Origin of the sequence: Photorhabdus heterorhabditis, assembly GCF_001280945.1 — a bacterium.
Classification (GTDB): Bacteria; Pseudomonadota; Gammaproteobacteria; order Enterobacterales; family Enterobacteriaceae; genus Photorhabdus; species Photorhabdus heterorhabditis.
On sequence record NZ_LJCS01000015.1, the window covers coordinates 1 to 57,671 of the forward strand.

35 protein-coding genes and 1 pseudogene (1 of these 36 running past the window's edge) are annotated in these 57,671 nt (G+C 42.6%); 20 read left to right on the top strand and 16 right to left on the bottom strand.

What is annotated here, in order from left to right; translation table 11 throughout:
* Positions 1-250 precede the first annotated feature (250 nt).
* The 7 genes from AM629_RS07635 (at position 251) to AM629_RS07665 (ending at position 3,186) form a co-directional block, all read left to right on the top strand.
* Positions 251-595, top strand: coding sequence for a hypothetical protein (locus tag AM629_RS07635; protein WP_054477685.1), 345 nt, complete (start codon positions 251-253; stop codon positions 593-595).
* The gene (locus tag AM629_RS07640) at positions 582-836 is read left to right on the top strand and encodes a hypothetical protein (RefSeq protein WP_054477687.1); all 255 of its coding nucleotides are present in this window, start codon (positions 582-584) and stop codon (positions 834-836) included. Before AM629_RS07635 ends, AM629_RS07640 begins: the two co-directional genes overlap by 14 nt.
* A gap of 156 nt (positions 837-992) precedes the next feature.
* Positions 993-1,220, top strand: a complete 228-nt coding sequence (locus tag AM629_RS07645; RefSeq protein WP_235525420.1) for a hypothetical protein — start codon at positions 993-995, stop codon at positions 1,218-1,220.
* A complete protein-coding gene (locus AM629_RS07650) occupies positions 1,217-1,717 on the top strand; it encodes a hypothetical protein (RefSeq protein WP_054477689.1) in 501 nt (166 codons plus the stop codon). The genes AM629_RS07645 and AM629_RS07650 overlap by 4 nt, the downstream gene beginning before the upstream one ends.
* A 64-nt stretch (positions 1,718-1,781) precedes the next feature.
* A complete protein-coding gene (locus tag AM629_RS25080) occupies positions 1,782-2,336 on the top strand; it encodes a hypothetical protein (RefSeq protein WP_054477691.1) in 555 nt (184 codons plus the stop codon).
* On the top strand, positions 2,333-2,731 hold the full coding sequence (locus tag AM629_RS25085; protein WP_054477693.1) for a hypothetical protein: 399 nt from the start codon (positions 2,333-2,335) through the stop codon (positions 2,729-2,731). The genes AM629_RS25080 and AM629_RS25085 overlap by 4 nt, the downstream gene beginning before the upstream one ends.
* The gene (locus AM629_RS07665) at positions 2,728-3,186 is read left to right on the top strand and encodes a DUF6392 family protein (protein ID WP_054477695.1); all 459 of its coding nucleotides are present in this window, start codon (positions 2,728-2,730) and stop codon (positions 3,184-3,186) included. Before AM629_RS25085 ends, AM629_RS07665 begins: the two co-directional genes overlap by 4 nt.
* Before the next feature lie 534 nt (positions 3,187-3,720).
* On the opposite strand, the gene AM629_RS07670 is transcribed toward AM629_RS07665, so the two are convergent.
* A complete protein-coding gene (locus AM629_RS07670; RefSeq protein ID WP_054477697.1) occupies positions 3,721-5,064 on the bottom strand; it encodes a condensation domain-containing protein in 1,344 nt (447 codons plus the stop codon).
* Between the two features lie 497 nt (positions 5,065-5,561).
* Here AM629_RS07670 and fepB point away from each other — a divergent pair, with 497 nt between their 5' ends.
* The 10 genes from fepB to dhbA all read left to right on the top strand — a co-directional run bounded on the left by fepB (position 5,562) and on the right by dhbA (position 20,699).
* Positions 5,562-6,593, top strand: coding sequence for a Fe2+-enterobactin ABC transporter substrate-binding protein (fepB, locus tag AM629_RS07675; RefSeq protein WP_235525421.1), 1,032 nt, complete (start codon positions 5,562-5,564; stop codon positions 6,591-6,593).
* A 32-nt stretch (positions 6,594-6,625) separates the two neighbouring features.
* Positions 6,626-7,678: a FecCD family ABC transporter permease gene (locus tag AM629_RS07680; RefSeq protein WP_083451895.1), complete on the top strand. Its 1,053-nt coding sequence runs from the start codon at positions 6,626-6,628 to the stop codon at positions 7,676-7,678.
* Positions 7,675-8,739 carry a FecCD family ABC transporter permease gene (locus AM629_RS07685; RefSeq protein WP_054477699.1) on the top strand — a complete coding sequence of 355 codons (1,065 nt, stop codon included), beginning with the start codon at positions 7,675-7,677 and terminating at the stop codon, positions 8,737-8,739. Before AM629_RS07680 ends, AM629_RS07685 begins: the two co-directional genes overlap by 4 nt.
* Before the next feature lie 689 nt (positions 8,740-9,428).
* Positions 9,429-11,555: a TonB-dependent receptor gene (locus AM629_RS07690; RefSeq protein WP_054477702.1), complete on the top strand. Its 2,127-nt coding sequence runs from the start codon at positions 9,429-9,431 to the stop codon at positions 11,553-11,555.
* Between the two features lie 138 nt (positions 11,556-11,693).
* Positions 11,694-14,828 carry a condensation domain-containing protein gene (locus AM629_RS07695; RefSeq protein ID WP_054477703.1) on the top strand — a complete coding sequence of 1,045 codons (3,135 nt, stop codon included), beginning with the start codon at positions 11,694-11,696 and terminating at the stop codon, positions 14,826-14,828.
* 315 nt (positions 14,829-15,143) lie between these two features.
* On the top strand, positions 15,144-15,983 hold the full coding sequence (locus tag AM629_RS07700) for an ABC transporter ATP-binding protein (protein ID WP_420806660.1): 840 nt from the start codon (positions 15,144-15,146) through the stop codon (positions 15,981-15,983).
* Positions 15,984-16,255: 272 nt separating this feature from the next.
* Positions 16,256-17,437, top strand: a complete 1,182-nt coding sequence (locus AM629_RS07705; protein ID WP_054477705.1) for an isochorismate synthase — start codon at positions 16,256-16,258, stop codon at positions 17,435-17,437.
* Entirely contained in the window at positions 17,437-19,077 is a 1,641-nt protein-coding gene (locus tag AM629_RS07710) for a (2,3-dihydroxybenzoyl)adenylate synthase (RefSeq protein ID WP_276525718.1), read from the top strand. Before AM629_RS07705 ends, AM629_RS07710 begins: the two co-directional genes overlap by 1 nt.
* Positions 19,064-19,939 (top strand): isochorismatase, encoded by an 876-nt coding sequence (locus AM629_RS07715; RefSeq protein WP_054477709.1) that lies wholly within the window; start codon positions 19,064-19,066, stop codon positions 19,937-19,939. The genes AM629_RS07710 and AM629_RS07715 overlap by 14 nt, the downstream gene beginning before the upstream one ends.
* Before the next feature lies 1 nt (position 19,940).
* Entirely contained in the window at positions 19,941-20,699 is a 759-nt protein-coding gene (dhbA, locus tag AM629_RS07720; RefSeq protein ID WP_054477711.1) for a 2,3-dihydro-2,3-dihydroxybenzoate dehydrogenase, read from the top strand.
* 103 nt (positions 20,700-20,802) lie between these two features.
* On the opposite strand, the gene AM629_RS07725 is transcribed toward dhbA, so the two are convergent.
* The 8 genes from AM629_RS07725 to hpaB form a co-directional block, all read right to left on the bottom strand.
* Complete coding sequence (locus AM629_RS07725; protein WP_054477713.1) at positions 20,803-21,720, bottom strand: RHS repeat protein; 918 nt, start codon at positions 21,718-21,720, stop codon at positions 20,803-20,805.
* Positions 21,721-21,846: 126 nt separating this feature from the next.
* Positions 21,847-22,155 carry a phage holin family protein gene (locus AM629_RS07730; RefSeq protein WP_054477716.1) on the bottom strand — a complete coding sequence of 103 codons (309 nt, stop codon included), beginning with the start codon at positions 22,153-22,155 and terminating at the stop codon, positions 21,847-21,849.
* Between the two features lie 52 nt (positions 22,156-22,207).
* The gene (locus tag AM629_RS07735; RefSeq protein ID WP_054477718.1) at positions 22,208-26,617 is read right to left on the bottom strand and encodes a SpvB/TcaC N-terminal domain-containing protein; all 4,410 of its coding nucleotides are present in this window, start codon (positions 26,615-26,617) and stop codon (positions 22,208-22,210) included.
* Positions 26,618-26,674: 57 nt separating this feature from the next.
* Positions 26,675-33,874 carry a Tc toxin subunit A-related protein gene (locus tag AM629_RS07740; RefSeq protein WP_054477720.1) on the bottom strand — a complete coding sequence of 2,400 codons (7,200 nt, stop codon included), beginning with the start codon at positions 33,872-33,874 and terminating at the stop codon, positions 26,675-26,677.
* Positions 33,875-34,480: 606 nt separating this feature from the next.
* On the bottom strand, positions 34,481-41,029 hold the full coding sequence (locus AM629_RS07745) for a Tc toxin subunit A-related protein (RefSeq protein WP_054477722.1): 6,549 nt from the start codon (positions 41,027-41,029) through the stop codon (positions 34,481-34,483).
* Positions 41,030-41,464: 435 nt separating this feature from the next.
* Positions 41,465-42,934: a dipeptide/tripeptide permease DtpB gene (dtpB, locus tag AM629_RS07750; protein WP_054477724.1), complete on the bottom strand. Its 1,470-nt coding sequence runs from the start codon at positions 42,932-42,934 to the stop codon at positions 41,465-41,467.
* Positions 42,935-43,270: 336 nt separating this feature from the next.
* On the bottom strand, positions 43,271-43,786 hold the full coding sequence (gene hpaC, locus AM629_RS07755) for a 4-hydroxyphenylacetate 3-monooxygenase, reductase component (RefSeq protein ID WP_054477727.1): 516 nt from the start codon (positions 43,784-43,786) through the stop codon (positions 43,271-43,273).
* Between the two features lie 20 nt (positions 43,787-43,806).
* Positions 43,807-45,369 (bottom strand): 4-hydroxyphenylacetate 3-monooxygenase, oxygenase component, encoded by a 1,563-nt coding sequence (gene hpaB, locus AM629_RS07760; protein ID WP_054477729.1) that lies wholly within the window; start codon positions 45,367-45,369, stop codon positions 43,807-43,809.
* Between the two features lie 950 nt (positions 45,370-46,319).
* Between hpaB and AM629_RS25205 the strand changes: the two genes are divergently transcribed.
* Genes AM629_RS25205 through AM629_RS07775 form a run of 3 tightly spaced genes read left to right on the top strand, consistent with a single transcriptional unit; the run spans position 46,320 to position 49,978 of the window.
* Complete coding sequence (locus AM629_RS25205) at positions 46,320-46,613, top strand: DUF6347 domain-containing protein (RefSeq protein WP_054477731.1); 294 nt, start codon at positions 46,320-46,322, stop codon at positions 46,611-46,613.
* Positions 46,576-46,962, top strand: a complete 387-nt coding sequence (locus tag AM629_RS07770; RefSeq protein WP_262499964.1) for a hotdog family protein — start codon at positions 46,576-46,578, stop codon at positions 46,960-46,962. Before AM629_RS25205 ends, AM629_RS07770 begins: the two co-directional genes overlap by 38 nt.
* Positions 46,963-46,966: 4 nt before the next feature.
* Positions 46,967-49,978: a PfaD family polyunsaturated fatty acid/polyketide biosynthesis protein gene (locus AM629_RS07775; protein WP_054477735.1), complete on the top strand. Its 3,012-nt coding sequence runs from the start codon at positions 46,967-46,969 to the stop codon at positions 49,976-49,978.
* Positions 49,979-50,268: 290 nt separating this feature from the next.
* Here the strand turns inward: AM629_RS07775 and AM629_RS07780 are convergent, their stop codons facing one another.
* The 7 genes and pseudogenes from AM629_RS07780 to hpaX all read right to left on the bottom strand — a co-directional run.
* On the bottom strand, positions 50,269-50,751 hold the full coding sequence (locus AM629_RS07780) for an immunity protein RhsI2 family protein (protein WP_054477736.1): 483 nt from the start codon (positions 50,749-50,751) through the stop codon (positions 50,269-50,271).
* A complete protein-coding gene (locus AM629_RS07785; RefSeq protein WP_083451896.1) occupies positions 50,751-53,582 on the bottom strand; it encodes an RHS repeat protein in 2,832 nt (943 codons plus the stop codon). The genes AM629_RS07780 and AM629_RS07785 overlap by 1 nt, the downstream gene beginning before the upstream one ends.
* A gap of 240 nt (positions 53,583-53,822) precedes the next feature.
* Positions 53,823-54,694, bottom strand: a pseudogene (locus AM629_RS25210) (SDR family oxidoreductase).
* Positions 54,695-55,508: 814 nt separating this feature from the next.
* Positions 55,509-55,820, bottom strand: coding sequence for a YjeO family protein (locus AM629_RS07800; protein ID WP_054477740.1), 312 nt, complete (start codon positions 55,818-55,820; stop codon positions 55,509-55,511).
* Positions 55,820-55,978 (bottom strand): hypothetical protein, encoded by a 159-nt coding sequence (locus tag AM629_RS23930; protein WP_161804220.1) that lies wholly within the window; start codon positions 55,976-55,978, stop codon positions 55,820-55,822. The genes AM629_RS07800 and AM629_RS23930 overlap by 1 nt, the downstream gene beginning before the upstream one ends.
* A 403-nt stretch (positions 55,979-56,381) precedes the next feature.
* Positions 56,382-57,272: a 4-hydroxyphenylacetate catabolism regulatory protein HpaA gene (hpaA, locus tag AM629_RS07805; protein ID WP_054477742.1), complete on the bottom strand. Its 891-nt coding sequence runs from the start codon at positions 57,270-57,272 to the stop codon at positions 56,382-56,384.
* Between the two features lie 24 nt (positions 57,273-57,296).
* Positions 57,297-57,671, bottom strand: partial view of a 4-hydroxyphenylacetate permease gene (gene hpaX, locus AM629_RS07810; RefSeq protein WP_054477744.1) — the 3' end only. Its footprint extends 1,002 nt past the window's final position; the window shows 375 of its 1,377 coding nt (coding positions 1,003-1,377); the start codon falls outside the window, past its right edge; it ends in the stop codon at positions 57,297-57,299.

Consider the following 57,671-nt stretch of genomic DNA (forward strand, 5'->3'; position numbering starts at 1 on the left):
AAGAGAGAGATCTTAACGTTTTAATGAGAGAAATGCCTATAAAAAGTCATATTCTGATTTTTATTTAACTAAAATAACCTTATTAAAAATGTGAGATCTCACCCTGATTCCCGGTGCGGGTTATGCCGTCGGGAAAACTATCAAAGCGGTAGAGAAAGCCTTACAGAAAGGTGATATTGGGGAAGCTTCCAAACTGCTCAATAAGGCCAGTGATGAAATAAAAGTTAAGTGGGTTGATGAAAATGCAAGCATGAGTCAACGAGCAAAAGGTTATAATGATTCTGCATCAGGTGCTCGTTCAAATATTGAAACTAAAAAGGGACAGGCTCCCAGTATTGATAGAATAGACACTGATGGAAAAAACAAGCCTGTTAGGTTTGATGGTGTAGATGATAATGTCATGATAGACAGGAAAATATCTGTTGTGACAACCCGAAAAGCAAAAGATCAGGCATTACGACAATCAGATGCGTTAAAGCGCAATGGTATGACAGGACGTTGGGAAGTACCTGATCAAACTCAGGCGAATAGAGCACAAAAAATGTTCGATGAACTTGGAATCAAAAACATAGAGGTGAAAGTTGTTAAAGAATAGCAATATTAGGCTTGTAAAGGTCATTATTGATCTTGCCATATTTTTGGAGTTTACAAGTGAAGAACTGCTTAATCCGGATTCAGCAATAGAAACAATGGAACAAATGGCAGCGGAACTTCAATTACTTAATGATGATGAGAAACAAGAGGTAATTAAACTCTTCCAAGATTTATCAGATAATTATACTGGTGAAGCATATGACTATGTAAAAGGATTACCAGAATTTCTTGGCTTAATTTAATAGAAAGAACCCTGACATGTTGAATTGCACCCCAAAAGTTAGACACTAATTGATTAAGGTGCAATTCATCCAATTAAAGAGGGCAAGGAAGTTCCCTATGGCACTAAAGGCAGTGTTCGTCCAGACTGGTGTCAGGGCAATGTTTGTAGTGTTGAAGTGAAGAACTATAATATTGCAACGAACAAAAATGGCTTGATTAATAATGTTGCCAAACAGGCGATTGAACGGCAGAAGAATTTCCCTGCGGGAATGAGACAAGAAGTTGTTATTGATATTCGAGGGCAACATGTTACACAAAGGCAAAAGGATGCGATCATTCAGGGAATAGTTCAAAAATCGAATGGGGTAATCAGTCCGACAGATATAGGGTTTAAAACGAAATGAAAAACATAGGGTTTCATGGTGGCCATACTGTTTATGAACATGGTCCTGCTTCAGATGTGGTTGTTTTTTTTCAGTGTATAACGACTTATGCCGAATATGTTCAATCTGAATATGATTTTAGTTTATTAACGGATCGTCTTTATCGTCGTTATCTGAAACAAGATGAGCTAAAACCAGCAGAGGAGCTTATGTCTATTGTTGAATATTTATTTAGTAAAATTCAGAGTAATACAGTAGATTGGCAAAAGATGGGAGGAGATACCGAGTTAACCAATCTGGATTTTAAGCAGCCAACATTAAATCTTGTATTTATGGATTATTTCCGTCGTTTTATTGATGCTAAGGAGTCTGCAAAATCATTTTTAGACACATTTAAAATATATCAACCAGTAAAAATAGTAATCTCCGATTTACCATGGTTTATTGATGATAAAAATCGTCCCCTTGAGCAATACGATGCTTTAGGCCCAGACGATCCGCCATTCTGGTTACGTTAAAAAAAACTCCTAGTTTTATGGTGCGCCACCCAAAAGTTGGACAGCTTACGATAAGCGGCTAATAATGCCTGAGTTCGGAATTCTACCGGACTCAGGCCATTTAACCTTGGGTGCTTTGGCCGCAGAATTGGCCGCCATCACCTTGGATAAAACCTTTAGCGATCCGATGGCAATTCAGGCCGGGGGTAAAATCATTGGCGGCGCTGCGGGAACCATTGCAACCAACAGCGCAGAAGGTGCCAACAGTGGTGCTAATGCCGGTGAAATGGTGATTGTCTACAATTCGCTGGCTCATCTTCTGTCTGCCGCAGAAAAAGAAAAGTCAGGCACACTCAAAACCTACGAGGAGAAAAAGCAAGCCTTTTGTCAGCAGTCACCGGCGGCGTGTCAACAAGCTGGAGGAGTCATCAGTTTTGGTACTGACTTCGTGCCAATCATTGGTGATATTAAAGGTTTTGCCGAGGCCGAAAGCGCATTAGATTATCTGGCCGCCGCTGTAGCGATTATTCCGGGTGCGGGTGATGCCGCCGGGAAAACTATCAAGGCGGTAGAGAAAGCCTTACAGAAAGGTGACGTTGGAGAAGCATTAATAAGGCTAGTGATGAGATTCAGGCAGTGAAGCTGCTTGATGTTGGTTCTTATAAGGAATTAAAATCCCGTGAGGTCGTTGGAAATGGGCTAGAACATGATCATATCCCATCATTTGCAGCGCTCAAGAAAGCAAAAGAAAATGAATTGGGGCGTCCTCTAAAAAAAGATGAAGAAAAAAACCTTTATCAAAATGCGACAGCTGTAGAAGTTCCCAAAGATATTCATTCTGCTGGGCCAACTTATAGGGGAAAAAATACTCCGTTGCAAGTTCAACAAGATGCAATGAATCTCTGTGGTGCAGTATGTCGCGATACTGATGCTCTAAGAACTAATATGATTGAACGTGGTTATGATCCTAAGTTGGTTGATAATGCAGTTAAGAAAATTATAGAGCTCAATAGTCAGATAGGTGTAATTAAATGATTGTTGATTGGATTAAATTTACCAATGCCCTTGGTACTACGGAATCATCCAAGGAATTTCATGAACTTAAGCTAGCGATTGGAGAGCAGGCTGAAATATCAAAAACTCCTTTGGAATATAATGATCCCATTGGGCAGACAACGTATTATAGTTTTGCACATTCAGGAATAGAGATAGGCTTCCGACAAGGATTATTGAACCATATTCATTTTTACTTTGATAACAGTGAAGGTTACGCAAATTTTAAAGGAAATCTACTGCTTAATATCCGAGATGGATGGAATGAAGAAAATGTCATCCAAATATTGGGTGAGCCATTAATGAGAGGAGGAGGGAAAATAGATATGCTTCTTGGCTACATTAATAGCTGGATAAAATACGAATATCAGAAATACGTATTACATCTACAATTTAATCAAGATGGTTTATTGTATGGCGCTAGTTTAATGTTGTGATAATCTATATCCCAGCCATTGAGCTGGGATTTTTTCTCTGTTAGTTTGTGATTGTGTATAATTCGCTAGTTCATCTTCTGTCTGCCGCAGTAGCGATTTAACCTGCCATGACTATTTAAAATCACGAAAATAGTAGTTAAATTTTTTATATAAAAGATAGATTTAATTATAAGTGCGATTTATTAAAATGATGTTAATTACCTTTAAATTAAAGTTGATTAACCATTAATTAAAGAATTAAAAACAAATAAGTGAGAAAAAGAATATTGTTCTGACAAGATAATATTTAAGTATTTTATCGCTGTTATTTTACGAAGAAAATAATAAAAACAATGCAGTGAAAAAAATAGATAAAAAGGTTAATTTGGCAGAATTTAAGCGCTGAAAAAGGTGTTGATTATCCGAAAAAATAAAAGGCGAGTATAATCAATATTGATTAAACGCAAAATAAAATATCCGATGATGATTAAAGCTAATAAAAAACAGGCGTTAAAAGGGGGGCAACGGTAGGGTTGCCCCGACTTTCAGAGGATGTCAACAATAAAGCGCTTTTATAGGCAGGAAAAGCCAGTTTCCTGTGAGCACTTTTTGTAGAAAATCAGTCAGGTTTTTCTGATGGCTTTCAACCTCTTCTTGACTAAACATTGATGAGTCAGCATCAAGATCAACAATTAATTCTCCAGCATCTACTTTCCCGCGGTAGATAATGTTAAAGCTAAAGCAGTCATAGAGTCCGCTGGTGAGTATATGACGTTTAACCTGGCAATCGACAAAATTGGGTGAGTCAAAAGGTAGTACATTGATGAGTGGAGAAAATAAATAACGGGTATCTTGAGGTAGATTGTGATCTAAAAAAATTTGTTCTATACGATATCTGGCATGAGTCCGTTGAGTATGAAGTGCGTTGATTGTCTTTTTCAAAAAGCTTTCTAATGTTTCATCCGGGTTGGTGTTTATCAATAAGGGAAGAATATTCGTCATTAATGCCGGTGTATTGGTTCTGAAACGGGTTCGGCGATTCATATAGGGTAGCCATATCGGCATTGAATATTCATTATTTTGTGTCTGTGTAGGGAAATAGTGAAGCAGGTAGATGCTTGAAAGTGCCACTAACAGATCTGGCCAGGCGATCCTTGTATCAGCCGATAAACGTGTTAAGCCTGTAACAATATCCCTAGAGAGCGCACAGCCGGCGTAATGGTGTTTGGTACTATAGTCGGCACGGGCGATATCCATGGTTGTAAGGCTCGCAGGTGAAAGATAATTTTGCCAGTACAAACGATCTTTTTCATATTGATCGCTGTTACAGTACTCTTGTTCTTCCGTGAGGTAACAGCTGAGTGAATGAAAGCAAGCATCAGAACTGGTTTTCTTACCAAGATAATATGAATAAAAATGCGCACAACGATGTTCAAGCAGTGCCATACCAAATCCATCAAGAAGAATATGGTGAGCGCGGTTGTACCAGAGATAATGAGACTCGCTTAATTTGAATAGCCACTGAGCGGATAGCGGTTGAGTTAATAAATTCAGCGGAGATTCCACATCGGTCCGCATAAGTTGTAATGCTGTTTGAAAGGGGGCGGGTTGCGTCTGTAAGTCGATGAGTTTTAGCTGTGGGATGGCGGCTTGATTCGGTTGTTGTAAAGGAAACGGCTCTTCTTTACGGAGCTGAAAACGGACAGAGAGCACATCTGTTTCACTAATCATCATTGTTATTGCTTTGCAAAGTGCTTGCTGATCGACATTACCCTGAATATCCAGATAGTGCGCGACAGTCGAAACAACTCTTTCGGAATGCAGGCTGAACTCGTGCCAATAATATTGTTGTGCCTGTGTCAATGGAATCCAGCTAGAAGTTTGAGCGATATTTGACATTGGATAAACCTTATGAATTCATCATAGAAAATAGAATATACCTGTTATCTTTCAAGTTGTTTCTTTGTTGGCTGCACTCACCCGGTCACAGAATTATCTATGACATAGTTCTCTATGCTCCCGGGGATTCGCTCCCTTGCCGTCGCGATCCATCTTGAAATCTATTGGGTATAAAAAAATGGAAAAACTCTCTTCTATGCTTGTGATAGGTGTTTACATAATGTTGAGCCACGATATTCCCATCTGAACAAGTCAACGCATAATTGCCTATTTATTCCCATGACATTCACTCTCCTGTTTGAGCACCATTTTTCATTTATTGTTTCTGGCTGAGATCTGAGTTGGTTTTATTACTGAGAAAATGAAACATTTGTTGTGCGATACAACAATAATGTGACGTATTTCGTGATCATCGTTATTGTGTATGATAATCATTATTAATCTCGTTGTCGGATATTAGACAAAATGATACATTACGTCCACTTTGGATTATCTGAATGGGTATGCGAAGTTTCTGTCTCGCTGAACCACAATCACTATCTGAGAACGCCAGAATGAAATCGATGTTAACCCTTGTATATGGCTTGGTAATTACTCTGGTCAGTTTATTTGGGGGGACTGTTTATGCTGCAAATGCAAAAAATGTAGCTCAGACGGAAAGCCTTTCTTGGCCAAGAGATTTTAAAAATGCTGATGGCTCTATCACCACTATCCCCGCAAAACCCCAGCGTATTTTATCGACCACTGTTTCGATAACAGGAATACTGTTATCAATTGATGCTCCCGTAGTCGCAAGTGCAACGGCCACGAATGGGAAATTTTTCGCTCAATGGGACAGCGTTGCTCAAGAACGGGGACTTGAAAAGCTTTGGCAAGCCGGCAATATTGATCTGGAAATGGCTTATGTTGTTGCGCCCGATCTGATTGTGGTTTCTATGAGTGGCGCTGATTCTGCATATGCTCAGGTAGAACAACTTAAACAAATCGCGCCTACGATTATCTTAGGTTATGGTAAACAGACATGGCAAGGTTTGGCGACTGAATTAGGCGAGGCGACAGGGCTTGAAGATAAAGTTACAGCCAGAATTACTGGTTTTGATAATTATCTTGCTGAATGTCGGGCAAAAATTGCAATCCCCGAAGGTAAGGTTAATATTATCAGCTATGAGGGGCCAGGAACGGTTAACCCCATATCAACGAGTATAAGTCCACATGCTTTGCTGCTTTCACAGCTTGGATTTACTATCGAGCCGGCAGATCCTGCCTGGCATAACGGTGGAAATAAAACCGGCGATTTTGTTTGGGCACAATATGAAAATATTACGCAGCTAACCGCACCCACGACGTTTCTTTTAAGCGCAGGAAATAGCAGAGCTACCGAGTTCTTAAAAGATCCGGTACTCGCTAATTTGGCATCGGTCAAAACAGGGCAAGTCTATGGCCTTGGTGTGAATTCGTTTCGAATTGACTATTACAGTGCAAAAGAAATTGCTGACAGCATTGTTAAACGGTTTGGCATTAATAAGTAGAAAGCGAAATAGCTTCATTGTTTGGGCTGGACATGAGAAAACCGATTTTTTCAGCTGCTAATTCTGGTGAGCAATCCCATAACCGGCAATTTAGATTTCAACGAAAAGGGTTGCTGATTTGTGGGTTATTGCTTGTAGCATTTTCAGTTTTTAGTCTTTTTGTTGGAACCCGTCCTGTCACGATAAAAGTCACCTGGGAGGCATTCACCGCTTTTAATCCTGCCAATAGTGAACATTTATTGGTTCGTTACCTGAGAGTGCCTCGTACTCTGCTGGCGATTATCGTTGGTTGTTCGTTGGGGGTCGCTGGCGCCATTATGCAGGCGCTTACCCGTAATCCACTGGCTGATCCGGGTATCCTGGGTGTTAATGCCGGGGCCGGGGTTTCCATTGTCTCGGCAATTGCTTTTTTGGGTGTTTACGACGTTGTTGGTTATATGTGGTTTGGTCTGGCTGGGGCGGCCATTGCGGGTTGTGCTGTGTATTTACTTGGGGGAATCCAGCATGGGTTGAACCCGGTAAGAATGGTATTGGCGGGCGCTGCCTTGTCCGTTGTACTATTTGCTGTCACCCAGATTATCACCATAAACAGTGAAGATGAGGTATTTAATCAATTCCGGCACTGGGTGGTGGGTTCACTTCAAGGGCGAGGTTATGAAGTCCTTTTTCCTATCTCTATTCTGGTGGCTTCAGGAGTGATGATTGCCTTAATGTTGACAAAGTCTCTTGATACAGTAGCACTTGGTCATGATCTGGGAAAATCACTGGGTGTTAATCAAACCAAAGTCTGGATTCTGTCTGCACTGGCTATCATTATGTTATCTGGTGGCGCAACCGCAGCGGCGGGGCCTATCAGTTTCATCGGCCTGACAGCGCCTCATTTCGCCCGTTTAATTGCAGGGCCTGATTATCGTTGGGTACTTCCTTATTCTATGCTTATCTCTGGGGTTATGGTGGTCGCTGCTGATAGCCTGGGGCGAGTCGTAGGATATCCTGGAGAAATTAGTGTTGGCATTATGGTGGCGCTAATCGGAGGGCCGTTCTTTGTTTTCCTTGTCAGAAAATGGAAAATTGTCCAATTATGAGCAGACGGAATTATTGCGAGACTGAGGTTAAGATTTCCGGTAAGGTCTGGCGACAAGGAAAGATGTCTCTTGTTTTCGTTCCCAGAAACCTCATGGTGACTTGTGCCATGCTGCTGCTGATTATGGTATTAGCGGTTTTTTCTATGACTATCGGCAAATTCAATATCACCATCGAACAAATTATCAGTACTTTTTGGGGGGCTGGCTCCGGTACTGTCAGCGAAAAGATCATCATGGATATTCGTTTACCTCGAGTGTTAACCGCAATTTTTGTTGGTGCGGCACTGGGGGTATCTGGTGCGGTCTTTCAGTCCATTTCCAGGAATGCGCTGGGTTCCCCAGATGTGATTGGTTTTACAACAGGAGCGGCGACGGGGGCAATTATACAGATAGTTTTATTTGATAATAATGCGGCGCAGGTAGCGATTGCTGCTATTGTTGGTGGCGTTCTGACCGCAGCGGTAGTGTATCTGTTGTCTTTAAAATCTGGTTCAATAGGTGGGTATCGTCTTATTCTAACGGGTATTGGTGTGGGTTCAGTGTTAACTGCCCTAAATGGCTTATTACTGGTAAAAGGAAATCTGGATAATACCGTGATGGCAAATTTGTGGCTTGCTGGATCACTTAATGCTCGTACATGGGGACATGTTTTTCCTGTTTTAACGGGGGTTGTATTACTGGTACCTCTGGTTCTTTTTACGGCAAGGAAATTGAATATTATCGAGATGGGGGATGATATTGCCAGTCAGCTCGGTATCAAGGTGGAACGCGTTCGTCTTATCATGATTTTCTGTGCTGTAGTGTTAGCCGCTCTTGCCACTGGTGCAGCAGGACCAATTGCTTTTGTTGCTTTGGCCGCACCTCAGCTTGTGGTTCGCCTGACTCGTTCGAGAAATATGCCTGTCATCAGTGCCGCGCTAATGGGCGCTTGCCTTTTGCTGGCAGCTGATCTGTTTACACAGCTTTTGCCTTTAAAAGCGGCAGTACCTATTGGACTTATGACAGGACTCGTTGGCGGAGTTTATCTGATTTGGTTGCTGACCCGTTCCCGGCAAATTTAGCAAAAACCGCTGTATACCCAATAGATTTCAAGATGGATCGCGACGGCAAGGGAGCGAATCCCCGGGAGCATAGATAACTATGTCATAGAGAACTCTGTGACCGGGGTGAGTGAGTGCAGCCAACAAAGAGGCAACTTGAAAGATAACAGGTATAAATTTATTTGGGACTCTTTATCTTTCTCGATTGATGGAAGAATTTCGTTATTTATATTCCTAACTTAGGCTGTGAATCATTTCTTTATTTCCCTAGTTTGCTTGTTTTTTGTGCTTGAAATAATTCTATAAAATATAGGGATATACTTTCAGTTAATTTCTTTCTGGCTAAATACATTCCTAAAACCACATATTTTACCGAGTTATCTTTCGCTTTTTTTATTTCTTTGAAATAAAAAATTGTTTTATATATTAAATTTATTTTTCTGTTGTATTGATCACATTTAGTGATAATGATTTTTATTTACATACAATAATACACCTTGTTATGATAATTATTACTATTTAAGAAATGTTATAATAAATTAACACCGAAAGTTAATAATAATATAGAAAAACTATTCCAAACGAAATTAACATGGGTTAAATCGCACCATGTTTTTTACAGACTGGGGTCTGCCAGTCAGCAATGTCACGATTTAATTCATTAATCGGTTAAAACTATTTCGTGTAAGCTGGCTAAAGGAGAAAAATGAATGAATAAGTTGCACTCAATTCTGCAACATGATGCATCAGAAACAGAACATACTAAAAAATCGCGTTTTGTAGGTACTTTTAGTGTTTTATTTTTCGGTGCCATTGCGCTGATTGGCACTGACGCTATTGCGGCAGAGAAAAAGAACACACAAAACGACCAAAAAGGAAATACCAAGGCATTATCATCAGAAGAAGATGTGTTAGTGGTAACCGGAGAGAAAGTTAACCGCACTATTTATGATAGTGGTTCAAGTGTCGAGGTTTATAATCTTCGCAAAATGAAAGCTATTCCTAATCCTGATGTTAACACGCTGCTGCAAATGACGCCGAACGTTGTTGATAATGGTATTAGTAACGCTCTTCCCGCCGTTCGCGGCGTTGATGGTTCAGGCCCTTCACAAGGTGGGATGGCTTTCCTGAGTGGAACGCGTCCTAGAATCAACGTCTCTATTGATGGGCGCTCATTTACCTATAATGAATTAGCTTTTGGTACGCAATCTTTGTGGGATGTAGAAAGTGTCGAGGTATTTCGTGATCCACAGAGTTATATTCAGGGAAGGAACGCAATTGCAGGCGCGGTGATCATTAAGTCACTTGATCCTACCTTTTATTGGGAGAGCGCAATCAAAAGTGGTTTCGCAAATCAGGGCTATCAGCAAGTTGCCGCGATGGCTTCGGGTCCTTTGATTGAAGATCAACTGGCTTTCCGTCTTAGTGTCGATCGTCAAGATCGCGATAGCTTTGCAAACTTGGTTTCTTATGATCCCGTTGGCGATCCGCACAAAATTGAATCAACCACGGTCCGCGCGAAGTTGCTGTTTGAACCACTGGCTATTCCTGAGTTATCCACGAAATTAACGGTTAACCATCTTGATAGTCGTGCTCCTCAGAACGAAGCATACAATCCAAGGCATACTCTTAATTTAAGGCATGAGCTATTCAGGCCAGTTGTAGAACGAAAAACGACCAGTGGGATCTGGGATGTTTCATGGGCTTTGTCAGATACCATTAGCTTGGAAAATAAATTGATTTATACCGATCTTGCTTATCACAGATTAACTTCGTCTAAAATTCCAAAAGCGGATACTGATGGCAAAGAGGTAGAATTTGAACCGCTTATCCGTTTTCAAGGTCTTGATAATAGGCTGAGTGGTTTGGCTGGTGTGCGTTATTTCTATGGTAAACAGGATGAGTCTATCGAGCTTTTCGGGGGCAGCCAATTTAATGATAAAACAGAAACAGCCTCTGCCTATACTGTCCTGACCTACACGGTTGTTCCCGAGGTTGATGTAACTTTATCAAGCCGCTTTGAACGTGAACATAGAACGCGTAAAGGAGGGGGACGCGAACGTGTAGAAATTGATTTTGATAAAACCTATAACGCTTTTCTGCCTAAAATTGATATCGCTTGGAAACCGCAGAAAGATCAAACCGTCGGGATAGCTGTTGGTAGAGGTTATAACGCAGGTGGTGCCGGGATTATCCTTGATAATACTTATACCGGTAATCCTAATTATACCTATAATCCTGAATATGTCTGGAACTACAGCCTCTATACGCGTAACAGCCTGATGGATGGTAAGCTGGAACTCACCTCTAATCTTTTCTATAACGATTATAAGGACATGCAGTTGCCTTACTATCTGGGGCCAAATGCAACCATGATACGTAATGCTGGTCAGGTTGAAACGTATGGTGCAGAAGTTGGTGCCCGCTGGCAGCCGGTCGAAAAACTTGAGCTAAACGGTAGTCTCGGCTTGCTGAAAACGAAGATTAAAAGCTTTTCAGAGAGCGGTATTCAGGGTAATAAATTACCTCGCGCTCCAGGATATACCGCAAACCTCTTGGCTAGATATTTATTGACAGAGGATATTGATGTTAGCGGTAATGTTATGTTCTCAGATACTTATTACTCTCAATATGACAATTCTGCCAGCGGGAAAATCTCAGCATATTGGATAGCTAACCTTCAGCTTGGTTATAACTTCAAGTGGGGGCGTGCTACATTATTTGCTCAGAATCTGTTCGACTCCGATAAACGTTTATTAGTTCCAGATAATAACGTTAATTCAGCAATTTATCAGCGTCCGAGAATGATCGGTGCGACATTTGAATTGAAGTTCTAAGGCGATTAATCAACAAATTGGAACAGTAACTCAAAATAAGTAACCGGACAGGGGGATGAGTAGGATCACTCTGTCCGAAAAATGGCAAAAGATTATATGTAGCCCAGCGTTGACTGGAGAAGCGGGAATGGCGGGAATATGGCAAGAGAGTTTAAGCGGTTACTGACAGATGATGAAGCATTGCTGCTGGATGAAGTATTTCATGCCCATGCTGTTGGTCACTCATCTTCGGAAGTCCAGGAAACTGAAAAGGATTTAACTGAATTTGAAGAGATGATGTGGCTTCATCATCAACAAGAGCCTGATGCTTCTGGTCAATTTGCTTGTGCCTGGTCGCTAACAGGGAATATCAACATAGGTCGGCTTATCAGAGCATTAGAGTTTCTTACTCAAGATATAGCTGGAATTAATGTTAGGTATCGTTTTGATGATGAAGGCGATTTGCGTAAATATTGCGATACAACCGCGAATTCTCCTGTTGAAATTTATCAGGTTCAGTCTGATGAAGAAGCGATAAATAGGCTACTCAAGGAACAATGTAAACCTATCGGGCTTGATGAGCATCCACCGGTCAAATTTATGTTGTTTATGAATGGAAAGCATGGGGTTATTTTGGGTGTGATTGTGCATCATATTCTGAGAAATACCGTGTCATTGTCGCAGATGCTTACTATGCTTTCGGATACCTATAATAATGGCTTGAAGACCATCGGATTTGGACAGGAAGATTTATTTAAAAAGGGTATCCCGGCTAAATGGTTATCATGTGAGTCTGGAAAAATAGGCATTCCCTGGCTCTATAAATCCGATACCACCAAGAGCGTGTTGATCAAAGAAACGGGTAAAATCAGTTATCTTGATGATTCTCTTCATAATCGTCTTGTGACCAGATATCGTACTACAATCAATGTTGATGCATTTGCTCCATTTTTACCTACGGAGAAAACAGCATATTCAGCACTGGCAACAGTAGTGGCATTATTCGGTTGCTATATTGCAGTGATAGGCTCTCATTTGGATGTGAATGTCAGTGTATCGTGTGACCCAGAATATACACATGATGAACTCAATAGCCAATTTTTCTATTCAGCATTAACGTCGTTGCGTGTGTGCCAGGATGATAGAAGCCTTGGCAAAATAATTGCCGATATTGCAAGGCAGATAGAAAGTGGCAAGCCACAAGCTAGCAATGAAGTAGAGTATGGGCAGGATAACCCACATATTCTGGTGACTTGGATTAATGAATCCCAGTCATCACTTAGGTTGAATGATGTAATTGTTGAGTTATTATCCATTCCACCGTTGAGCGCCCATTTTGATATCTCGTTGGCTGCCGGAAATGTAAATGAGGAACAATGGTTTTTTGAGTTAATAACGGCTCCGTCAGTGTCTGCACATATCGGCGCATTTCTGTTAGAAGGTTTTTGTACATTTATTCATGAGCAAAATGTTGCTATTGCACCAAAACTTACGTCTATTTTTTCGTTTCCAACGAAGAAAAAACATGGAGATATCAGTGATATATCACTGACTGTTGCTAAACAGCAAAAAGAACATGAAGCAACGGATAGAAGCGATAGCCATCGTAAAATAGCTAATATTATCTTAAATGAATTCAGACAAGCGCTCTCTTCGCCAGAAATGACAGTCAGTGATGACTTTTTTGATCATGGCGGGCACTCACTTATTGGCACCCGCGTGATAGGTAGATTATTGAGCCTACATAACATAGAGATTCATATTAACCATCTCTTTAGTTATCCGACAGCGTTGAAACTTGCCGAATATGCGCAATGTCATGATCCTATTGATGAAAACAAAAATCAGTTGAGTAAAGAACAATCTGAAGAAGATATTTCGGTTGTTGCACCTTTGTCTCTTGCGCAAAAATCTCTATGGAAAGCGTATGCGGCATTTGATTTCAACGATATCTTCAATTTACCTTTTATTTTAAAATTTTCTGCAAATATCAATGAGCAGGTACTCCAGCAAGCCTTTTTTGATGTACTGCAAAGACATTCTGTATTGCGTAGCCTATTTTATGAGAAAGAGGGTGAAGTTTATCAACGTGTCGTCCCAATGCAGGATTTATCGAACTATCAGTGGTTTTGGGGTTCTCGCGAATATGGTGCACTTTCCTCAGAAGAAATATTAAAAAAAGAGGGAAAGTATCAGTTTGATATATCCGAAGAACTTCCTTTGCGCATTAAATTTGTAACCGATAACGTTTCAGGACAGCAGTTTTTGTCCATGCTGTTTCATCATGTGTCACTTGATGAGTGGTCTGTTACTTTGCTTATGGAAGATCTTAAACATGCTTATAAATACAGGCTGATAAATGAGATACCAGCGTGGCAAGAGCAACCCTTACCATTCTATCAATATGCAATTAGGCAAAATGATGAGGGAATGAATCAGTCTCATCTTGATTATTGGGTTAATAATTTACGGGGGGCGCCAAGCGGAGAACCCATTTTTAAAAATGCGGTCAGCGAGTTATCTGGGCAGGCGAATTCTTGTGAAGGTGTTGAGTTTGAGATTGAAAAAGCGGTGGCTCAAGGTTTGCAGTCACTTGCCAGAAAAAATGGCGCTTCATTCTTTAATATTCTTTATGCCAGTATTGTTGCCTCGCTTAATTTATTGGGGGCAACCGATGATCTTCTTGTGGGAACATCGGCTTCGGGACGTGATGATGCGAGCTTCTTTGATACTATCGGTTATTTTACTACGCTTGTGATACACAGGGTTCGTTTTACTGAACAAATGACATTTACTGATCTTATCACTCAGGTGAAGAGCAATATCAATGATTCGCTACCTTATACCGATATCCCCATTGATCTGATTGAAGAAGCGTTATCAGGCCACGCAGATCAAGGAAAAGATCATTTGTTCGAGGTATATATTCAGTTACATGCGAAAAATAGTTTGAGCGGTGAGTTCCATATGTTGGATGGAAGCCATATTGCATTTCAACAGGTTGTTTTGGAAAAGCAGGAATCTCTGCTGGGGCTTCACTTTGAGATTATGGAAGAGATGATTGCAGGTGAAGAAACGGTACGTATTTTGTTTAATTATCGTTCAGATCGTTATAGTGCGGCTCAAATCGCTAAAATATCAGAGACTATCAATGGCATTTTGATACTGTTTGCAAAAACACAGGATAGCGATATACCGCTTAGGGCGATCCTGCCAAGATTATTCCACGCGCATATACCCAATAGATTTCAAGATGGATCGCGACGGCAAGGGAGCGAATCCCCGGGAGCATAGATAACTATGTCATAGAGAACGATATGACCGGGGTGAGTGAGAGCAGCCAACAAAGAGGCAACTTGAAAGATGACGGGTATATACCCAATGGATTTCAAGATGCATTGCGGCGGCAAGGGAGCGAATCCCCGGGAGCATAGCAAACTATGTGACCGGGGTGAGTGAGTGCAGCCAACAAAGAGGCAACTTGAAAGATGACGGGTATAGATATCCTTTGAATACGGGTTTCTATTTAGCACTGAATAATCCTCTTGCAGTCTGCATTTATATGAATATTGATGCGGACTGATTAATCCCGTTTTTGTGAGAGAGTTGATGACAACACTAATGCCAAAACATGATAACCAAAGTATTTTGTTACCTTGTCGTTTGAGTGTGGAAGAATTGCGCCTGGGTTACGGTGAACATGTCGTCTGTGATGAACTGAATCTGCGTATTCCTGATAGCCGTTTTACCGTGATTATCGGCCCTAATGGCTGTGGTAAATCTACGCTGTTGAGAAGTTTATGTCGTCTTCTGCGCCCAGAATATGGCAGGATTTGCCTTGATGGTCATGATATTCACACTATACCGACGCGCGCTTTGGCTCGTCAGTTAGGATTATTACCGCAAAGTGTGCAGGCTCCTCAAGGGATCAAAGTTGTTGATTTAGTGGCGCGCGGGCGTTTTCCCCATCAGCGGTTATTGCGTCAATGGAGCCATGAGGATTATGAAGCGGTACGCCAGGCAATGGATGTAACCGGTGTAACACAGCTTGCTGAATGTGTTGTTGACGAACTTTCAGGTGGTCAGCGCCAACGGGTTTGGGTTGCCATGGTGTTGGCTCAACAAACGCCATTGTTATTACTGGATGAACCGACAACCTATCTTGATATTGCTCATCAAATTGAGTTGCTTGATTTGTTTTGTAATCTTAATCAAGGATCGGGATATACACTCGTCGCAGTGCTTCATGATTTGAATCAGGCTTGCCGGTATGCAGATCATCTGATTGTGATGGCCGGGGGGAGGATTGTGGTGGAAGGCGTGCCCGGTGAGATTATTACGACAAAATTAATCTCTGAGGTTTTTGGACTCGATTGTGTCATTATTGATGATCCCGTCAGCCATACTCCTTTAATTATCCCGCAAGGACGGCGTTTAACAAAGGGATAACCATGATTTTTAGATGTATTTATTAATTTCTGATAGATTCAATCAACAACTATTAAGACCTGGCAGAATAATAAGATGGTACGAAATAAAGTCTCTAAATGGAATAAGGGAGAAATGTTTTAGAAATATAAGTTTTAATAAAGTTAAATTATAGATAAATTTAATTATTGACGATCTAAGTCATAATTTTATTTGTAGCAAGTGATGCAAAATTATATCGAGGAAGAATTCCATTTTCGTGACTACACGATTAACCGATAGAGGTAAGACTTGTGTCAGATCTATATAGAGATGATTTGCTGACTGGTTTTAATGATCTTAATAATAAGGATTTTCTGTTTCTTTCATCCAGTAAAAGTTTGTTGGCTCGTGGGCAATATGCAGTTGTATCAAAGCCACTTGATGATGCAGTGAATCCTGACAGCCTGATTCAGCAAGAAATACGTCAATTATTTCAGCAGGCGAAGAGTGATGGGATTGAAAATCCTGTTCTGGTGGGGGCAATTCCATTCGATAAACAGCAAAATGCGGCACTTTTTGTCCCTAAACAATGCAATTGGTTCCAAAGACAGCAGTTTCCTTCGCTTGTTTCCAATTCCACCTATACAGAAAAGAAACGTTATCAGTGGCCTGATAAAGCCCATTTTAGCCAGATGGTGAACACTGCCGTTGATGCAATGCGCAATCATGCATTAGACAAAGTTGTCCTTGCGCGGTTACTTGATATCGAAACCCATCAGCCATTAGATTCAATTCAATTATTGCGACATCTTAATCAGCAAAATGGTTGGTGTTACAACTTCCATGTTCCTTTGGAAAATGGGGCATTGATTGGTGCGAGTCCAGAATTATTAGTACGTAAACAGGGCAACACTATCTTTTCTCAGCCGTTGGCAGGTTCAGCAAAGCGTAGTGAAAATCAGGAAGAGGATTACAAATTACGTCAGGCGCTTATTCAGTCCGTCAAAGATAATTATGAGCATCGGTTGGTGACCGATATGATAAGAAACGTACTCGAAAGCCGTTGTCAAAAGCTACATATTTCTAATATGCCGTCCACCATTAGCACGCCTGTACTTTGGCATCTTGCCACTGATATTGAGGGAGAGCTAAAGGCACCACAGGAAAACGCACTTTCTGCTGCTTGTCTGCTTCATCCTACGCCGGCTCTCTGTGGCACGCCGTATCAGACCGCGAAAAATTTAATTGAGAAATTAGAGCCGTTTAAACGAAACCTCTTTGGCGGCATTGTGGGGTGGTGTGATGCGAAAGGGGATGGTGAATGGGTGGTGACTATCCGCTGTGGTGAAGTGAATGCTTCGCGGGTAAGGCTGTTTGCGGGAGCTGGTATTGTGCCTGATTCGAATCCAGAGTCAGAGTGGCAGGAAACAGAGGTTAAATTTTCAACTATGTTACGTGCATTCGAGTTTTCACAGGAGGCATGTACGGCATGATAGTTGAATTTAATCGTTGGCCGAAAGCGTTGGAGCAACGCTATCGTCAGCTTGGTTATTGGATAGATCTCCCTCTTAGTGACATTCTTACCCGTCAGTCAGATAACGGGCAAATTGCGCTTATCTGTGGAGATCATCAGTTCAGTTATGCTGAACTTAATCTGCTAGTAGATAGTTTTGCTGCCGCATTACAACAACAAGGCGTTAAACGAGGACAAACCGCCTTAGTTCAATTAGGCAATGAGGCTGAGTTTTATATTGTTTTCTTTGCCTTATTGCGACTTGGAGTAGTTCCGGTTAATGCGATATTCAGCCATCAGCGTAATGAACTTTGTGCTTATGCTGATCAGATTACCCCCGCATTGTTAATTGCCGATCGCAACCATTCCTTGTTTTGCGACGACGATTTTATTGATGAACTTAGAGTCCGCATGCCGTCTTTATGTCACGTTGTCTTGAGTGGTGATAATGACGATATTCTGGATTTTGAGACTCTGCTGGCACAAGGCGCTGGTGATTTTATCGCTAATCCAACACCCGCTGATGAAGTTGCGTTTTTCCAATTGTCAGGGGGAAGTACGGGAACACCTAAACTTATTCCCCGAACGCATAATGATTATTACTACAGTATTCGCGCCAGTGTGGAAATTTGTCAGTTTAATGCTGAAACTCGTTATTTATGTGCACTTCCTGCTGCGCATAACTTTCCTATGAGTTCACCGGGGGCATTAGGGGCGTTTTACAGCGGGGGACAGGTCATTTTGGCGCATAACCTCAGTGCTGATTGTTGTTTTCCACTCATCCAACAACATCAGGTGAATGTTGCTGCACTGATACCGCCAGCAGTCAGTGTATGGCTTGAAGCGATAGCACTTGGTGGTCACCGTGACGCGCTAAAAAGCTTGCGATTGCTACAGGTCGGTGGGGCAAGGTTAAGCGAGAGCCTGGCCAGACGCATTCCAAAAGAAATGGGATGCCAGTTACAACAAGTTTTTGGTATGGCTGAAGGATTAGTGAACTATACCCGGCTGGATGACGACGAACAGCATATTTTTATGACGCAAGGCTGTCCCATGAGTCAGGATGATAAAGTTTGGATTGCTGATAACGATGGCAATCCTGTTCCTCCTGGCATTGCTGGCCGGTTGATGACTCAGGGGCCTTATACCTTCCGTGGATATTACCGTAGCCCACAACATAATCAGCAGTGCTTTGATAGTAATGGATTCTATTGTTCTGGCGATCTCGTCATCATGACACCTGATGGTTATTTACAAGTAGTGGGACGTGAAAAAGATCAAATCAATCGCGGTGGGGAAAAAATTGCAGCAGAGGAAGTTGAAAATCTACTACTTCGGCACCCTGATGTCATTTATGCCGCGCTTGTCGCTGTTCCTGATGAGTTAATGGGTGAGAAAAGCTGCGCTTTTGTTGTATTACGAAAACCGATAAAAGCCGTAGTCTTGCGGCGTTATCTACGTGAGCAGGGAATAGCAGATTATAAATTACCCGACCGGTTTGAATCTGTTCCTTCATTGCCGACAACACCTATTGGAAAAATAGACAAGCAACAATTACGTCAACTTGCTAAGCAATTTGTTCAGCCATCATTCGTTGGAGAAAGAAATGAGTATTCCTAAACTGAGTAGTTATGATTTGCCTGTAGCAGAAGGGCTTCCGACAAACAAGGTCAATTGGTCATTGGATAAAAATCGGGCTGCATTGTTAATTCATGATATGCAAAATTACTTTCTTAACTTCTGGGAAGAAAATAGCCCGTTAATTAATCAAGTTGTGGCTAATATTGCCAGACTGATAGAAACCTGTCGGGAAAATGGAATACCGGTATTTTATTCCGCTCAGCCTAACCAGCAAAGTGATGAGGATAGGGCGCTATTAAATGATATGTGGGGACCCGGGCTGAACTGCCACCCCGAACGGCAAAAAATTATAGATGCACTCGCTCCCCAGGCTGGTGATACTGTTATGGATAAATGGCGATATAGTGCATTTCAGCGCACTGATTTTGAGCAACAGCTCAAAATAGTTGGGCGTGATCAACTCATTATTTGTGGTGTTTATGCCCATATTGGTTGTCTAATGACAGCAACTGATGCGTTTATGCGTGATATACAACCCTTTATAGTGGCAGATGCTGTAGCTGATTTCAGTTATGAAGAACATATGATGGCGCTTAAATATACCGCTGGGCGCTGTGGACGTGTAGAGACTACCGAACAGCTTCTTGTTGCCTTAAATGCAAAACAAGTGCAATGGAATAAGACTCGCCTGAAAGGGCTATTACTGCCTTTATTAGATGAGGATAGTGGTGATATTAGTGATGATGAAAACTTGCTCGATTATGGGCTTGATTCTGTACGCATTATGTCTCTCATTTCCCATTGGCGCCAGCAAGGATATGAAGTGGATTTTATTTCATTAATGAAAAATCCAACAATAAATGGTTGGATGACGTTATTTACTGAGAGTCAGGGAGCTTGAAATGAGTATTACGCTTGATTTTAGCGATAAAATTGTCTGGGTAACCGGCGCGGGTAGCGGTATTGGTTATCAGACGGCTTACCGTTTTCAGCAAGCGGGCGCGAAGGTGATTGGGTTTGACATCACTTTCCCTGATGGGGATTTGCCTTTTACACCTTATTTGCTTGATATCAGTGATACTATTGCCGTTTCACATTGTTGCGAACAACTCCTTGCACAACAGCCACAACTTGATGTGCTGGTCAATGGTGCCGGAATATTACGCCTTGGTGCGACTGAAGAGATAACGTTTGAAGATTGGCAACAGTGCTTGTCTGTTAACGCGGGAGGTGCATTCAATCTATTTCAGGCGACTATTCCCCAGTTTCAACGCCAAAAGGCGGGGGCTATCGTCACTATTGCGTCAAATGCGGCTCATGTTCCTCGTGTTGGTATGTCGGCCTATTGCGCTTCTAAAGCTGCGTTGCGTAGTCTCTGCCTGAGTGTTGGGCTTGAATTAGCACCTTATGGCGTTCGTTGTAACCTTATTTCACCAGGATCGACAGATACGCCAATGCAGCGTGATATGTGGCAAACAGCAGCTTCTAAGCAGCAAGTTATTCAGGGATTTTCTGAATTATTCAAACTGGGTATCCCACTTGGGAAGATAGCGACGCCAACAGAAATTGCTGATGCGGTATTGTTTATGGCCTCTGATCTCGCAAGCCATATTACTTTACAGGATATTGTCATCGATGGTGGTGCAACGCTTGGCGCTTAATCGTCTATCATTGTGAATAACGGGCTGGATTAGAGATTGCTAGAATTGACTGTTCTTCTTCCTTTAGGAATGTGAACAGTCAAGGCGTAAATTCTGCAATATCTTAAATGTCTGATGGGCGCTGAGTTTTGATACAGATAAGACGCTGGGTTTCCGGTTCATAACTGTGTTCAATGATCTCGCTGTTACCGTATTCTTCGCGTAATTTTTGTCCGGCTGCGGAATAAGTCAGGAATTTGACGATAATCTGTTCACTGTGGCCTTGCTGCGTCAACCAGCTACTTTTTAATTGACCGGCCACATCATAGGCCAAACGCTGGATATTTCCTTCCGCATCGGTCTGAGTCAGTAAAGCGCCAGTGGCATCCCAGTTGCTTTGGGTAGTATAGACCTCGCTGGTCAATATGTTCTGCCAAATAATTTCGTTGTCACCAGTCCAGTTTGCCTGTTGATCGTCGATCAGTAATTGCTGGGATTGTGATAAAACGCTACCCGTTAGCGACAAACTCTCAGGTCGAGTGACTCCTGCGGCATTGTAGTGGCGTACACACTGGCCGGCAAGGTTGTGGTTTTTCTCTGGTTCGGTACCGCTGGCCCAGATAAGACGTTCGATAATATGAGGCTTTTTTTCCTTTGGTTCTTGTTCTGTTATGGACAGCAAACGTCCGGGAAGGGAAGAAGATTCATATTGTCGGGTTTGTATGGTGCCGGTTGCTGTCACGGTTAGTACTGGACGGCCTTCAATATCATTCAGTATGACCGTGCGACCTGCATCAATGCTTTCGGTACTTAAGGGACTGCCAGTCAAATCATACTGCCAGAGAAAGTTAGGTTTTATCGTACTATCATTCTGTCTGGCGTCATACGGGGGTGTATCAATGCTCTGGTTCAAGTACCCGCGGACATCATACTGATGATGGGTGATACGATGAAAGCCAATGACACTGACAGTCAGGCCCCGGTTATCGTGGACCTTGACGGTAGGTGTGTGTTGATAAAGTTTGGGGTCTATGACTTTCATGACTTACCTCTTTTTATTGTGTTGCTGCATTTAATCATTTCTGTAATCGCAGTTTCCTCAGCATAGTCGGTGTTGAGGTGTTCGTTATAATAGCGGTCAGATTCTTGTCACAATAAAAACCTGCTATTACTTTCCTCCGTGGTGAATAGAGAGTCGGCGCCAGAGCCAATTCAGCCCGGTACTTCCTGTTGTGCCGAATAGTCCGGCAATTGCAAAAGTCATATAGATGCTGCCGCCACTTTCAAAACTCATCAATCCTCCCAGTACACCCGTAAAGCAGGAGATGATGAGTTGACAAAGTACGTTAATCCAACTCCATTTATATTGTTTATTTTGCATATCAATAAGGTATCTGACTAATCCACCCCAGGCCGCAACAAAACCAACGATCAACCAGATAATAAGTTGAGTATCTGACGGTATTATGAACGACACCTTTCACCTCTATATTTGTTTCCCGCCCGTTAGCCGGGCGGGATTTATCAAGTTACATTTTCACCTCAGCTGCTGTGTCATTTTCATCCTCATTGACGGTAAACCAGGGAGTGAACAAGGTTCGGCGAAACCAGCCTTTTGCGGTGATAACCTTCACCTCTCGACCAACGGGGTCATATATATGGGTATCGGCATAAGCTTCTTTTCCGGTGCTGCTATCGCTAACATAACGCCAATCATTGAGAAAATAAGGCTGATAGGTCCGTATGGGTTGTCCTTTATTGTCATATTCAGTACGCCCGGTTACCGCCCAGCGATTATCGGTATCCTCAATTTTCGTGACCAGTGAACCCTCGTTGTTGCGTTGCCAGGCTTTTCCTGCCTCATGTCGGACCGCTGCTTGCAGCAAGCGGCCAAAGCCATCACTGAATGTGACGTGTTGGCGAATTTGTTGAGCCGTATCGTTGTCATAACGATCTGTAGTTAGTGTGAGACTGTGAGGCGGTAAACGGGTATTACTTAACAGGTTGACTGGTTGAGTGGATACACTTCGGTTTTGTAGCCAGCGGCGATAAGCGAGTATGCAGATACGCCCCTCTTTAGTGATGATTCGGGAATTTTGCAACATTTGTTGTTCTTGTTCTGACAGCGTATTTAGGGTTCTTTGACTTAGCACTGGCATCCAGCTTTCCGGTGCATAAACCTGACACTGTGCCACGGGGAGCGTTCCAGTCAGATCAATAGCTGCGTTTACGTTGGTTGGTGGAAGGAACGCGGTTTTTTCCGGTGAAGTATAACCCGTCATCACACCATTTTCTGTTCCCCAAAAGCGCTGTGTTATCGGACGGCCCAGTGCATCCAGCGTAATAAAGTGTACGTTGTCATTTGCATCAGTGAGTTGTACGGGAGTCAGAAAACGCCAGTCATATTTTGCTGATGCTGTCAGGCCAGCCGCATTGCGTGTTTGTATCACGACACAATAATTTGCATCCCAGGTTAATGTGATTTTTCCCGTGAGCTGTGTCTGGCGCTGTTTTAGTGGACGCCAGAACTGCGTGGCTGTGCCGTAATCGGTATAACCATGACGGGCTGTCCAGATTTTACCTTCTCCGGTACGAGGGAACAGATAATCTGCTTGTTGATAGCCGGCTTGTTTCAGCGTTGTTGGCAATTGGTCGGATGTGATACTCCCATCAAATGCTGACAATGTGGATTGATTGAAGACAGTCGTCTCTGTGAAAGCAATTAGCGCTTGCCGTGTTGGTATTGGCAGTGGTGTTGCATTTTGCCCATCGGTATAAAATGTTTTTTGCTGACCAAGGTATTCACGTGGCTTGTCATCCGCAATCAGGCTGTTTTCAGCACGCAGAATTTCCAGATTTAAACCATCGACAGGGAGATGTTCAGCGTCATAAGTAAAGATATCACTGCGAGTACCATCCGATAATCCCAGCATCCTAACAGTATTGCTGGTTAGATGGTGCCAACTGAATTGTTGATAGGTTAGCCGTAATTGATGTTGCTGGTCATCATAACTGTTGGCAAACAGGGTATCGGGCAATATATCGGGATACGGACTGGTTGCGGGCTGATTGCGACGAGGATATTGGACTGAAATCCGTTTCAGAGGCTGGCCGAATAGATCACTGGACAGCGTGATATCTTGGCTGCACTGCGGATCGCTGGCAATACGTTCATAGTGATAACTGCGGCTTTCTGCCATGGATGACCAAAGTACAGGATATTGACTATCTGTATTCTGTAATCGGCGGACCTGTGGACGGAATTCGGTGACCGTATAGGGAATTTGTTCTACTGCACTGCCATCCAACCCATACAGTTCACTGCGTAGCGGTTGACCTTTCAGCGCCCGATATAACCAGTATCGAGCGTTGTCATCTTCTGGTGTCAGGAGAACATCTTTGTTATTTATCCAGGCGGTAAAGCGAGGTGTAAAACCATTAAACGCCTGGATATCGCCTCGCCAATATTCGGTTGATAATGCGTTATCTATTTCAGGTAGACCGGTAGCATACCAGTTTTTAGTTAGCGCTGGTGGTGTACGCTCAGGTGCACTGCCTTGAGCCAGTTGATGGCTATCCGTTTGTTCAACATAACCAAATCCGCGAAATTCCCGTTCACGTCCGTCCCAGGCGCCATGAACATAACGCATGGTTGTCACTAATTTGTTGCCGCTGATTTCGTCTTCTGTTTCCGTCTGCCAGAGAGTGTGTACCGGGAAGGGCAGATAGCAAACCGGTGTTTGTCCAGAAGCCAGTGCCTTGGCTTTTTCATCCAGCCAAAATTGAGCGGAGCTGCGGTAACGCAGAGTGTGATTGGCACCCATATTGTTGTTCATTTCACTGAGTAGCCAGGGTTTATGCAGAGTCAGGTCACAACGCCAGTGATGAGGAGCCATATACGGTACGCTCAGTATCAGGCTGGCGACTCCCTGGCCTTGAATATCGGCTACTTGTAACTGACAGGTATTATCAAAACGTAGACCGTCTGGGAAGGTTAATGTCACAGGGGCGGCGAAACTGTTGCCACTTTTATTTAAGAAAATATCCAGACGATTTGTGTGAACATAAATCAGGTCAGTTGGACCGCTGCCATCTAGGTCAGCCAGATAAACCTGAGCAGGGTTAAATTCAGTTTCTGGTTGGTTAAATCCCGGTAGGGTAATTGGCTGACCAAAGCGCCCGTGTCCCAGATTCGGCCAACAGGTAACTTTAGTTGCGCTGACTTCAACCAGATGTGCTTGACCGGAACCCAGTACATCACTAAAAGCCACTAATTTACGGGCATCAGCGCCCGGTACTGGCAAGGTTACATTACCGGATTGCACTATATCCTGTCCTTTGGTAAAGCCGCCGCGGGTATTGGCATACAAACGCACGCTTTTGGGACCGATCAGAACCAAATCAGAGAGTCCGGCTCCCATTAAATCGGCAAGTTGGGCGCGGGGATGAAAATATTCTACAGGCAGAGCGTTGAGCGGAGTAAAACGTGTCCAACTGCCATCCGGGCGTTGGCTATGGTATCCCCGTAATCCCGGTCCGGTGATTACCCAGTCAAGTTGACCATCACCGTTGATGTCTACCAACGATGCATTATTTTGCAGAGAGGGAATAATTGATAAGGGTTGCATTTTTTCCCAGGTGACCGCGTCTTGGTTGCTTCCGGTTTGGCGCTGTGCAGCACGGTACCACCAAGCTTCTTTGTCTTGATACAGAAGACCGGGTAGCCCTTCACCTTTTAGATCAACCAATTGCCAGCGCTGAATTGCATTGAAATTTTCCAATACATCCATCGGCTGCCAGTGAGCATGATGCTGTGGCGAAAAATCCTGATATGCAAATTCCAGTGGTGGAAGGGTGACGGCGGTGCCATCTTGTTCATGTCCCACCTTGCGAACCGATACCAGTGTGCTGGCTATTGCGTTTTCGTCATAATCCAGTATCAAGCGTGAAACTGGTGTCAGTTCATCGGGTTTTTTTGCCTGTCCGGCCAGTGTTTGCAGACGGTGATACATCAGTATCTGGCGGCATAAACGACGAGTACGCAATTCGAAACCGTATTCATAACGGGAAAAACGGTCTTGTCGGCAAAGCCAATTATCCGTTGTTGTAAATGCTGGTGATGTTTGTAGGTCATTATTGCGTTCGCCGTAATCAAATACGAGACAGAACAGCCAGCTTGCTTGAGACGGGATATGACCATCCAGACTTGGTAGCGTTTCGCTGGCTGTCAGGTTACCGTAATGTACGGTGTGGAGATAGCGTTGGGCTGTAGCTTGTGGATGTGCTGTAATCTCATCAGTTTCACAACCTGCTTCATTTTCGGTGCGGTACTGATAATAGATTTGCTCACCATGCGGTGACACTGATGCTTCTAGTAGCCACTGGGCTGTTTGCGTAGTGTCTGATGGGGTACTAATACGTGCTTGAGGATTTTTGCCTAGCAAGTGTACCTGTCCATTTGGGCTGTATATCAGCCAAAAATCTGTTGCGTTTGTTGTTTTCGGCTGCCAGTACTCTAACCGGCTGAAATGACTTTCCAAGCGGTAACGGTAGCCGGTAACGGTGAAAGTGGTACCCAAATTGATGTCTTGTAATGTGGATTCATCACGGGGGTGATCCACCATAACCAGAACTTCGCCTTCCGGTCCGAGGAAGGTATCGGTTTCATTATAATGGGGAACACCAAAATGTGTGCGGCGGCGAATAGCCATAACGTTGCAATCCCAGCCTAGTCCAAACGGGCTATTACCGGCACCGCTATTATAGTTCAGGGTTAATGAGGGGGCATAACCGCGCCCGGCAGAAATGGGCAATGGCAGAGAAAGTGCAGTCATACCATCCGGTCCGGCGGGTGTTAATGCTTCACCCATACCTGTGATAGCGCCCCCCCCTTTGGGCAATGACAGCTCTGTAATATTGAAATCTTGTGAATTTTGCATATAAAGACTCCTTGCAGGCCCCGCTTAGGGGCCTGTTTTAATACTTAGTTGAGATGGTTATTGGCGAATGGTGTAGCGAATATGCAGAATGATGTCGTTTAGACTCTCCAGCATGACTTTTTGTTTTCCAGTTGCATTTGGGAAGCTCAATGTCAACGTACCATTATCGATTGGGATTCCTTCAAACGGCAGGAACTTGCCATCATTGAAATCCAGCTGGAACTGACCACTGTCATTCATCCCATGAGAAACCGCCAGTGATTTGCAACTTTCAGCTAATCCGGTGACATTTCCGCCGTAAGACAGAATGGCTTGTACATCTTGATATGGTCCTAATAGCGCTGGTAGGGTAACACTGAGCTGTTTAATACGGCGAATGTTGCCTACTCCGCTATCTGTTGGATAATCATCACGGATTTGCAAGTCAGCTAATGAAATGGATGCTTGCAGAGAATTTCGGGCGTTCCCTGTACCAAACTTCAGGGTATTATTCCCGTTACCGGCATTGCCTGATCCACGTCTGACTAGTTCTGCAATTTTCTCTGACAGGGAAAATCGACCTTTATTTTTATAGAGTTCTGCCAGTGAGACGGTGCGTTCTATCTCCAGTACACGTTGTTCCTGTTTTAGGTGCGCATCTTCCATTTGTGCCAGATTCAGCATCAAGGCTTCACCTGCGAGCAGGCCGGCATGGGTTCCTTGCCAGGCTCCAGGTTTAATGAAGCGTACAGAAGCATTATTAGTTTCCCAGCAATAGGCCATTTCTGCCATCAAACAACGGGTTACCGCCAGATCGTAGAATTGGAAATAAATGGCGGCTAGGCGACCACGTAGCCAGTTGTACAGCGCCTGATTGCTGAACTTACGTTGCAGGAAGACCAATTGTGCTTGAGTTTGTTCCTGTTGGGTTTGCAGGCTGGTTTTCTGCAACACAGTGGCTTCACGGCGTATAGTCAATGAATTGAGCTGAGCATCAATTTGTTTCAGCTCGGTTTCTGCATTATTACGCTGGATTTCCCATTCCTGACGGCGACGACGATAGGCTTCAGATTGGCTGATTTTATCTGCTTCTGTGTTCATGACACTGGCTGAGAACTCCATGACATTACCTGTAGCTTGAGCAATTGCCCCCCAATGGCTGCCGCCATCAGCTAAGCCGAAAATGTTGGGTGCCAGATCAAGTGCTGCGCCTGCCAGATGTGATGCTTGAAGAGCAGTAGAAAGGCCAGCTATGGAGGCACGCAACGTCATTGCCTGTTTTTCACCGGCATTGATATTTTCATCGAACAGTTTGCTGTAACTGTCAAAACGTGATTGTGCTCCAGCGCGGTTTTTTTCCAGCACAGTTTTTTCAGCATCTAGCTCTTCGATGGTTTTGTCTTGTATGCTCAAATTGGTCAATATCAGTTCTGCCGCCTGATTCTGCAACAGCGTATTTAGTGCTTCTGCATCTTGACGTTCGATAATATTTTGTAACGTGGAACCAAACTGCGTGAGTTGACTTACCATGCTGCGCGCGTTTTCCAGCATGCGTGGGAAACGCCATAATGATATAAATGGTTGCGGGAGAACCCCGCCGGCCTGTGAGCTGGCGACAGTGGCGCTGAGCAGCGCTTTTGGATCTGCCGGTGTAGCGTAAATAGGTAGATGTAATGGCTGACCGTCGATAGAAAGGTTATGGCGCAGGTTGTATAACCGTTGTTCCAGTGTCTGCCAGTAGCTCAGCATGACTTCATTGACCTGCGGCAGGAAAAGATCTGTTTGTGTGTCGGTTGTAGATTGGCCCTGTCGTAAGGCTACCATTGAGCGGGAATGGGCTTTTTGTCTCTCAATATCTGCGGTATCTTTCAGATCGGGTTCGCTCCACACTGAATTGAGTGAAAGATGAGGCTTATCACCCAATAGGTGTAGTGCCTGCATATACCACATTTTTGCTTCGTTGAGCGTGTCCCGTTCCAGCTGGCGATAAGCATAATCTCCATGTGCTATTAACAAATCAAGGGTCCGCATAAACGTAGCAACTTTGTAATGCATCGGATCATGTTGAGCTACGGCGTCAGGATCAACCGAGTCTAATGGGTCATCGTTCCAACTGGTATCTTCCTGTAATGGGCGGACATTCCAGCGGTAATTTTGAATTTGACCATTAACAATATAACCAGACGAATTCCAGACATATTTCAGCCAACGGTTAGCTTCATCAAAGTTTTGTTCATGTAGCAAACGTTGAGCAATCAGCATCGGGGTATAATAGAACAGTTCCCAGAAATAGAGACTGTTAGCGCCGCTGAAATCCATCGGTTCGTTCTTAACATCTTTCAGAACATTAACGCTTTCGAAATGGGTCAAAATAGAGCTAGGACTTATTGTGACTACCCCATTAGCATCTCTGACAAAATGAGGGCCGCCCCAGGAACTATCTGACAATGATTTCTGAAAGGTCATATAAACCTTGGCGTGAAAATCTCGATTTAGTGGCGCATCATCAAGAGGGATAAATAAAGTTATGTTTGCGCGGGTATCGCCTAGCTGACCTGAATAGATAATATGTGAGTTATTATCTACAACATGTTTGAGATAAAGCTTAAACCAACGTTCATTACCATGAATCGATGGGCTATAAGGGGGTATGACAAACGTAGCATAGAAACCCTTACCTAATTGCGACTCCTGAATATTCTGAGTATCCATACTTAAGATAGTATCGATTCCAGCGGTGGCACGGCTAATTAATTTGCGGGCAAACAGCGTGTTAAGTCGAGTACGATAGATTCCCCACTGTATATATTGCGCCCCATTTGCATCATGGTTAAGGGTCAGGACATCATTATCGGTACTTACCTTACGAGTGACAGTAATACTGAAATGTTCCTCTCCCAGTTTACGATCATTTTCTCCTTCGGCAAATGGCTCAGCAAATGCGGTAAAGGTGATATCAATACTGGCTGAATTATTAATGAAATTCAGACCTGAACCCTCTATTTCCAGGGAATTAAATTGATAAATCATCTCTTCGAAGTTGGGTGATGGCTGAGTGGAAACCTGTTTGTCTGCTGTAAAAGTTTGTATTTTACTGCCAGCATTCACTGTTACTTGAACTTTTGTCGAAGAAATTGCCGTATTGATATTTATTGGTCCTGAAACATCAGTAGCAATTCCCATGTTGTCAATCATAAAGAGGTATTTATTAAGATCATTGGGCTGATTCTGGGGATCGGTAACATAATCATCACCAATGGTAGCATTGTCTTTGCTCAATGTTCGACGCGCATCAGGTATCCATGCTTCGACTTTAGATGAATAATTGGTATCCCGATGGAATAATAGTCTTCCTTTATCAAGCTTACTGGCATTTCCACTATACTGATAAATGGGGTAAAACAGTTGTTTCTTTGTTGAGTGATCTGGGTTGACGCCTAAATTGTTATAGATAATAAATTTGTCGCCCAATTTACCGTATTTCTTCATCAAGTTACATTGATTACGTTTTTGGCCTTCATATCCATTATGAATAACTCTTAATTTAGGTGAAATTTTGATTTTTAAATTATCTGATTGAGATTCTAGGCTGATAGCTGAAATATTCCCGCCATACACCATACCGAGGTAATGTTCTTCCCAATTGTAGCCCTTATTATTGTTTATTGATGAGGGGATTTCATATTTTTCTGCATAGCGGTTATTCACTCTTATGATACTGTTTGTATCGAAGTGTTTATAGCTATTATCCCGATAAGATGTAATTTGTGTAATTGGCATGGATTTGGAGGACATATTGGAGAAAATATACAGTCCTTGCATTGAGGCGTTTTTATAATTATCTAATTTATTTTCTTTGCCGTAAAACATAACCAACAAGGTATCTTCACCCTGATAACCTGCACAATAGAATCCGAGTGCTTTATTGGCCAATTTTAAATCAGATATTTTGCTATTTACATCAAAGGTGATTGGTGTATTCCAGGTTCCGTCATAGCGGATATGTGCTAGTTTTAATTCATAATAATACTCTTGGATAGTTTTTTGACCATTTTTTTCCTGTTTAGCAATCTTCTTCTGTTCCAGCCAGGTTATATACAGACGGGATTGGTAAACTACCGGGCGGATAGTGTCCTGATAGGGATGAATCGGACAGTCAATTTTGTACCACTCACTCCAGGCGTTAGCGGCGAATTTGCCATTGCTGAATTTATTGTGATCCACGCTGCGCCAGTAATATTGATTAACTTCTGTTTTACTGTGTCCGATAAAATAGGTTAATCCCTGATCACTATTAATATTGTCGTGATAGGCGCTGACGATTTCCAGATTAGCTACTTGTTCGAATGACGTTAAATAAGAATTAAAGGCATCTTCTACAGTATCGGTATTTAATTGACTCTGGCTGACGGATTGCAGCAGTGTATCCATCATTTTTGTTTGTCCGATACGCATGGTCGGATCAATGTAATTTTCAGGGTAATAAGCGAGTTTCGATACGCTGGCCCAGGTGCTGTAGCGTTTATTATATTTATCCCAATCGGCAAAGAATTGACGGCTGGTTACATTCTGGACTGTATTTTCCTCTATGTTTTTCAGTGCCTGGTTAATATACAGTTGGATGCTAGCAATTGCTTCAGCAATTCGCGTGGTTTTAATAGCGGCGGAAACTTGATTATCAATCAATAAATACTGATACAGGTCATCACGGTTTTTAATCGCGGGGCCTTTATTAGTGATGTTGCGGATATAGTACTCGCTTAATGCCGTACTGCGGGATTCATCCAGAAATGCATGCAGGGTATTGGCCTTTGGGGTATCTAAACCAGCAGTTAATGCTGTAGCTATGTTTTCCCATTTGTTATAAGCAGCGGAAAGGTCATTGGTGAGTAATTCCGCCAGTTCTGAAGCATTCTCTGGAGAGACATGTAATTGACGCGCTATATCAACCCATTGCAGAATGGCGTCGATAGATGCCCAACTGATGAAGGGATTGCTTGGCTGTATTTCATTGGTAGTTAATGAAATTAATGGATTATGTTTTTGTTCTAGGGTACTGGCTTGTAATAGCAGATTTTTATCAAGGTTCATGGCGCTAGCCAGCTGTTTTGCCGTTAATGTTCCTTTTTCAAGTTCGGTCAGGACGAAAGAAGCTTTTTTGCCCAGTGAATTAATCCAGTCAGCAAAGTGTGTCATCATTATCAATGATAATGCGTTAGGTGTTGATTCCGTTTCGGCTGTAGTGCCAAAGATTTGCGGTTTTGTTACAAACAGATGGAAAGCGTTTTCGTTGAGACCCGTGGAACGGTAGATCAGCGCCAGTTGGGCCAGGCACTGGCAATATTGAATAACGGGTTCAGCTTGTTGCTGGAATTCTGGTTGAGTTGTAACGGGGTTTACCCGTAACCAGCTCCATAATTTCTCAGCTGTCATTTTTCCTTTGCCGGGTTCTAATTTATCCGCCCAGGTGAGGATGGCATATGCCGTATGTTCAGACGGTAATTGCAAAGCGGCGGTGATATAAGGCGAAATAGCTTCCAGCAGATTTTTTTTGGTTTTCTCCGCTTTCTTATCAAAATCTTTTAAGCCGTTATATACAGTATCCAGCAAGTTGTATATTTCTGGGATCAGGGTTTTATCATAGTTATTAGTGGTCATGATGAACAACTGATATACACTTAGCTTCTGTGTACGCAGCCATTCGGTAATGTCATAGAGTTTGTTAATTAATAAGACCAGCTCATTATCTGTGATTTTGAGTAAGTTGGTTTTCCCTTCACCCGTAGCAATGAGCAATAAACCTAATTCATTAATAGTCAACTGATGGATATCTGCCAGTAATTTGGTGAGATAGAGATGAGAAAGATTCTCTATATTATGGATAATTTTTCTAGTTGTGCTACCACCATTGACGATCTTTAGTAGGCGATAAAGTGAGACATCATCGACATTAAAAGCACGTTTAAGCGCAGTTTTTTTCCAGTCGTTGGTATTGTTTGGATTTAAATCAATCTCTTTATTCTCGGCAGAAAAATCTTGCCCATTCAGTTTGGGAGTATTAAACAAACGATCAAATTGGCTGGGGCTGTTATTATCATCACGTTGTGAAATGGGGGCTTTACACAGTATTAGTGCTGTTTCAGTATCAATACCGTAACGATGCATATAGTATTTTACACGAAAGACTTTCTTTAGTACTTCTGCATTGATGTTGAGTCCTGGGTTGGTATTGGAGATAATTTCTACCAATACGGGTAGTGGCAGATTTGTAGCTTTGGACAGACGAATAAATTTATTCCGTTTCAACAGAAGAAGATAATCATATTTTGCGTTGGAAGGTGTTGTACTTTTTATTTTTTTTGTAGTTAATGTAACATTCAATTTAGTTAAATGACTAAATTCTTCATCAGTCAGATTATAATAATTCCTCAGATATTCTGGGTTTTCTATCAGGGAAGGATTAATATTACCAAAATTTTTATTATAAAGACTCTTTGCATTGGCTTCGGTAATTTCTTCTGTCAGAATATTAAACAATTCAGGTGAAACAGATGAATTAATCTCCAACAGAGAAATTTGATACATGAGTTTGGCGACGGTTGTTTTCGGTGGTGTACTGGATTGTTCAAATACTGGAGCCTGTAACTGAATAATTTTACGCACGCTTTCATAAGCATCGTGATATGGCAGTGATCCAGCAAAAGGGAAGGTTGATAATTTTTCCATTATTTCAGCATAGTGACTACGTCCACTCTGATTGCTAATAATACTTTCGAGCAACACGTTATTAGACAGAGAAAGTGTGGATATTTCAGTATCCATATTTTTCTGGCTGAGCGTTAGTAACTGTAGATCCGGGCGGCGTGTATCCAGATGATAAATAGAATCGCTCGTATGTAAATCGCGTGCTTGACGGTAAAGTTCGGTCAGGTAAGCGGCAGGCGAGAACATGGAAGAAATTGAGTCTGGTGCTGCATATTGACTGGCGCGGTTGCCAAATTTACTGTTATAACCTTGTTGGTCAGCATGGGGTTTGGTCAAGGTAAGTTGTATTGCATTTTGTAACTGAGGATTAGCGCGTTTCAGAATACGAGCTTCATGCAGTAGATTATCTTTTTGCACCTGTTTTGCATCAAGATATAAGCTGACGGTTTGTGACCATGAAAGCTCGCCTCGTACTTTCTGGCGGAGTTCATCAAAAGAGAGATGGCAGATATCGGTCAGAGAAGTAAAGCTTTTTCCTAATGCTTGTTGGTATGCAGGATTGAGTGTATTCATATTTATTCCTTTTAAATATTAAGTAAAATAAGATACTTATGCGGCCTTGCTTATCGTGGGTTTATACCTGTTATCTTTCAAGTTGCCTCTTTGTTGACTGCACTCACTCACCCCGGTCACATCGTTATCTATGACATAGTTATCTATGCTCCCGGGGATTCGCGCCCTTGCCGTCGCGATCCATCTTGAAATCTATTGGGTATATATCTATCAAAAGCAGGCGGAAAATATAACGTTTGATAGCAGGCTGAATAGATTGAAAATAGTGGAAAAATAAAGAGAACCATTCAGCTATAAACTATTCCATGAAGTTATTATCTATTATTTATTTAAATGGTCGTTATGATGCAATAACAAAATTTATAATCACACCAAAGGTAATATAATTATCAACAATAACGAAATGAAATAATTGCATTTGTTACATATGGTCTACTATGAAAAAGAAGATGATTAATATTTTGTAATGAGCCGAAGGAAGTGTAAGACGGTCAGAAAGGAATCATGGAATTTCATTTGTGAGTGATGGAATATATTTTGTAATATTGATTGAGCAAAAAGATACAGGCCCCATTAGGAGCCTGTTTTAGCATTGAGTTGAGCGAGTTATTGGCGAATGGTGTAGCGAATATGCAAGATGATATCGCTCAGTGTCTGCAACATGGTTTTTTGTTTACCCGTTGCATTCGGAAAACTCAGCGTCAATGTACCGGTATCATTAATCGCAATTCCTTCAAACGGCAGAAATTTGCCATTGTTGAAATCCAATTGGAACTGACCGTTGTCATTCATTCCATGGGAAACGGCCAGCGCCTCACAACCTTTAGCTAACCTAGAGGTATCTCCATTGTAGGACAGAATTGCCTGTACATCTTGGTATGGTCCTAACAGGGCTGGCAAGGTAACACTGAGCTGTTTAATACGGCGGATGTTGCTTGCACCACTGTCCTCTGGGTAGTCATTATGTAGTGATAGACCTGCCAGAGAGATTGTGGTGCGTAGTTGGTTGTTTTTCAGCGTGACAGGATGACTGTCATCGTCAGGCGATTCGGCTTTACCTGTCAGCAGGGTGGAAATACGCGTTGCCAGATTAAACGGTTGTTCCAGCAAGGCGGCATACACTTGCGTCAATGAGATAGTACGTTCCACTTCCAGAGCGCGTTGATCCCATTTCAGATGTGCATCTTCCATTTGTGCCAGATTCAGCATCAAGGTTTCACCTGCGAGCAAACCAGCATGTGTTCCCTGCCAGTCCCCGGGCTTAATAAAGCGGGTAGAAGTATCATTAGTCTCCCAACGATAGGCCATTTCTGCCATCAAACAACGGGCTATTACCAAATCATAGAATTGGAAGTAAATAGCAGTTAATCGGCCACGTAGCCAGTTATACAGCGTTTGATTGCTGAATTTGCGTTGTAGGAAGGTCAGTTGTGCCTGGATTTGTTCCTGTTGTGTTTTCAGGCTGGTTTTCTGCAATAACGCAGCTTCACGGCGTATCGCTAATGAACTGAGTTGGGAATTGATTTGCTTTATCTCTGCTTCGGCATTATTTCGCTGGATTTCCCATTCTTGATGGCGGCGGCGATAGGCTTCTGACTGGCTAATTTTATCCGCTTCTATGTTCATAACATTGGCGGAAAGCGCCATGATATGACCTGTAGCTTCGGCAATTGCCCCCCAGTGGCTGCCACCATCAGCGAAACCGAAAATATTAGGTGCGAGATCCAGAGCGGCCCCTGCCAAACGTGATGTTTGCAGGGCCGTATTGAGATCGGCAGCGGAGGCATGCAACGCTATCACTCGGTTTTCACCGGCATTGATATTTTCATCATGTAACTTTTTGTAGCTATCAAAGCGTGATTGCGCTGCGTCTTTAGTTTTTTCCAGCACGGTTTTTTCAGCATCCAGTTCTTCAATAGTTTTGTCCTGTATGCTCAGAGTCGTTAATATCAGCTCTTTTGCCTGATTTTGTAGAAGGCTATTTAATGCTTCTGCATCCTGACGTTCGATAATATTTTGTAGTGTGGAGCCGAATTGTGTTAGCTGACTCACCATGCTGCGGGCGTTTTCCAGCATCTGAGTGAAGTGCCACAGTGGTATAAATTCAGATGGCAGATTGCCGCTATCTTGTGAGTTGGCGATAGTAGCGCTGAGTAATGTTTTAGGATCTGTAGGTGTAGCATATATCGCCAGATGCAATGGCTGACCGTCAATGGAGAGGTTATGGCGCAGATTGTACAGTCGTTGTTCTAGTGTTTGCCAGTAGTTCAGCATCACTTCATTGACTTGTGGTAGGAAAAGATCTGTTGGTCTGTTGTGCAACTCAACATTACCTTGCCGCAAGGCGACTATTGCGCTGGAGTGCTCTTTTTGTTTTTCGGTTTTAGCCGTATCACCCAGACTTGGTTTACTCCACTCTGAACTGAGCGATAGATGAGGTTTATCACCTAACAGATGCAATGCCTGCATATACCACATCTTAGCTTCGTTGAGAGTGTCCCGTTCCAACTGGCGATAGGCGTAATCTCCACGTGTCATCAACAGATCCAGGGTGCGCATAAAAGTAGCAACTTTGTAATGCATGGGATCATGTTGCGCTATAGCATCAGGATCGACGGCTTCTAAAGGATCATCGTTCCAGCTAGTGTCTTCCAGTAACGGACGAACATTCCAGCGATAGTGTTGAATTTGACCATGTTTAATATAACCGGATGGGTTCCAGACATATTTTAGCCAACGATTAGCCTCATCAAAGTTTTGTTCGTGTAGCAAACGCTGAGCAATTAACATCGGGGTATAGTAGAACAACTCCCAAAAATAGAGACTGTTAGCACCGCTGAAATCCATGGGTTCGCTGTTAATATCACTCAGAACATTGACGCTTTGGAAATGTTCTAGATTAGAATCAAGTTTTACGAATACTTGCTCTTGATGGTTTTTAATAAAGAGAGAACCTGGTCGGTAATTATATGAATCTTCCCGGACTTTCTTGAAAGTCATATTAACTCTGGCGTGATAATCAGGATTCGGAAGAGCATTAGGATCGGTGATCAGCGGGATAAATAGTGTGACACTGACACTGACACTGGTATCTTCTAACTGACCTGAGTAGATAGTATATGGACTATCACCAGCAGGATATCTGACATGAAGCTTAAACCAGCGCTCACCATGAGTCGATGGATTATAGGGGGGGATCACAAACGTAGCATAGAAACCCTGACCTAACTGCGGCTCCTGAATATTCTGAGTATCTAGACTTAAAATAGTGTCGATTCCAGCGGTGGCTCGGCTAACCAATTGACGGGCGAATAGGGTATTAAGGCGGGTACGATAAATTCCCCACTGTATATATTGTGCCCTGTTGGTATCATGGTAAAGCGTTAAGATATTATCGTTATTAGTCTCTGTTGATGGTGAGACTTCATACCGGTTATTCACCTTTATGACACTATTGACCCCAGCACCGGTATCAAACTGTTTACCAATGTTAGTTATGTAATCTCCGAGATTGATATCTTCAGATGACATATTTAAGGTGATATTCAGTCCTGTTATTGGTTCATCTATTGTGTATTTATTCACTGCCTCTTGTTTTTGATAGAACATTACCAGCAGTTTATTGTCTTGATAACTTGCACAATAGAACCCTGGTTTTTGCTCCAGTAGATACTGTTGCTTTTGTATCTCTTGTTGATTTAGCTCTTTTTGTTTTCCCAGTATGCTTATTTCCGTCGTTGATTGCCCTTGTTCTGTCAGATTTTTCTCCCATAGCCTCAGTTGTTCCTTCCGTTGTTTTAGTAGCGCCTCTAATAGATCTGATGACTCCAGTGGTTCCACAAGTTCTGGTGGACTTATCGGTTGCAATGGTAGGAATGGTTTTAGCTGCTCTTCATATTCCTGCTGCTGCTTCAGTCTCTCCTCTAACTGTTTTTGATACTTGATCAATTGCTCCAATAATACCGATGTGTTCACTTGTTCTAACGGTGTTAATGTTCTAAAAACAGCAGATATTTTGTCATTCACATCAAAGGTTATTGGCGTACTCCAGGTGGCGTCATAACGAATATGTGCCAGTTTTAGTTCGTAATAATAGTCTTCGACAGTTTGATGTTTATCGTCTGCTTGCTTGGCAATCTTCTTTTGCTCCAGCCAGATCAAATACAGGCGGGATTGGTATATGACTGGACGGATAGTGCTGTTATAAGGGTTCATCGGACAGTCAATTTTGTGCCACTCACTCCAGGCGTTAGGGGCGAATTTTCCATTGTTGAATTTGTTGTGATCCACGCTACGCCAGTAATATTGATTAATTTCTGTTTTACTGTGTCCGATAAAATAGGTGAGTCCTTGATGACTATTAATATTGTCGTGATAAGCACTGATGACTTCTAAATTAGCGACCTGTTCAAACGACGTCAGATAAGACATAAAAGCATCTTCGGCGGTATCGGTATTTAATTGGCTTTGACTGACGGATTGCAGTAGAGCATCCATCATTTTTGTTTGCCCGATGCGTATCGTCGGATCGATGTAATTTTCAGGATAGTAAATAAGCTTAGCAACGCTGGCCCAGGTGCTATAGCGTTTATTGTATTTATCCCAGTTGGTAAAGAATGGACGGCAGGTGACATTTGTGATGGTATCTGCTTCCATATTTTTCAATGCCCGGTTGATGTATAGCTGGATACTGGCGATAGCTTCTGCGATCGGCGTCGTTTTGATGGCAGCGGAAACCTGATTATCAATTAATAAATACTGATATAGGTCATCACGGTTTTTAATTTTTGCACTTGTGTTGACGGCTTTACGGATATAGTACTCACTCAAAGCAATACTACGAGACTCATCCAGAAAAGCGTGTAAAGCATGGGTCTTTTGAGTATTCAGCCCAGCGGTTAATATCGCAGCTACGTTTTCCCATTGAGCATAGGTAGGGTGAGATTCTGCGGTTAGTAGTTGTGCTAGCGTAGAAACTTCTTGGGGGGAAATATTTAACTGACGCGCAACGCTAACCCATTGCTGGAGGGTGTCAATAGATGCCCAGTTGGAGAAATTATTTTGCGCTTGATGACTGGCTTGCAACAGCAGGTTTTCATCAAGATTCATGGCGTTAGCCAGTTGTTCCGCCGTTAATGTTTTACCTTCGAAGGCTGTTAGCACGGTGGAAGCTTTGTCATCCAGAGAGTTAACCCAGTCAGCAAAACGTGTCAGCATTATCAGTGATAGTGCATTATGCGTTGACGCTGTCATGCCAAAGAATTGCGGTTTTGTCACAAACAGACGTAAGGTATTCTCGCTGAGGTCAGTGGAGTGATAAATCAGTGCTAATTGTGCCAGGCACTGGCAATACTGAGCCGCGTGCTCTGGTGTGACAGGGAGCGGTGGTTGTTCTGAATTATGTTGTTCTGAATTATATTGAGCTTGCAACCACCCCCAGAATTTTTCTGCCGTCATTGTACCGTTGCCAGGTTTTAGTTGATCTGCCCAGGTAAGCACGTAGTGAGCGGCGTTTTCAGACGGTAATTGCAGAGCAGCAGCGACATAAGGAGATAGGGCTGCCAATAGTTGGTCTGGCTTACTTTCATCATTATTAAAGCCTTGCAAGCCATTGTAGGCAGTATCAAGTAAGTTTTGGATTTCTGGTGTTATCGTTTTGTCATAGTTGGTGGTAGTCATGACAAACAGCTGATACACACTCCATTTCCGTGTTCGTAGCCACTCGGTAACGGTATAAAGTTTGTCAATCAGAACAGCCAGATGGCTATCACTGATCTCGGATAAGTTGTTTGTCCCTTCACCGATGGCAACCAGCAGTAAATTCAACTCATTAGTCGTTAACTGATGGATATCAGCCAGCGATTGGGTCAAATTGAGGTGAGAAGGATTTGTTATATGAGTCCTTTCTGTAATAGAGACTTTGCACAGTATTAGCGCGGTTTCAGCATCAATACCGTAACGCTGCATATAGTATTTAACTCGAAAGGCTTTCCTTAATGCCTCTACATTGATATCCGGCTCGTCACGAAATTCATTGTATGGGGGAAGGGCAGGAACTTCTATGAGGTCATCAATATCCTCACCTCCAAGTTCTGTAGGTTGAGATGTATGGATACTACCAGAGATAATGTTTTTAAGGATTGCTGGGGAGAGTTTCGCTATTCGAGACAAACGAATAATCTTATTGAGTCTTAGCAGATAATATTGAGCAGGTTGCTCACTGTCTTCATTCTCCATCAACTGATGTACTCGTGCAATTTCTTCCTGTTTAATAAATTGATCGGCTTCTTGATCCGTCAGATGATAATAACTTTTCAACTGTTCTGGTTTGAACATTAGGGAGGGGGCAATATCACCAAAGATCCGTTGATAAAGGTCTTGAACATTATCTTCTGTAGCATTGGTCGTCAGAATATTAAACAAGTCAGGAGAGACAGCAGCATTAATCTCAAGCAGGGAGGTTTGATATATCAGCTTGGCAATTGGGGTTTCTGGAGATGTATTAAATGGATTTAATATTGGTGCCTGTAACTGAATAACTTGACGTATATTTTCATAAGCATCGTGATACGGCATTGAGTCGGCAAGGCGGAAGGTTGATAATTCTTGCATTACTTTAGTCTGGTCTTCTAACTTAGGTAGAGTTTTAATCCCTGCCAGCAACACCTTATTAGACAGAGAAAGGGTAGAAATTTCATCATCCATATTTTGCTGGCTGAGCGTCAGTGATTTTAGATCCGGGCGACGTGTATCCAGATGATAAATAGAACCTTGCACATGTAAATCCTGCGCTTGACGATAAAGTTCTGTTAAATAAGCAGCAGGAGAAAACATGGAAGATACCGCTCCTGGGATTACATACTGATTGGCCCGACCACCGAATTTACTGTTATAACCTTGCAGATCAGCATGAGGTGTTGTGAGGGCCAGCTGAATGGCATTTTGCAACTGAGGATTCGCACGTTTGAGAATATGCGCTTCATGCAATTGATTATCCTGTTGTACATCAAGATATAAACTGAGGGTCTTTGACCAAGAGAGCTTACCGTCCATTTTGTGGAGAAATTCGTCAAAAGAGAGGTGGCCAATATCTAGTGGGGAATTAAAGCCATTATCTTTTAATATTCTTTCGAGTTCGGGCGTGAGTGTATTCATGTTTATTCCTTTTAAATATTAAATAAATAAAACACTTATGCTGCCCTGAGTATCATGGGTACAATAATTTATACTCATTAAAATAAGGCAGAAAATATAACGTCTGATAATGATTGGAAATAAATTGAAATTAACTGACAAATAAGAAGAAATCATTCAATCATTAATTATTTCATAACGTTATTACCTTATTGTTTATTTAAACAGCCGTTGTTATGCAATAACAAAATTTATAATTTCATGAACAATAGTTGTTATTATTTATCATAAGAAAATGAAATAATTGCTTTTGTTCTGAACGAGGCTTTACGAAATGAGATGATTAATATTTTTCTGTAAGCAGAAGAATTAATGGAAAAGTGAACTATTCCGCTCGAATAAAAATGTTTAAACGAGCGGTGTAACCTCCTTTGACGAGGTTTTATTTAAAACAAATTATGCTTTTTGTTTTCCATTCATCATACGATTCAGCCTCGGTACCGTGATTGCCATGATGATGGCGACAATAAAGGTCGCAATACCAATTTTGCCAAATACGTTGGTATAGACTGGCAACGTTTCCAGTGGATCAGTAATACCTTCCGGTACCGCAGTAAAAGCTGCTACATGGCCGCCGAGTAAGAATGAGGTTGCTTGAGTTAAGTACCACATCCCCAGAATAAAGCCCATCAAATACTGAGGAACCAGAGCAGCGACCATTGCCAGACCGAGCGCACCGATCATTAATTCACCCAGACTTTGGAACAGATAAACCAGAACGATAAACCAGGGTGAAGTCAAACCTTGTTCATCAGCAAACCACAAACCGGCAGCCGCAGCAGTCAAGAAACCTAAAGAACACAGGAACATACCAATTGTAAACTTAGTTGGCATCGTTAGGTCTTTACCTTTAGAACCCCAGTGAGTGTATAGAGCCGCTAGTATCGGACTAGCAACCACTATCCAGAATGGGTTGAGGGCCTGGAAACTGACTGGGTTGATATCAAAACCAAGTAACTGATGGTGAACGTTATTGATTGCGAAGAAGTTCAGGGAAGTTGGCATCTGAGCATATAGGATGAAGAATACAATAGCTTGCAGCATCAGAATGAAAGCAACAAACATTTTGTTTCGGCCAACTTTATCCTGCTTGAATGCTTCACGGAAGAAGATAAACACGATAATTACAGACAGCCCAATCAGAACAATATTAGCTATGTTCACATTGTGCATCAGCCATGCACAAATGAAAATCATCACAACACTTCCAGCCAGTACCAGAGTCAGGTTTTTATAGTTGATTCGTTGATGATCGGGTTCAGAACCAATATTGCGAACCGTATTGCGAAAGAGGATATAGAACAACAAAGCAATAATCAGGCCAATACCACAAATATTGTAGGTAATGGCATAACCGAATTTTTCAGCAATGACTGGTGCAATCGCGAGTGAGAACAGGGAACCGATGTTGATTGACATGTAAAACAAAGTAAATGCTCCGTCCAGACGAGGATCTTTCGGTGGATAGCATTTAGATAGCAGGCTAGCCGGGTTGGCCTTGAACAGGCCGTTACCAACGGCAATCGTTCCTAATGCGTAGAAAATTAATTCAGGTTTCAAGATCGAAAGACCTGTCATAAAGTAACCTATTGTCAGAACGATGGCGCCTAACACAATGGTTCGTTTGGTCCCCAGTAAGTGGTCACCTACATAGCCACCAATAGCGATCAGGCCATAGACCAGCGCAGCAAATGCTCCGAAGGTGGTAAATGCTTGTTCTTGAGAAAACCCTAATTTGTGTACAAAATAAACAGCAAGAATACCCTGTACGCCGTAGTAGCCGAATCGTTCCCAAAGTTCGACGAAGAAAATCATAAAGAATGGTTTGGGTTGTTGTAATAAACCGATGGATGCGGGTTTATTCATAGTTAATTGCCTCTGATTAGCTAATATTTATTGGAATACACACAAAAACTCACAGTAACATTCAGTAACATAATGTTTTGATAAAATTATGTTTTTATGTGATTTGTCCAATTGTTTGCGAACAAGGTAGATTATTATATGGTTAAAATAGGTTCTTGGTGGTTGATCACACTAATATAAATAACAATATTAAATTTAACAGTATATTCATCAGGTGAATGTCAGAAATTGTAGGGTTTAGAGAGTGGTTAACTGCCAGACAAGAAAAGAAGACTATTCAGGCCGGTTAGGGCCTGAATATTGGAGGAACAGTTTAATCATCTGATGGATGGGGGGTTAAACGGCAGCGGCAGTTTCCAGCATAACTGGACGGAAATTACGCTTGAAGTAGATCAAACCATGTCCTTGTTCGCTTACCGTAATATGTCGGATTTTGACCAGATACACATTATGAGTACCTACCTCTTGAACTTGTTCAATTTCACCTTCAAGACTGGCGAGGGTACCGGTTAACACAGGTTGGCCTAACACTCCTTTCTGCCAGATATTCCAGCGAAAACGTTCTTCCATACTGACGTCGGTCATGCCAGCAAAGTGGCGTGCCATCAATTCTTGCTCATGGTTTAAGATATTTACACACAGGCGGCCATTTTCCTGAAAAACAACATTCATAGCGCTGTTACGGTTAAGACATACCATCAGAGTGGGTGGCGTATCGGTGATCGAGCACACCGCTGTGGCAGTGATACCACAGCATCCGGCATTGCCATCAGTGGTGACGATATTCACTGCTGCTGACAGGCTCGCCATCGCATCTCTGAAACGCAGGCGATGTTCATTTTCTACAGACATAATTGGCCTCCTGCTACTGGTTATTTCAGCAGCTTATCTAACTGGTTAATATCGTTATTGTTGTATAAGTGTGGTCTGAGCCAGCCGTTCTGATCGTAATCAGAAAGGCAGCGATCAACCATATCCATCATTTTCTTCATATTGCCAGAACCATGGGCATGACGTAGACATTGCATACGAATTTCATCTTGGCTGCCAGCGTAATTAATTTCATACAACTCATGACGACCGCCGAATTCACTGCCAATTGCATCCCACATCAGTTTTAAGATCTTAATTCGTTCAACATGATCTATGCCGTTGGAACCGCGAACATATCGGGCCAGATATTTGTTGATTTCTGGGTTATTCATGTCACGTACACTGGATGGCAGATAAATCAGGCCACTGGTGACGTTTTTTTCAATAATATTCTTAATCTTGGTATAAGCCGTTGGCGCCATAACCCGATAAGTTTGTATCGCTTGAGTATCCGGCATATAGGCTCCGCCTTTCCACGGTTTAGCTTCGGCCCACATTGCATCACTCAGCGACCAGAACAGGTTACGCCAGGCAACAACTTCACCTAAATCGGCTTGAACACCTCGGAATTCTATCACTCCGGTACATTCCAAGCTCCTTTGCAGCAGGGCGGTAATAAAATCCAGCTTCACAGCCAGACGTACACAAGCCTGTAATGGGTATAGGCTTGCGAATCCTGCTTGAACTGCCCAGTGACGAGCGCGGTCAAAATCACGGTAAATCAGGACATTTTCCCAAGGGATAAGGACTTTATCCATCACCAGAATCGCATCGTTTTCATCAAAGCGGCTGGATAAGGGATAATCGAACGGAGAACCTGTTGCACCTGCTACGAGTTCATAGGAGGCGCGGGAAATCAGTTTTACCCCATCAGTATTCATTGGTGCGACAAACATCAGGGCGAAGTCAGGATTATCTCCCATTATTTGCGCGGAACCGAAACCAATAAAATTATAATGAGTCAGAGCTGAGTTGGTTGCTACCACTTTTGCGCCGCTGACGATGATACCTGCATCAGTCTCTTTTTCCAGTTGGATATAAACATCACGTGTCTGATCTGCGGGTTTGTGGCGATCAATTGGAGGATTAACGATGGCGTGGTTAAAGTAAACACCCGCTTCCTGAATACGTTTATACCAGATACGGGCGTTGTCAGAGAACTGACCATAATATTCAGGAAATGCGCCTAGTGCATTGCCGAATGCCGCTTTATAGTCAGGCGAACGACCCATCCAACCATAAGTTTGACGTGACCATTCAGCGATAGCATCACGTTGCTGACGTAACTCATCTGCGCTGGTGGCAAAGCGGAAAAATTTATGAGTATATCCACCACTGCCGGTATCGGTATTCCAGCATAAAGTATCATGGGTTTCCGGGGAGTGCAGTGCATCATATAACTGACCGATTGAAGCAGCAGAATTGCGGAACGCGGGATGTGTAGTGACATCTTTTACGCGCTCACCATAAATATAAATTTCGCGACCATCCTGAAGGCTTTTTAGGTACTCTTCACGGGTAAACGGGCGTTTTTTATCGGCGCGAAAATCTTCTGGTTTCATGTCTACCTCACAGTCTGAATAAAAAGCGCCTGTTTTGATATCAATATAATCAATGTTGGCACTGATATGTTAATTTAATGTTTATTTTGTGTTTCTTAATTGAAGCTTCAGAACGGCTTTTCTTGAATAGATTTTTGGAAGGTTCGCTGGTACTTTTCGTTGAGGAGTTGTGATTTGTCACTAAACTGTGATCCAGACGATCTTTTGGTGACGAACTGTTTTAAGATCTGTCTTTCGTCGGCTGAATTGATGAGGTGGTAATTGTATGATCTATTAAGTAAACGGTGACTAGGTTTTTCTCTTTAATATCCTGATAATCAAATTTTCTCCCGATCTTCCTCACATAATTGTTACAGTTTTATTATCTATTTCACTGTATTCCATTGTATTTCTTCATGTTTTTTAATATTTTTATTTTATTTGGTATAAAATGTTATTTTTTATTTTTTTTATGGTTTTTATAGTCTTATATTCCATTTTTTTACCATTGCCCATACATATAACAATTTATTAATGTTTGGTTGTTTTTGTATTTAATTGATTTAAAAGGATTATGTTGTCTTTGGTTTTTGATATAAAACAATTTTTACTGGAGTTTGAAAGTTAATCTAAACCGATGTATACCAATTATCATAAAAATAAGGCCAGTTTTATTGCCTTGAAAAATACAAAATAAACCAATATAACTCGCACATGCCTTATATACCCTATAGATTTCAAGATGTATCGCGACGGCAAGGGAGCGAATCCCCGGGAGCCTATACCCAATAGATTTCAAGTTGCAGAGCGACGGCAAGTGAACGCAGCTAACAAAGCAGCAGCTTGAAAGATGAAGGGTATAGATAACTCTGTGACTGGGGCGAGTGAGTGCAGCCAACAAAGAGGCAACTTGAAAGATAACGGGTATAACATGGTGGGGTATATCTATTAGCAAGGTACAAGGTAAGAGCATGTTATGTGTACTTATTGGTAGTATTTATTTTTTCCTCAGCAGCATGGCAGGAAACCCAACCTTCATTGATATTTCTCTGGCATTATATTCACTGATGGCGATTATTTCCGTCTCAGGGGAAGTTATTTTTTACAGTACGATTCAGACTGTCAGAAAATATGATTATGAGAATAAGAATAATCTTAATAATAATATTCTTATAAACGCGGGACGAATGGTTAAGGTACTTTTTAATCTGTGCCTTCCGTGCGTTTATCCTCGTCGCTTGTTTCGGCCCGAAATATGCCTTTGAAGTTGAAGGCTGTAAACAACTGATGCAGTTCTACCTATATTATCTGGGGCTGAAATCGCAAAGCGGTTTGGTTTCCCAAACACTGCATAACTTTCAGCACAGCGCCAAATTCCGTAGTGAAGTAAAGCGTGAGCGCGACGTGTTACGTTATCGTCTAACCTGTAAATCGATTGATGCACAGTACCAAGATAATAGCACCACCTTGACGGCTATCTCGCTGATCTTCATTGCTGAAATCATCTATCGCGGCAACGTCATTGGTTTGTGCGATAACCTTGGGATAGGCTTTACTCAGCGCCTGTCTCTACCTTCCACCTCCTCTACGACACTGTTGACACAGGGAGCATGAAAAAATGAGTCATCGTTTGTCTGTTAACCAATCCGGCAGCCGACGCCCAACGTCCGCGCTGCCACTGACGGCGGGTTCCGCCAGTTTGTATGATCTTGACCACGCTCTGCAAGTAGTGCAATTGGGTGACGGGGTAGTGCTGTTACCGGCCAGTGAGCCACTTCCCTCCGAGCAGGCGGTTGTGCTCGGCATGCTACCGGCGGTGACGGAAGCTGATTTGGGGGATGACAGTTTCCGCCGGGATTATGGTGTACGCCTGGCCTATTACGCTGGGGCTATGGCAAATGGTATTCATTCAGAAGAGATGGTGATCGCCTTGGGTCAGCAAGGTATCCTGGGCATTTTTGGCGCTGGTGGCTTGAGCATTTCGCGCATTGCTGAGGCTATTACCACGCTGCGCCAGCACCTACCCAACGGGCCATTCGGTGTCAACTTACTTCACACTCCCAGCAACCCGGCGTGGGAAATGGCTTGTGTGCGGCTGTGTATGGAGCAGCAGGTCAGGGTGATTGAGGCTTCGGCTTATATCAACTTGAGCACAGCGTTAGTGTACTACCGCGTTTGTGGGCTGACGCAGCAACAAGATGGCAGCATCCTGCGTCAAAATCGCATCATAGCTAAGGTATCACGCCGTGAGGTTGCTGAGCGTTTCTTGCGTCCAGCACCGGAAAACATCCTGAAAAAACTTCTGGCTGAGGGGGTGATTACCGTCGCGCAGGCAGAGCTGGCACGTCAGGTGCCGATGGCAGATGACATTACCGTGGAAGGGGATTCAGGAGGCCATACTGATCAGGGGGTACTGTCCTGCATCTTTCGTTCCATAGTGCAGCTACGTGATGATATTGAACGCGAGTCTTGCCACGGTTTCCGGGTGCGGATTGGGGCAGCAGGTGGTTTGGGAACCCCTCACGCTATTCTGTCTGCCTTTGCCCTTGGCGCGGCGTATGTGGTGACGGGTTCTATAAACCAGGCTTGTGTGGAAGCCGGCACTTCTGAGGTGGTAAAACAGATGTTAGGCAAGGCGCAGACAAGCGACGTGGCAATGGTGCCGTCGGCAGATATGTTTGAGTTGGGCGCTAAAGTACAGGTGCTGAAGCTGGGTAATATGTATGCAATACGCGCCCAGAAGCTTCTCGCGTTGTATAAACAGTACGACAGTCTGGATGCGCTCCCGGCGCAGGATGTGGCCTTGTTGGAAAAACAGATCTTCCATAAGCCGCTGGCTGATATCTGGCAGGAAACGGTGGCCTATTTCCAGCGTTGCAACTTGCCGGCGGTGGTTGAAAAGGCGGAGCAGCAGCCAAAGAAAAAAATGGCGCTGTTGTTCCAGTGGTATCTCGGTCAGTCATCACGTTGGGCGATAAACGGTGAAGAGACACGGCATATTGATTACCAGATTTGGTGCGGTTCGTCGATGGGGGCAATGAACGAATGGTTACAGGGCACGCCACTGGAGGATGTGGCTCAGCGCAAGGTGGCTGAACTTGCTCACCTACTGATGAGTGGCGCCGCTTACCTGGCTCGCATTGCACTGCTTGAGCTTATGCACGTTATGCTTCCTGAGTCGGTTAAGCAGTATGTGCCGTTTAACTTATCCAAAGATGCGGACTATACCAACGGTAATTTGACATCACAAACACAGGCGGAGGGTAAGCAACCTATGGGTACAGCAACAAAACTGTCATTGGAAAGTTCAACAGAATTTTATAAAAAGTGCTGTGATCTGTTACCGGGTGGCAGCCATTACAACTTTGGTGATCCTGAACGACCATTGGTGATCCCGTTCAACCGTGGGCGCAACTCGCGCATTTGGGACCTGGATGGTAATGAGTACCTCGATCTGTTCTGTAAATTCGGGGCACTGTTTGTCGGCCATCACAACGAAGCCTACAATGAATCTCTAATCCAGTACATGGGTAAGGTCACGTCAGTGGATACCTGCGACTTGGAAGTGGAAGTGTGTGAAACCATGGTGAAGCATATCCCCTGTGCTGAAATGGTTCGCTTCTGCCTGAGTGGTACTGAGGCGGTACAGAACGCATTACGTCTGGCTCGCGGTTTTACCGGCAAAAATCGTTTTATCCGTTTCCACGGTCATTACCACGGTAGTGCCGATAACATCATCGGGTGGCGGAATAAGCAGGATCTTCACTATCCAGTGCCGGAGCAATTCCAGGGCGACTTGCTCGATACCTGTGGACGAGCGACCGGCTCGATTACTGAGCAATCCTTTATGCTGCCGTGGAATGACATCGACGTACTCGCGGCCACTATTGAGCGCTATCATGGCGAAATCGCTGCTGTGTTGATGGAGCCTATCTGTCTCAACGGTGGGGGCATTTTCCCGCGTGAAGGTTATCTGGAAAAGGCCAAGGTGTTGTGTGAAAAATACAATATTGTGCTGATTTTCGATGAGATTATCACTGGTGTGCGCTTGGGACTCGGCGGTGCACAGCAACTGTTGGGCGTTACCCCACATCTGGCGACGTTTGGCAAGGCGTTGGGCGGCGGTGCAATGCCAGTTTCCGCCATCGTTGGCCGCCGTGACATCATGGACTTGTATACCCGTGGTAAGGTGATCCATGCCGGTACTTTCAACGGTTATCCGCTGGGGCTGGCGGCTATCAAGGCAACCCTCTCACTGATTGAGCGTGATCCGAGCTGCTACGACCGTATGGCTGACATTACCCGCCAACTTTCCAACGTCTTCGTTAAGGCTGCTAAAGCAGTTGATTTACCGCTGGTGGTTCAGGGTATGCCAACCGCACTGGTGTACCACTGCCAACAGAAGCCGCTTGAACGATCCCAAGACTACAGCGATAAGGTAAAGTTTTGCGATATCATCATCCGCGAAACCGCCAAACACTACGGCATCCAGTTCTCACCGTTATCGCGTATATATTCTAACGTGTTAATGTCGCAGGATGATGTGCGCTTCTTTGAAGAACGTATCTTCGATGCCATGGCGAACGCCCGCAAGATCATCGACATCACTTTTAAAGAAGGGATGGATTGAGTTGGTAAATGGCTGTCATCAGTGGTACAGCAGGCGGTTTTATTTGACGATTGTTAAGATGTTACTGGATGTCGGCTATCTGGCGGTCGCGTTGGGTCATAGGTGTTTCTTCTTGGAAGAAACACCTCATTCAATTGTAATTATTTCAAATTGTTATATACCCAATAGATTTCAAGATGGATCACGACGGCAAGGGCGCGAATCCCCGGGAGCATAGATAACTCTGTGACCGGGGTGAGTGAGTGCCGCCAACAAAGAGGCAACTTGAAAGATAACAGGTATAAATAAATTTATTCAACGGGTTGTAATGAAACAGCCATTTCCAAAGCAATTTTTGAAAAATTTACCCCACCATCTACAGTAGGCTGTAGTTTTAATTCATCAAGTGCATAAACAATAGCGGCTCTATAACCAATTCGAAAAAGTATGACATCATCTTTGTTGTTTACATAAATACCAGCAGTACATATAGAGCCATCACTTAATTTCAAATCAATGGTGTTGTTCATGCTGAAATTGTCCTGACCGGCAATATACGCATCACAGATAACACCAGAAAGAAACAACAGAGGCATCTTCCGTTGTTTGATATTTTTCCACCAGTCTGGCGATCCAAAAAGTCCATACTTCCCTTTAAGCCCCATTTGGGGCTTTAATTGGTTAAGTGTTAACTCTTGTGTTAATGAGATACGCTTAGCATTGGTTTTTAGCTCCTCAGAGAGTAAAAAGACGCATTTCATAGGAATACAATCTTGTTCTAAATTAAGTAACATTAATTTTTCCTCTCTGAACGGACTAGTTTGTAACCAATAATGTTTCTATTGAACGTTTCTATTGCCATACCTTGACCAAGTTGTGTTGTCATTTGCCCACCTTCTACTTTGAAGCGTGCGTTTGTTTGCATCCACTCCCCGATGCCTTTTAACATATGAGGGAATTGAACTTCAGCTGGCTTATTGGCTGCGATACCAATTTCTTTAAGTTGCTCAAAGGTACCTGGTTTGGTTATAAATTGGACCGTATGCCCTTTGTAATCTAATGAATAAGATAAAGCCGGAGAAATAGAAGTTTCAGTGGTTGGGGGTAACTTACCGGTTTGTTGTAAATGTTCATAATGTTGCTCTGACATTGTTCGATAAAAGATCTCATTGCCATGAGCGTCAAACTCCAACACTGGATTTAACGGATTTTTTGTGCCTTTGGCGGGAATACCAGTTCCAATTGGTGTTTTAGTAAGACTAATTCTGTCTGGGTTTTGAGCGTTTTCATCAAACTTAGGCGTATATTTATCTGACGTTTTTCCAACGACCTTGGCGGCTTGGCTTAAGGTTTGGGGGTACCCTTTTGACGCCAGTTCTGACTCATCGGGGGCTTTTTTCTTCCGACTGTTTTCCAGATTAGTAATAAATTTTTCAGCAGCGCTGTGAGCATGGGCGTATGCAGAACCCCTTAGCTCTCTAATACCACCGAGATACTGCCTGATATCTTCAATATTATAATGTTTGAATCCAGCGACTGCATTGCGTGTCAATGAGACTAAGGACGGTGGTGATTGTACTGCCTCAGTTCGAGATGATGTCGGCTCTAACATTCGGCCATCTGTGTCTATAAAGGTGACGGGATTATTGCGCACCATTTGGTACAAATTCAGTCCATCTACCGTTCCGGCTGGATCGGCACTTAGCCATCTACCTATCCACGGCTGATAATACCGAAATCCATAATAATACAATCCCGTTGCATCTCTTTCTTTGCCTGAGTACCGGATAGTCTTGTAATTGGCTTCTGTCCTATTCTTTGCCGCCCATAAAGCGGTACCGCCAAATGGATAGTACTCTTCCTGACTAATAATTTGCCCTTTATGATCCAGTTCAAGTTGGCTGGAGCCAATCAAATTATCAACGCTGTAGCGTAGCTGATTGTTGCTGATATCTGCTGGTGGCGTGGTTTCCCAGTGCAATACTCGCACTTGTGCGTGACCCGCCGTCCCTACCGTAATAACATGCAGGTTTTCTGTTATAGCGTTGCCATTTTGTGTTGTACGTAGTTCTAGCCCGGGAAGATAAGTGACTCGTTGTTGTTGTGGGCTGTGACCGGTTTGCTGCTCATGAACTTTTAACAGACGCATCCCGTTACTGTCATAACGGTACCATTCCCGGTCACTGATATTTTCATGATCCACTGATGTTACCTGTTGCAGTTCACCCCGGGCGTTCCAGCTCAGATTTTGCCCCGGCATCAGCAATTTTTGATGTCCGCCAGTATCAAACAACGCATCTACCTGTGCCGGATCTGTCGTTAGTGAATCCAGCACTGCACGGTTACTGTTATTCGATATTGTCAGATTTGTAGTGTAGTTATTTTGAGTAGCTGGTGAGCTGTGTTGGATTTTGGTCAGGTTACCACTGCGATCATGGGTGTAAGTTCGGAGATAATTGGTGTAGGTATTATTATCATAAGGGAGAGCAGGGGAAGGAAATTGATGCTTTTGCTGACTGATATTTGCCATCTCACGGCCTGTTGCACTGATGAGCTGGTACAGGGAATCGTAATTATAGGTATTTTCCGGCACCACTTTCTGATTGTGCCAGAAGCGGGTGGCTTCTGCATCGTTACGGATGCTTATCACGTTGCCTACTGGGTCATATTCATAGCGTAAATCTTGTAACACTTGGGAGTCTGACGGGCGGTGGGTTTTGATACCGATAAGCCGCTGAGTTTCCGGTTCATAGGTGTATTCGGTGATAACGCCGTTACCGTGTTCTTCACGCAGTTTCTGGCCTGCGGCAGAATAGGTTAGGGATTTGATAATGATTTGTTCGTTCCGACCTTTCATGGTTAACCAACTGTTTTTCAGTTGTCCAGCAATATCATAGGCCAGATGTTGTACATTATCTTTTGCATCTATCTGAGTCAGTAAAGTACCGGTAGCATCAAAAGTACTTTGTGTGGTGTAAGTTTCATTGTTCAGTTTCGCCAGCCAGCTAGTTTCGTTATCACCTACCCAATCTGTTTCCTGATCATCGGTCAGTAATTGACGAGACTGAGATAAGATGTTTTTGGTTAGCGACAATCCTCTCAGTTGATTCAAGCCTGCGGTATCGTAGTGGCGCGCACACTGACCCGCGAGATTATAATTTTTTTCTTCTGGTGTATTCCCAGCCCAGATAAAGCGTTCAGTGACGCAGGGTGCTTTTTCTGGTATTTGCTCAGTGATTGACAACAGACGGCCTGGTAAGGAAGAGTCTTCATATTGCCGGATTTGTATGACTCCGGTTGCAAGTTTTGTCAGTACTAAACGGCCTTCAATATCATTGAGAGTGACAGTGCAGCCTGCATCCACGCTTTCTGTTCGTAGGAGATTACCGGTCAGATCGTACTGCCAGATAAAGTTAGGTTGTCCCGAGTTAGTATCATACAAACGTGGATCAATGCTGTAGTTCAAATATCCGTGGGCATCATATTGATGGCGGGTAATACGGGTATCTGTATTACCTTCTGCAAAGGTACGATGGAAGTCGATATTACGGATAGTCAGGCCACGGTTATCGTAGACGCTGACTGAGGGAGTGTGTTGATAAAGTTTTGAGTCAATATTTTTCATGATTTACCTCTTTGTTATATTTACGAATTTCTATCATTAAGTTTCATTTACATTAAGTTGTATAAGCGAGCTGATATATCATTTATCCAGGCGGTAGTAATCAGATGTGCCATCAATATGCTTGCCCATGCCAATTAATAATACATCTTCGGTATTAATTCTGGGGTAATTGAAAATATGGGTCGCTTTTCATTTTTTGGTCTGTTTTCTATGTATAGCTAGATTCAACTTAATCGATATTTATTTCCCTCCGGCTAGATCAATAAAATTTCCGGTTACGTATGAAGCTTCATCCGACAATAACCAGGCTATGGCCTGTGCGATTTCTTCTGGTTGCCCGCCACGTTTCATTGGGAGGGAGTTTTTTACCCGATCGACTCGATTTGGCTCGCCGCCATCGGTATGCATATCAGTATAAATAAATCCGGGGCGAACAGCATTTACCCGAATGCCTTGATCTGCGACTTCTAAAGACAGACCGATAGTCAAAGTATCGATCGCACCTTTCGAAGCGGCATAATCGATATATTCGTGCGGTGAGCCTAGTCGAGATGCGGCTGATGAAACATTGACGATTGAGCCTCCTTGGCCACCATGTCGGAAAGACATTCTTTTAACCGCTTCTCGTGCACAGAGAAAACTTCCCACGACATTGGTGGCAAAAATATTATTCAGGCGGTCAGCGGTTAGTTGTTCAATCGATGCTTGTGGTTTGAGAATGCCGGCATTATTTACTAAGCCGGTTATACCTGTTATCTTTCAAGTTGCCTCTTTGTTGGCTGCACTCACTCACCCCAGTCACATAGTTATCTATGCTCCCGGGGATTCGCTCCCTTGCCGTCGCGATGCATCTTGAAATCTATTGGGTATATACATCCAAGTTCTTTATCGGTTCTCTGGAAGAGTTCTATAACTTGTTTTTCGTCAGCGATATTGACCTGAATGGCGATAGCCTTACCGCCCATATTATGAATAATTTCTGTGACTTCCTGTGCTTGATCTTGATTAGTGTGATAGCCAATACCAATGTGATGCCCTTTCTCTGCCAGATAAAAAGCCGTTGCTCGACCAATGCCGCGTGATCCACCAGTAATTAATGTAATTTTTTGCATAATGTTCTCATTTACAGTTTTATATTAATAAATTAAATATCAAACGCGGTGATGTTAATAAGTCAAATTGAAACAAAAAAACTTTTGCATATGCTATAGAAATGTTTTCAATATTGCTATTGTTATTTATATAATTGTTTTTATTTTATCTAAATTTAACTTATTTATATGTGATTAATGTTCTTGCAGTTTGGTTAATGAATAGCATGGGAATTCATTGAATAGCGCTTTTGAAGTATAATGTATAATTATTTATTACCTTCAAAAGTACTTGTTTTTACTTGAAAACTTTACAGATAGAAAATTGATTTATTTATCTTTATTTAAGGTGTTCATTTATAAAATTTTGCATTATTTGGAATGTTTGATTCAAGTAATATAATATAATATAATATAATATCAATAGCTTGCCGAAATTTCAGTTCAAATTCATCGTAATGCATGTTCTCAGAGTTTTTTTGATATCTTTAGCAATAGCAGATAAGTGAATGAATACTATCTAATAATACTAGTGGTGCGGTATTAAGATAATTTAATTGTAATTCGCCTAATTCATTAAGAATCTTGCCGAGTAACTCATAATCTTGACGATCAAAAGCTCTTTTAAACTTATTTATATACTGTAATCTTTCTTTAATGTCCATTGTATTTAACCTTTTTATTTACTGTTACATTAAAAATCACTATGGTTAGTCATCTTTCAAATTGCCTCTTTGTTGGCTGCGTTCTCTTGCTGCCGCACTGCAACTTGAAATCTATTGGGTGTATATTCAGGTAGCATCTGCTAGTCGCCACCTGAATATCTGAAATTATTTTAAATGCATACTATAAGGCGGATAAAAAAACGCCATATCCAATATGCCAGTAAAGCCAATGTCATTATATTAAGGGAAAGTGATTTGAATCTTTTTTTCACAACTGCATAAATTAATGGTGATACAATTAGTAAACATACGGGAGCAAATACATCACGGTTATCATCTATAATTTCTTTATATACAACACAAATGTCTTTTATATCCCGATCACCTATATAATATTCTTCTTCCAAATATGACATCGTATATATGAATAAGGCGCAAAAGGTGGCATAAAGGGTATTTAAGGCTATGGTCGATTTGCACATTATAAGATGCCCATTATTGAATTTTTTCTTTTCTCTAAAGCTGTTCTGCCGGATTCATTATATTCTCTGTTGCTGGATAACCATTTATAACGTATGAAGGCTGTAGCATCAGAACGTCGGAATCCAAACTCATTTGCCGTATAGTTAGGATCTTTCATATGTTGTTTCCTTGTCTTTAATAAATTTATCTATATCATCGGCACTCCTATTGCCATCATTTTATCCGTCGAAATTCCAGTAAGTTACACATTCCAGTATATGCGGAATTTTAATTCTGGGAAGAGGTTTTGTAATAAAAATTCTTGAGTCTAAGGGAAATTAATAACAGAGAGCATAAAGTGCTAGAAAATAGATAGCAGGGTAATCATCATCCGATTGTAGTTTAAATAGGATGCTGTCTATTGATATGACAATTTTCTGGTTTCATATTTACTTTAGGATTGAAATAAGAAGTGCCAGTATTGATATACCCAATAGATTTCAATTTGCAGCGCGGCGGCAAGTGAAAGCAGCCAACAAAGAAGCAACTTGAAAGATGACGGGTATAGTCAATATTAGCATTTATTTTTCATAAATATTTCTTTCCCGCCAAAAACTGGGGGAGCAGCCAACCAATCTATTAAAGAAACGAGCAAAATAGGCGGGATCTTTGAATCCAAGCTGATAGGCAATTTCAAATACGGCACAATCACTGAATAACAGTAGTCGTTTAGCCTCACGTAGCTGGCGATCAAAAATCAATCTTTTAGGTGGACGGTTGGCAAACCGTCGGCACATATCTTTCAACCGTGATTCTGTAATTCCTAGTTTATTGGCATATTCCGGTACGGAAAGGTGATGATGGTAATAGTTGTCTATTAGTTGGTTAAATCGCTGAAATATTTTAATTTCCCCGCGTACACCATTAACAGGATGGTCATCAAGAGGAATATTACGCAGTAGCAAAGTGAATAATGCTTGTGCTAAAAATGTCAATGATTGTTCCCGTCCGGCAAAGTTATTCGCTGATTCGCGAGCTATCAGCGCCCAGTAATGGTTAAAAGCGTCTAATTCTGTCGGTTTATCTGCGACAGATAAGCAAATAGCTGGAATATCAAGAACATCTTTGTTTGCAGGATAGAGCGATTCCAATAGCGGTAATATCAGTTCCTGTCGCACGGTAAGGACATATCCGTCACTGTCATCTTGAGTAAGAAAAGCATGAGGAACAGATGGTGGTGTCAGGATAAACAGCGGTGCTTGTACAGAATAGTGTTGCTCATCTAACTGTAATTCAATATGTCCGGTGATCAGAAAATGAAGTTGGAAGAAACCATCATGACGATGAGCCTGCATGTTACGACCGAAAAATGCAGCCATTCGGCCAAATGTTTGATAATGCACATCATCAGTGCCTTGAGTTTCATCATAGTCTTTGCTGATATCAATATTGGCAATGATAGGCTCAATCATGACGATTTTTCCTTTTTATCGAAATTACGGCGTTGTTCTCTGTCTGGAATATTTCATTGGGATTGCCCAGATAATGGCGGCACCAATGACCAGTAATCCGGCAACGAAATAGAGACCAGTATTAAAGCTCCCTGTCTGATCTTTCAGCCAGCCGATTAATAACGGACTGAGTGCTGAACCTATGTTACCTGTAGCGCTAATAACTGCAATGCCGATTGCTCTTGCACGTAAGCTGATAGCTTGATCCGGCGTTGTCCAGAAGACCGCCATTGCGGTAAATGAACCGGTTGAAGCCATAATAATCCCAGTCAGTTGAATGACACTGTGGTTGGTTAATGAGGTCAATATCCAGCCTGCGGCGGCGAACAGATAGGGTAGAGCTGTGTGTACTTTACGTTC

Coding starts and splice junctions, on each gene's coding strand:
- AM629_RS07635 (WP_054477685.1), top strand. CDS start 251: ATGAGTCAACGAGCAAAAGGTTATAATGATTCTGCATCAGGTGCTCGT.
- AM629_RS07650 (WP_054477689.1), top strand. CDS start 1,217: ATGAAAAACATAGGGTTTCATGGTGGCCATACTGTTTATGAACATGGT.
- AM629_RS25080 (WP_054477691.1), top strand. CDS start 1,782: ATGCCTGAGTTCGGAATTCTACCGGACTCAGGCCATTTAACCTTGGGT.
- AM629_RS07665 (WP_054477695.1), top strand. CDS start 2,728: ATGATTGTTGATTGGATTAAATTTACCAATGCCCTTGGTACTACGGAA.
- AM629_RS07670 (WP_054477697.1), bottom strand. CDS start 5,064: ATGTCAAATATCGCTCAAACTTCTAGCTGGATTCCATTGACACAGGCA.
- fepB (WP_235525421.1), top strand. CDS start 5,562: ATGGGTATGCGAAGTTTCTGTCTCGCTGAACCACAATCACTATCTGAG.
- AM629_RS07680 (WP_083451895.1), top strand. CDS start 6,626: ATGAGAAAACCGATTTTTTCAGCTGCTAATTCTGGTGAGCAATCCCAT.
- AM629_RS07685 (WP_054477699.1), top strand. CDS start 7,675: ATGAGCAGACGGAATTATTGCGAGACTGAGGTTAAGATTTCCGGTAAG.
- AM629_RS07690 (WP_054477702.1), top strand. CDS start 9,429: ATGAATAAGTTGCACTCAATTCTGCAACATGATGCATCAGAAACAGAA.
- AM629_RS07695 (WP_054477703.1), top strand. CDS start 11,694: ATGGCAAGAGAGTTTAAGCGGTTACTGACAGATGATGAAGCATTGCTG.
- AM629_RS07700 (WP_420806660.1), top strand. CDS start 15,144: ATGACAACACTAATGCCAAAACATGATAACCAAAGTATTTTGTTACCT.
- AM629_RS07715 (WP_054477709.1), top strand. CDS start 19,064: ATGAGTATTCCTAAACTGAGTAGTTATGATTTGCCTGTAGCAGAAGGG.
- dhbA (WP_054477711.1), top strand. CDS start 19,941: ATGAGTATTACGCTTGATTTTAGCGATAAAATTGTCTGGGTAACCGGC.
- AM629_RS07725 (WP_054477713.1), bottom strand. CDS start 21,720: ATGAAAGTCATAGACCCCAAACTTTATCAACACACACCTACCGTCAAG.
- AM629_RS07735 (WP_054477718.1), bottom strand. CDS start 26,617: ATGCAAAATTCACAAGATTTCAATATTACAGAGCTGTCATTGCCCAAA.
- AM629_RS07740 (WP_054477720.1), bottom strand. CDS start 33,874: ATGAATACACTCAATCCTGCATACCAACAAGCATTAGGAAAAAGCTTT.
- AM629_RS07745 (WP_054477722.1), bottom strand. CDS start 41,029: ATGAATACACTCACGCCCGAACTCGAAAGAATATTAAAAGATAATGGC.
- dtpB (WP_054477724.1), bottom strand. CDS start 42,934: ATGAATAAACCCGCATCCATCGGTTTATTACAACAACCCAAACCATTC.
- hpaC (WP_054477727.1), bottom strand. CDS start 43,786: ATGTCTGTAGAAAATGAACATCGCCTGCGTTTCAGAGATGCGATGGCG.
- hpaB (WP_054477729.1), bottom strand. CDS start 45,369: ATGAAACCAGAAGATTTTCGCGCCGATAAAAAACGCCCGTTTACCCGT.
- AM629_RS25205 (WP_054477731.1), top strand. CDS start 46,320: ATGTTATGTGTACTTATTGGTAGTATTTATTTTTTCCTCAGCAGCATG.
- AM629_RS07775 (WP_054477735.1), top strand. CDS start 46,967: ATGAGTCATCGTTTGTCTGTTAACCAATCCGGCAGCCGACGCCCAACG.
- AM629_RS07780 (WP_054477736.1), bottom strand. CDS start 50,751: ATGTTACTTAATTTAGAACAAGATTGTATTCCTATGAAATGCGTCTTT.
- AM629_RS07785 (WP_083451896.1), bottom strand. CDS start 53,582: ATGAAAAATATTGACTCAAAACTTTATCAACACACTCCCTCAGTCAGC.
- AM629_RS07800 (WP_054477740.1), bottom strand. CDS start 55,820: ATGTGCAAATCGACCATAGCCTTAAATACCCTTTATGCCACCTTTTGC.
- AM629_RS23930 (WP_161804220.1), bottom strand. CDS start 55,978: ATGAAAGATCCTAACTATACGGCAAATGAGTTTGGATTCCGACGTTCT.
- hpaA (WP_054477742.1), bottom strand. CDS start 57,272: ATGATTGAGCCTATCATTGCCAATATTGATATCAGCAAAGACTATGAT.